Source organism: Spirillospora sp. NPDC000708, assembly GCF_040299565.1.
Lineage (GTDB): Bacteria > Actinomycetota > Actinomycetes > Streptosporangiales > Streptosporangiaceae > Spirillospora.
Window position 1 is genome coordinate 1 of the sequence record NZ_JBEPCJ010000073.1, and the last position, 54,822, is coordinate 54,822.

A 54,822-nucleotide genomic window follows, 5' to 3' on the forward strand; every position below is an offset into this window, starting at 1 on the left:
GTGTTGTTGGCCTTGGTGACCGCCTCGTCGGGGGTGCGGAACGTCAGCACCGACAGCACCGGCCCGAAGATCTCCTCCCGCGCGATCCGATGCGAGGCCGCCACATTGGTGAACACCGTCGGCGGGAACCAGAACCCCCGGTCGGGCAACTCGCACGGCGGCGCCCAACGGTCCGCGCCCTCCGCTTCGCCGGCCGCCGACAGTTCGCGGATCTTGTCCAGTTGCGCGGCGGAGTTGATCGCGCCGATGTCGGTGTTCTTGTCCAGGGGGTCACCGACCCGCAGCGTCGCCATCCGCGCCTTCAGCCGCTCCAGCACCTCGCCTGCGACCGACTCCTGAACTAGTAGCCGGGATCCGGCGCAGCAGACGTGGCCCTGGTTGAAGAAGATCCCGTTGACGATGCCTTCGACGGCCTGGTCGAGGGGGGCGTCGGCGTAGACGATGTTGGCGGCCTTGCCACCCAGCTCCAAGGTGAGCTTCTTCGATGTTCCGGCCAGGGTGCGGGCGATCTGGCGGCCGACGTCGGTGGAACCGGTGAAGGCGACCTTGTCGATCCCGGGGTGGGCGACCAGCGCGCGACCCGTCTCTCCGGCGCCGGTGATGATGTTGACGACGCCGGGCGGCAGGTCGGCCTGGCGGCAGATGTCGGCGAACAGCAGCGCGGTCAGCGGCGTGGTCTCCGCCGGCTTCAACACGACCGTGTTCCCGCAGGCCAACGCCGGCGCGATCTTCCACGCCAGCATCAGCAGCGGGAAGTTCCACGGAATCACCTGCCCCGCCACACCCACCGGGCGCGGGTCCGGACCGAACCCGGCGTGGCCGAGTTTGTCGGCCCAGCCGGCGTAGTAGAAGAACCACGCCGCCACCAGCGGAACGTCCACATCGCGGGACTCGCGGATCGGCTTGCCGTTATCGATCGACTCCAAAACGGCCAGCTCGCGGGAGCGTTCCTGGATGATGCGGGCGATCCGGTACAGGTACTTGGCGCGCTCAGCGCCCGGCATCGGCCCCCACACCGTCTCGAACGCCCGCCGCGCCGCCGCCACGGCGCGGTCCACGTCCGCCTGGTCGGCGGCGGCGATCTCGGCGAGGGTCTCCTCGGTGGCGGGGTTCACCGTCTTGAACGGCTCCCCTCCCCCATCGGTGAACTCGCCGTCAATGAACAGCCCGTACGACGGGCGGATGTCGACGACCGACGCCGATTCCGGTGCGGGCGCGTACTCGAACACCATGATCAGTCCAGGGTGAAGTAGTCGGGACCGGAGTACACCCCGGTGGCCAGCTTGCGGCGCTGCATCAGCAGGTCGTTCAGCACACTGGAGGCGCCGAGCCGGAACCAGTCGGGCGTCAGCCAGTCCGCTCCAGCGGTCTCGTTCACCAGCACCAGATACTTGATCGCATCCTTGGTGGTACGGATCCCACCCGCGGGCTTGACGCCGACCTGACGGCCCGTCGCCGCGCGGTAGTCGCGGACGGCCTCCAGCATCACCAGCGTCACCGGCAACGTCGCCGCCGGAGACACCTTCCCGGTCGAGGTCTTGATGAAATCCGCGCCCGCCCGCATCGCCAACCACGAAGCACGCCGCACGTTGTCGTAGGTGACCAGTTCACCGGTCTCCAGGATCACCTTCAGATGCGCCTCGCCGCACGCCTGCTTGACCGCGGTGATCTCCTCGGACACCTTCAGGTAGTCGCCGGACAAGAACGCGCCACGGTCGATGACCATGTCGATCTCGGCCGCGCCCGCCGCCACCGCCGCACGGGTGTCGGCGAGCTTGGCCTCCAGCGGCGCCCGCCCGGACGGAAATGCCGTCGCCACCGACGCGACCCCGATCCCCGACCCGTCCAGCGCCGCGACGGCCGTCTCCACCATGTCCGGATACACGCACACCGCCGCGACCTTCGGCACCGTCGCGTCCGCCGGATCGGGACGGACGGCCTTGGCGCACAACGCCCGCACCTTCCCAGCGGTGTCCGCACCCTCCAGCGTGGTGAGGTCCACCATCGAGATCGCCAGATCGATCGCCTCGGCCTTCGCCGACGTCTTGATCGACCGGGTCGCCAGCCGCGCCGCCCGCTCCTCCGCCCCAACCTGGTCAACGGCGGGCAGGCCGTGCAGGAACGCGCGCAGCTCCCGTTCGTCGGCCCTCTCCAGAGCCGTCATCGTGTCAGGCACGGGCACCCCTGTTCTCCAGGATCCGGTTGAGGATGAGCGCCGCCACCACGATCAGGCCGGTCACCACCATCTGGAAGAACGAGCTCAGCCCGACGAGGTTGAACAGGTTCTTCACCACCGACAGCAGCAGGACCGCCACGAACGTGCCGAAGACGTTGCCGCGCCCGCCGAACAGGTTGGTCCCGCCGAGGACGACGGCGGCGATGGCGTCCAGTTCCAGACCGTTGAAGGCGGTCGGCTGGCCGATGGTCAGCCGCGAGGTGAGCAGGACGCCCGCGAACGCGGCGAGCAGGCCGGAGATCGCGAAGACCGCGACGGTCACCGCCCGCACGGGCAGGCCGGACAGCCGGGCGGCCTCCCGGTTGCTGCCTACCGCGTAGATGTACTCGCCGAACGTCGTCCCGCGCAGCATCAGCCAGGCGAGGACGGTGATCGCGATGAAGATCAGGCCGACGATCGGGACGCGGCCGATGAACCCGCCGCCGAGGAGCTGGAAGCCCTCGGGCTGGTCGCCGCCGGCCGGCGTGCCGCCGGTCAGCAGGTACGTCAGCCCCCGGATGCTGGTGAGGCCGGCGAGGGTGGTCATGAAGCTGGGCAGCGACAGGTACGCCGACAGCCCGCCCATCACGGCGCCGGCGGCGGCGCCGGCCGCGAGCGACACCAGGACGGCGAGCACGGGCGGCCAGCCGTCCGACATCAGCACGGCCACCGTCATCCCGGCGAACGCGGCGGTGCTGCCGACCGACAGGTCGATGCCCGCGGTGAGGATGACCATCGTCATGCCGATCGCGACGATGCCGGTGAGGCTCGACTGCTGCAGCAGGTTGGCGATGTTGCGGGTGGTCAGGAACTCCGGTGCCAGGATCGACGCGACGACGCACAGCAGCAGGAAGACGACGAGCAGGTTCCCGTTGCGCAGCAGGGCGAGGCCGTGGCGCCGGGGCACGATGCCGGCCAGGGCCGGCCGGGCCTTGGAGGCGGTTTGGCTCATGGGGTGGCTCCAGTGATGACGGTGTGGGCGATGTCGGCCTCCGCGGTGGTGCGGGGGTCGAACCGCGCGATGTTGCGGCCCTCGTGCAGCACCCAGATGCCGTCGGCGTGGGCGGTGAGCTCGGCGAGCTCGCTGCTGGCGAGCAGGACGGCGACGCCGTCGTCGGCGAGCCGCCGGACCTGCCGGTAGAGGTCGGCCTTGGCGCCGATGTCGAGGCCGCGGGTGGGCTCGTCCAGCAGCAGCACCCGCATGCCCCGGGTGATCCACTTGGCGAGGACGACCTTCTGCTGGTTGCCGCCCGACAGCTCGCCGACGGGCTGGTCGGCGGAGGCGTGCTTGACGCCGAGGCCGGCGAGGACGGGCGCGGTCGCGCGGCGTCCCCGGGAGCGCGGCGCGAGCGGGCGCAGCGCGCTGATGGCGGCGTTGCGGGACACGCCGAGGCCGAGGAACAGGCCCTGCTCCTTGCGGCTCTCGGGGACCAGCGCGAGACCGTTGCGGACGGCGGTGCGGGGGCCGGCGACCGGCAGCGGATCGCCGTCCAGGCGGGCGCGGACGTCGGCGCGGGCGACCCCGAACAGGGCGTTGAGCAGGGTGGTCCGCCCGGCGCCGGCGAGGCCCGCGAGTCCGACGATCTCGCCGGGGCGGACCTCGATGCCGGAGACGTCGAGGATGCCGCCGACCCGCGCCCGCTCGACGACCAGCCGCGGCTCCCCCGACGGCGCGGGGCGGTCCACGCGGCGGACCAGGTCGCGGGAGCCGCCGATCATCGCCGCGACGAGCTCGTCGTGGGTGGTGGCGGCGAGGTCGAACACGCCGACGTCGCGCCCGTCGCGCATGACGGTGGCGCGGTCGCCGATCTCCGACACCTCGTCCAGCCGGTGCGAGATGTAGATGATGGCGCGGCCCTCGGCGGCGAGGCCGCGGATGACCTCGAACACCGCCTCCAGGTCCCGCTCGCCCAGCGTCGCGGACGGCTCGTCCATGACGATGACCTTCGCGTCCATCGTCAGCGCCCGGGCGATCGCGGTGAGCTGCTGCGCCGCGATCGGCAGGTCGCCCACCCGGTCGGCGGGCGAGAACGTCCCGCCGACGCGGCGGATCACCTCGGCCGCCGCGGCGGCGCGCGCCTGCCGGCGGACGAACGGCCCGCGCGCGGGCGCGCGTCCGAGGAACAGGTTCTGTGCGACGGTCAGGTCCGGCGCGAGGTCGAGTTCCTGGTAGATGACGCTGATCCCGGCGGCGATGCCGTCCTGCGGGCTCGTGGCGCGCAGCGGCCTGCCGGACAGCAGGATCTCGCCGTCGTCGGGCCGGTAGGAGCCGGCGAGGATCTTCATCAGCGTGCTCTTGCCGGCGCCGTTCTCGCCGAGCAGGCAGTGGACCTCGCCCGCGCGGACCGACAGGTTCGCGCCGTCGCAGGCGAGCGTGCCGGGGAAGCGCTTGACGATCCCCTTCATCTCCAGGAGCGGCGGCTCCGGGCGCGGCGAGTCGCTCATGCGGCCTCCTCCAGCAGGTGGGCGGCGGTGACGTCGTCGGTCACCAGGACGTTGCAGATCCCGCCGGCGACGACGGCGCGGCACACGCGGTGCTTGCGCTCGCCCGCGACGACGGCGATCGACCACGCCCCCGCGCGCAGGTCGTCGATCGTGATGCCGATCGTCCTGCGGTCGAGCTCGTCCCAGACGATCCGTCCGGCGCCGTCGATGAACCGGCCGACGACGTCGCCGACGCCGCCGGACGCGGCGAGCGCGTCGATGTCGGCGGAGCTCAGGTAGCCGGACTCGACGAGGACGGAGTCGTGCGACAGCGCGCCGGGGCTGAACAGGAACGCGCCGCACTGCCTGGCCAGGTCGAGGACGCCGCCCACCGACCGCTCGCCTTCCAGCGCGGCGCGCGTCGAGTCCTGCTCGACGATCGCGGGCGCCGACAGCAGCGTGACGGTGCCGCCGCCGTGGTGCGCGAGCCGGCTGGCCATGTCGGACGCCGAGGTGGGGCGGCGCGACCGGCTGAGCCCGCCGTTCACCTGGACGATCTGGACGCCGCGCGTCCAGCCGGGCGCGATGTGCGCGGCGACGGCGTCCAGCGTGCGGCCCCACGACACGCCGAGGCTGCGCGGTGCCGGGGTCAGGTCGGCGAGGTAGCGGGCGGCGGCGCCCGCGACCCGGTCGCGCGCCTCGACCTCGCCGGCGGCGGCGTCGACCGGGACCACGACGGCGTCGCGCAGCCCGTAGCGCTCCTTGAGCTCGCGTTCCCGCACGTGGAGCCGGTGCCGGGGGTGGACGATCTCGATCCGGACGATCCCGGCGGTGCGGGCCTCGGCGAGGAGCCGCCCGACCTTCCAGCGGGTCAGGTGCAGTTTCCGGCCGATCTGCTCCTGGGTCTGGTCGCCCTCGTAGTACATCTCGGCGACGCGCAGCAGCAGCGTCTCGTAGTCGGGGTCCTCCGGGTTCATCCGGTCTCCTCGCGGGGGCGGCTGAGCAGGTGCGACACCTCGCGGGTGGCGGCGGTGGCCTGCCGGTACAGGTCGTAGCCGGCCTCGTAGGCGCCGCCGTGGACGTCCCGTCCGTCCGGCTCGACGAGGGTGGTGGCGGGCGCGAACGCTTCGGCGGCCTGGGCCAGCCCGCTGTGCGCGCCGGTGGCGGTCGCGGCGAGCACCGCGCAGGCCCGCAACGTGAGGTTGTCGCCGGCGTCGGCGGCCCCGCCGGGGCGGCCGACGAGCAGCAGCGGGCGGCCGAGCACGTCCGCCATGGTCTTCAGCCAGAGCGGGTTGTGCCGGACGCCGCCGGACACGTAGATGTCCTTCACCGGGACTCCCGCGGTGAGGAACGACTCCAGCACCTGCCGCGTCCCGTACGCGACGCTCTCCACCGCGGCCCGGTAGAGCTGCGCGGGGGTGGTGCCGAGCGTCAGGCCGAGGACCGCGCCGCGCAGCCCCGGGTCGCGGAGCGGCGTGCGGTTGCCCATGAAGTGGTCCAGGACGACCAGCCCGTGCTCCCCCGGCCGGACCTGCTCGGCCTCGGCGCAGAGCCGGGGCAGCTCCGCGCGCTTCACGCCGAGCAGGTCCTCGCTCGTCCAGCGCAGGACCGACCCCGCCGACACCTGCCCGCCCTCCACGAGCCAGTGCCCGGGACGGAGCGCGTCCGGGTACGGGCCCCAGATGGCGGGGGTGAACACGGGGGCGTCGACCTCGGCGACGAACGCGTTGGACGTCCCGCAGACGATCGACAGCCGGCCCGGCTCCAGCCCGCCGGTGGCCAGCAGCGACAGGTGCGCGTCGATGCCGCCGACCGCGACGGTCGGCCGGCCGCGCAGCCCCAGCTCGGCGCGGGTCGCCGCCGTGACCTCGCCCGCCGCCGCACCGACCCGGAGGACGTCGGGCGGGAGCTTCGCGGCCAGGTCCGGGACGCCGAGCAGCGCGTACAGGTCGTGCGGGTGCCCGCCGCCGCGCGGGTCGTGGTTGTACTTGCAGCAGGCGTTCATCTGCGACGCCGTCCACCTGCCGGTGAGCCGCCAGGTGAGGTAGTCGACGGCCTCGACGATGCGGGCGGCGCTCCGGTAGACGCCGGGTTCGTGCCGGGCCAGCCACATCGCCTTGGGCACCAGCCACTCGACGGCGTCGGAGCCGCCCGCGTACTTCAGCACGTCGTGGCCGGTCGCGGCGGTCGCCTCCGACTCGGCGGCGGCGCGGGCGTCCATCCACAGGATCGCCGGACGCAGCGGCCGGCCCGCGTCGTCGAGGACGACGACGGTGGAGGCGGTGGTGGCGACGGCGACCCCCGCGATCTCCGGCTCCCCGGCCCCGGCGAGCGCGGCGCGGGTCGCCGCCGCGACGGCGCGCCACCAGTCCTCGGGGTCCTGCTCGGCCCACCCGGGCCGCGGGTACCGGGTGGGGTAGGTGTCGTGGCCGGTGCCGAGGACCGCGCCGTCGTCGGCGAACACCGCGACGCGCGCGCCCTCGGTGCCGAGGTCGATCGACAGCAGCGCGGTCACGGCCGCTCCCCCGGCCGGAAGAGCACCTTCGAGCTGAAAATGGAACGTTCCCCCAGCTGCTTCATGAGCTGCGGCAGCGCGTCCAGCCCCGGCTCGTGCGTGATCATGAACTTCCAGCGCAGCGCGCCGGACGCGAACGCCTCCGCCGCCGCCCGCCACTCGTCGCCGGGGAACGGGGCCGAGAACGAGTTCCAGGCGCCGTGCAGGCTGACCTCCCGGCGCAGGAAGTCGTTGAAGGTCCCCTTGGCGAACTCGACCGGCGCGTGCGGGATGCCGATGAACACCGCCTCGCCGTGCCGGGCGCACAGCGCCGCCGCCATGTCGGCGGTCACCGGGGTGCCGGCCGACTCGATCACCACGTCGTACCCGTCCCCCGCCAGGTCGCGGGCCTCCTCGCCGCTGGTGGTGGTGTGCGTGGCGCCGGCCTCCGACGCCTGCGCGAGCTTGCGCTCGTTCAGGTCGACGGCGAGCACGTCCGACGCGCCCGCCAGCCGCGCCCACTGGACGGCGAACAGCCCGATCGGCCCGGCACCGAGCACCGCGACCCGGTGCCCGACGCCCAGCCGGGTCCGCCAGATCGCGTGCAGGGCGATCGACGCCGGATCGAGCATCGCCGCGGCCGCGGCGGGCACCTGCTCCGGCACCGGGAACAGGTTCCGCGCCGGGACGGTGACGTACTCGGCGTAGGCGCCGTCGCGGCGGCTGCCGAAGTAGTCGTAGTCCAGGCAGAGGCTGAACCGGCCGCGCTCGCACTCCGCGCAGGCGAAGCAGGGGATCAGCGGCGGCACCGCGACCAGGTCCCCGTCGGAGAACCCGCGCACCTCGCGCCCCGCCTCGACGACCTGTCCGGCGAACTCGTGCCCGCAGATGATGGGCATGCGGTGCGCGCCGGCGCTCAGCATGCGGGCGATGTCCGAACCGCACACCCCGCAGGCGTCGACGCGGACCAGCGCCTCTCCCGGACCGGGCTCGGGCTTCGCCACCTCCTCCACGCGGATGTCACCCGGCGAGTGCAGGACGGCCGCGAGCATTTTCTCAGGCACTGTGTTCCCTTCTTGCGTGTGTCAGGGCTCAGGAGGCGGACCGCGCGGGCGCGAACACGCTGGAGCCGCTGTACTTCGCCGCGTTGTCCGGGTCGATCAGGGCCGTCCCCGCGTCAACGTACGGCGCGACCTTCTCGCCGTGCCCGACCTTCACTGCGGTCTGCACCGCCTGCGCCGCCTCGCTGATCGGGTCGTTGAGGGCGGTGGCGACGAACTGGCCCTGCGGGATGAGCTTCACCGCCTCCATGAGGCCGTCCACGCCCGCCACCTTCACGTCGGTCCGCTTGCTCTCCCGCAGCACCTGCAGGGCGCCGAGCGCCATGTCGTCGTTCTGCGCGTACACGGCCTTGACGTCGGGGTTCGCCTGCAGCAGGTCCTGCATGGCGCTGACCGCCTTGGACCGGATGTAGTCGCAGTACGGGCCCTTGACGATCTTGATCTTCGGGTTGCCCTGGACGCCCTGGGCGAAGCCGTTCCCGCGGTCCCGGGCGACCGCGCCGCCGGCGTCGCCCTGGATCTCGATGACCTTGCCGCCGGCCGGGCCGAGCGCCTGCGCGAGCCGCTGCCCCACCAGCTTGCCCATCTGCACGTTGTCGCGCCCGACGTGCGACGCCGCCCCCTCCGGCACCGGCCGGTCCAGGGTGATGACGGGGATCTTCGCGGCCTTGGCCGCCGCCAGCCCCGCCGCGGCGCCCTTCGGGTCCACGGGGTTGACCAGCAGGACGTCCACGCCCCGCGTGATCAGGTCCTGGATGTCGTTGTTCTGCTTGGTGACGTCGCCGTTGGCGTCCGCGAACAGCAGCTTGGCCCCCGCCTTGGCCGCCGCCTGCTGCGCACCGTCCTTCAGCTGGACGTAGAACGGCGACTGCTGGGTGACCTCGCTGAACCCGATCGTCAGCTGGCCGCCGTCACCGCCCTTGTGCTCCGAACCACCGCTCGGCCCGGTCGACACCGAGCACGCCGACGCCACCGTGACCACCGTCGCGAGCGCCCCTGCCAGGAACGTTCTTCGCATCTTGCCCTCCCGGGTTGTGCTGGGGGTCACACCGTAAGAACCCTGTTCACGCGGGCGCAACATTTGCGTAGCATTTTGCTCATCTGAGCACAATGTCGGACGGCACCCGGTACCCGCCCATCTGACCTGCGAAGACGCTCCCGCCTCCCGGATCGGCGTCTCCGCGCGGCGGATCGGGCGTCCGGCCCCGCCGGCCGTGCCGCATCGGCGATGCTGGTCCCGATGGTCGGGAGGTGGGCCGTGGGCGTGAAGCGCGACGACGTGGTCCGGGACGGCGGGGCGGCGGTCCCCGAGGGCGGCGGCGAGGAGTTCGCGGCATTGGTCCGCCGGCACGAGCGCGAACTGCGGGTGCACTGCTACCGGATGCTCGGTTCGATCGAAGAGGCCGAGGACGTCGTGCAAGAGACGTTCCTGCGCGCCTGGAAGAACCTGGACCGGTTCGAGGGCCGCTCCACCGTCCGGGCGTGGCTGTACCGGATCGCGACCAACGCCTGCCTGGACGTGCTGGGCGGGCGGGCCAGGCGGGTGCTGCCGCACGACCTGGCGCCGCCGGCGGACCCGGAGACCTCCGGCCTGCCGCCCCGCGGCGAGGTGCCCTGGCTGCAGCCGATCCCGGACCGGCTGCTGGACGCGGCCGAGCCGGACGCCGTGGTGGTCGGCCGCGAGACGATCGAGCTGGCGTTCCTGGCCGCGATCCAGCACCTTCCGGCGCGGCAGCGGGCGGCGCTGATCCTGCGCGACGTGCTCGGCTTCCCCGCCCGGTCGGCCGCCGACGTGCTGGAGACGAGCGTCGCCTCGGTCAACAGCGCGTTGCAGCGGGCCCGGGCGACGATGCGCGACCGCCTGCCGCCCCAACGCCTGAACTGGACGGCCCGGCCGGAGCTCGACGCGGAGGAACGCGAGGTCCTGCGCCGGTACATGGACGCGGTCGACCGCGCCGACCCGGCGGCGATGGCGGACCTGCTGGCCGCGGAAGTCCGCGCGATGATGCCGCCGTACCCGGCGTGGTTCCAAGGACGCGAGGCGGTACTGGCCACGCTGGCCACCAGCTGGGACCCCGGCTCCCCCCACTACGTGGGCGCGCTGAAGGCGGTGCCGATCGGATCGAACCGGCAGCCGGCCGCCGCGCTGTACGTCGGGCCGCCGGGCAGGTCCGACCACCGGCCCTTCGCTCTCGGCGTCCTGACCGTCGAGGACGACCGGATCACCGAGATGGTGGCCTTCCACGAGCCCCGCCTGTTCCCGCTGTTCGGCCTGGACGACCGGCCTCCGGCAGGGCACCGATGAGCTTCCGCGTGTTCCGCCGTCTCAACGGGAAGACCGGAGCACACGGAGGTTGACCATGGCAAAGCTGCTCTACTCCGCCACGATGTCGCTGGACGGGTTCATCGCCGGCCCCGGCGGCGACATGTCGTGGGCGGCGCCCCACTTCGGCCCGAACCCGATCGTGGACGACCTGATCGGCGGCATCGGCGCGCTGCTGGTCGGCGCCCGCACCTTCGGCGGCGACGACCCCTACCGCGGCGACGCCGAACGGGAGGGCAAGCCGTTCGGCGGCGGCTGGACCGGGCCGCAGTTCGTCCTCACCCACCGCCCGCCGGACGTCGCGATCCCGGACGTCACGTTCGTCGGCGACCTCGGCCGGGCCGTCGCCGCCGCGCGAGAGGCCGCGGGCGGCGGGTACGTCAACGTCCTCGGCGCCGAGACGGCCCGGCAGTGCCTGGAGGCCGGCGAGCTCGACGAGGTACTGGCCATCGTCGCGCCTGTCCTGCTCGGCGACGGCGTCCGCCTGTTCGACCATCCGGGCGGGACGGACGTCCGGCTCGAGCAGCTCGACGTCACGCACACCCCGAAGGCCGCGAACCTCTGGTACCGCGTCCTCAAATGACCGAAGCGCCCGGCGCCCGGCAGCCGCCCCGGGCGCCGGGCGCTCACTGCTGCGCTCAGTGCCGGTGTTGAAGAAGGCGTTGGCAAATCGGCCACCTTGAAAACTTCGTGGGGGGGCGCCGACCGGTGCACCGATCACATCGGCATCTCCGGGGGCTTCTCGTCGCCGTACACCATCCGGCGCAGCGCGTCCGCCTCGCGGCGGCGTCGACCGGCCTGCTCGTCCCGCTCCACCACGACACTGAGCGCGGTGACCATCGCGGCCAGCATCAGGCTGAACACCGCACCGATCACCAGCGACTCACCGCGCCACGCCTGGCCCGCGACGCAGGCGCCGGCCATCATCACCGCCCAGGCGATGACCACCTTGGCGATCCATCGAGGGGTAGGGCGCATTGCTCCAGCCTCGGGTGTGGACGGCCACAACGCAATGCGTGCCCCGGGCGGATCTCATCAGAGAACCATTGCGGCTGGTCACGAGCCTGCCCTTATGGCAATAGTGGCCGCGCGGCGCGTTCGAGCCCGCGTCGTCGGTCAGCCGGCCGCGGCGGGCAGCGCGCCGAGCTTGGTCTCCCAGCCGGCGCGGTGGCCGTCCAGGTGGACGGCCGGCAGGCCGCTATGGGTGAGCACGACCACCGTCCCGTCGCCGTCGGGGGTCAGCACGACCTCGACGGTCGATCCCCCGGGCGGCAGCGCGTCGTCGCCGGGGACTCCCCAGGTGAACACGGCGCGGTGGGGCGGGTCGACGGTGACGTAGGCGCCGCGGACGAGGCTCTCGCCCATGTCGAGCGCGAACACGCCGCCCGGCCGGGGGTCGAGGTCCGCCCGGTCGCCGATCCACGTGACGATGAGCGCGGGGTCGGTGAAGTAGGGGAACACGACCTCGGGCGGTGCCTCGATGCGCTCGGCGGCGAGGACGGCTCCGTCGCGGATCTCGGCGGTCACTGCGGCCCCTTCGGTGGACGCGGGTGGGCTGTCTCGACGGCCCTCTTCAGGCGGCCGAGGGCGTCCGGCCAGAACTCCGAGAGCAGGTCGCGGACCGGCTCCAGTGCCTCGCGGCGCAGCGCGTACAGGCGGCGGGTCCCCTCACGGCGCTCGGCGAGCAGCCCGGCCTGCTTGAGCACGCCGATGTGCTGGCTGACCGCCTGCTGGGTGAGGGGGAAGGACGCCGCGATCTGGCCCGCGGCCAGCTCGGTGTGCTGGACGAGGCGCAGGATCCGCCGCCGGTGGGGGTCGGCGAGCGCCCGCAGCACCGCGTCGGGCGCCGCGGGCACCGCCTGCTTCCGCTCGGACATCGGGCCAGGATCTCACGTCCCGAACGGGGTGCCGGTGCCGGTCTCGGCGAGGGTCTCGATGCTCGCCATGAAGTGCCTCCAGGCGTCGGCGCAGGCGTCCCAGCAGTCGAGCCGCGGGGTCAGGCCGACGTGCCGGAAGCGCAGCTCGGTGCCGCCGCCGGCGGGCACGATGTCGAACTCCATCCTCGTGCCGAGCCACTCCTCGGTGTGGCCGGTGGGCACCGTCCCGTCCGGCGCGATCGACTCCCAGACCACACGGTCGGGTCCGGCCTCGAGGACGCGCACCGCGTTGGCGCCGTACTCGCCGAAGGCGGTGACGAGGGTGCCGCCGACCGCCCCGTCGCCCTCGGTCGGCCCCCACCAGCGGCTGACGCCGGAGGCGGACGTGAACAGCGCCGCCACGGCGGCGGGCGCGACGGGCAGGTTCAGGACCGCGGTGTAGTCCGCGTCCCGCGTGCTGGTGATACCGGTCATCGCGATCCCCTCTCGCCTTGCACAAGCACTCTCTTGTACAAGCAGGTGCTTGTAAAGCTAGGCGGAGCCCGGCCGCTTGTCAACGCTCGACGGCAGGGCGCTCGGCACCCGCACGGCGTACCGGGAATTGGTCTCGCTCAGACCGGGAGCGCCTCGCAGATCCGCAGGACGCGATCCAGGCCGGTTCGCCTCAGCACCGTGGCGACCCTTCTATGGGGCCGGAGCAGCGCCAGCTCACCACCCGCCGCGCGCAGTCGCTTCCACAGCCGGATGAACGCGTTGATCCCTGAGGAGTCGCAGAAGCTCACGCGCGACAGGTCCAGCGCCAGGCGCGGCGCCCCGGCCATCGCGATCGCCGTCTCGGCCTGCTCCACCACCGCCGGGACGGTGGCGATGTCCAGTTCTCCCTGCAACTCGATCACCAGCCACGGATCCGCGGCCGCCACGTCCACCCGCATCCTCGGACCGAGCGGCCGCGTGCTCGGTATCGCGGTCATGCCGCCACCTCCTGCCTCGCTTCACCACTTCCGGGATGGCTAGACCTACCAACAAACGGGGCGTCCATTCATGCGCGGGCAAAGAATCCGCGAGCCGCGGCCGCGACGGTGATCTGTGCCTCAGTTTCGGGCCGCAGCCGGCTGCTCGTTCCTGTGCATCCGGTCTTCGCCGGCCCGAAAGGCTCGTTTCAAGCAGGCCGATCGCGGCACCTGGGGATGGCTCACGCGGGACGGTGCACCGATGGTCCTGAAACGGCGCGGCCGCCCAGCCCCTGGAGAAGGGAGCTCGGGCGGCCAGCGACTTCATGCTCGGGCAGGTGACCGCCCGCTATCGGACGTTGTAGCCCTGGGAGTTCCAGAACCGGCCCGGGTTCGGGTTGTCCAGGTGCGGGTCGCCGACGCTCTTGGCCGCGTGCGTCCGGCTGCCGAGACGCATCTCGACGTGGGTGTGCGCGGTCGAACGGCTCGACACCCCGTTCCACGACTCGTCGGCGATGACCTGCCCGCGGCCGACCGTCTGGCCCACGCGCAGGGACGACCGCGGAGCCGAGTGCAGGTAGATCACCGTCTTCCGCAGCGAGGCGTTGTAGATGGAGATCGTGGACAGCCCCGACCTGCCGGTGTGGCCGCGGGCGATGTAGATGATCTTTCCGCCGACCAGGGCGTGCACGTCCGACCCGACGCCGCGGGCGATGTCGATGCCCTCGTGCCGGCCGCGGGTGGTGGTGTAGCCGTCGAACCCGCAGGCGATCCGGCCGCCTCGGGCCTGGTACAGCGCGTACGACATGTTCGCGCGCACCAGCGAGGCCGGCGCCGCGGAGGCGGCGGGAGCGGTGCGCGCCAGGGCGGCCGGCGCCGGGCCGCCCAGGGCCGCGGCCAACGGGACCGCCGCCAAAGAGATGATTCCTGCCCCGGCGCGCTTCCTGGTATTTCTGCCCATCATTTCCCCTTCCATCCGAATCGAGCCCCCAACCGGACCCGATTCGACTGTGCAGACCTGCGACCGACACAGATATCAGGGAAATCACTGAACATGCAGCGGCAATCACAATTCTGGAAAGACATTCTGGACAGTTCACGCATTCAAAGTGTTGCGATACGGGTACATTGCGATCGACAAATCACCTTAAGGGGAAGACCTGTTCTTCTATTTCGCGATGATGCCGTTGAAACAGTGATTGCGTGCCGTGGGCCGTCGGGCACCGATGCCCTGTCAGCCCTCCTTCGCGGTGCGACCGAGACGGAGAGCCGAGAGCAGGAAGAAGATGCCGCCGGGAATGGCGTAGCCGGCCGCGTTGGTGAGCGTCGGGTCGTCGGCGGAGGCACCGATGATGAACGAGCCGCCGGCGAGCACGGAGATCGCGCCGCTGATGATCATCGGCCACTGGCCGCCCATCTCGCGGCGGGTCACGCCCACGATCAGCTGGACGAGCCCGGCCACGACGGCCCAGGCGCCCCAGACCCGCAGGACCGCCGGGATGCCGGACGCGCACGCGGCGGCGACGCCGACGGCGGTGAGCAGGCTGACCGCGATGTTCACGTACAGCAGCACGGGCGAACCGGCGCCGCGCGACGTGCGGGCGTCGATGACGGCGGCGGCCACGTCGAACAGCGGGTACAGCACGAGCAGGGTGACCGCGAGCGGCCCCAGGTCCGAAGCGGTCGTGAACATCACGAGGGCCCAGACGACGGCGAATCCGAAGCGGGCGAAGTACAGCCGCCGCAGGGTGTAGGCGGTACCGGCGATGCTCTTCGAGGCGATGGCGGTCACGGTGGTCCTCTCAACGGTGGTCAGGCGTGGGGAGCGCGTTCAGCCGGTGGGCGGCGGCAGGCCGCCTAGGTAGAACGAACGTTCTGTCTCGCTCACCATCGCAACTCGGCCGGACCCTGTCAAGACCGAACGTTCTACTCGCTACGATGTCCCCATGGGGCGAGAATCCGGAGGCAGGCCCTCCGAAGCGCGCGACCGCCTGCTGGGCACGGCGACGAGGCTCTTCTACACGGAGGGGATCCACTCGGTCGGGATCGACCGGATCGTCGCGGAGGCTCAGGTGACGCGGGCCACCCTCTACCGGCACTTCCCCGGCAAGGAAGACCTCATCCTCGCCTATCTGGACGAGGTGGACCGGGCCATGCGCGCCCAGGTGGACGATGCCGTCGCCCGCGGGCTACCGGCGGCCGACACCGTCCGGGCCATCGGCGAGTCCATCGCGCAGGGCATCCGGTCCACCGATTTCCGGGGATGCGCCTTCCTGAACGCCGCCGCCGAATACCCCGACCCCGATCACCCCGTCCACAAGGCCGTGATCGCCCACCGGCAATGGTTCCTGGACACCGTGACCGAATTGCTGGCGCGCATCCGGAAGACGCCCGCCGAACTCGCCGCACGGCATTTCGTGATGATGCGCGACGGCGCCATGGCCTCCGGCTGCCTCTTCGACCCCGCGCTGGTCTCGGAAACCTTCCTGCGCGGGGTCGATGGCCTGTTGGAGGCCCATGCGGCACCCGACCGCCGGGGGCCGGCGCCGGCCTGAACATCCGATGCGCCGAGCTCGGTTCTCGGCCTCGTTCTCCGCGGCCTCAGGCCGCTCGGGTCACTGGACGCCGGCGTCCTTGCATTTGGCCGCATAGGCGCCCTTGCACAGATCCGCGGCCTTGACGAAACCGTCCGCGACGACCTGCTTGACGTTGTCCTTGAAGATCCCGATCGGGATGAGCAGCACCGAGGGCACGTCCCGCTTGCCCTGCGGGTCGTTCACCGTGGCGCTGGTCTCGCCCTTCTGGCCTTTCAGCAGCGAGATGGCGAGTTTGGAGGCGGCGTCGGCCTCCTGCTTGACGGGCTTGTAGACGGTCATGCACTGGGTGCCGTCCAGGATGTTCTGCAGTCCCTGGAGGGTGGCGTCCTGCCCGGTGACGGCGACCTTGCCGCCCTCCTGGTTCTTCTTCGCCACCGCGATCGCGGCGTTGCCGAGGTTGTCGTTGGCGGCCAGCACGCCGTCGATCTTGCCGTGCTGCTCGGTCCAGATCTGCTCGAAGATGGTCGCCGCCTTCTCCGGCTTCCAGTCGGGGACCGCCTGTTCCGCCACCTTCTTGTAGCTGGAGACCTTGTCCAGGATGTTGTGCGCGCCCTGGGCGAAAAGGGTGGCGTTGTTGTCGGTCGGCGAGCCGTCCAGGTAGGCGATGTTGGCCGGCTTGTCGCCCAGGCACTTCTGCAGGCCCTTGCCCAGCTCCTCGCCGACACGGACGTTGTCGAAGGAGACGTAGTAGTCCGACACGCCGCCGAGCGTCAGCCGGTCGTAGTCGATCGTCTTGACGCCCTGCGACCGGGCCTTGCGCTGCACGGCCGCCGCGGAGTTCGAGTCGAGCCCCGTCACCAGCAGCACGCTGACCCCGCTCGTGATCATCTGGTCGGCGATCGTCTGGAACCGCTGGGTCGAGCCCTCGGCGTTCTGGATGTCGTACTTGACGCCCGCCGCCTTGAACGCCTGCTCGAGGTACGGCCGGTCGAAACTCTCCCACCGGGTGGACGAGGTGGTGTCGGGCAGGATCACGCCGACCTTGCCCTTCACCGTCCCGGACCCCGAACCGCCCTTCGAATCGTCGTCCGAACCGTTCCCGCACGCGGACAGGGTGAGCGACGCGGCCGCCGCCAGGGCGGTCAGGCCGACGGTCCCTCTGCGGAGGAGTGTCCGTCTCACGAGCAGCCTCGATGTGTTCTCGCGCACGCCAACTCCAAAGGGGGGTGGAGCCCCGGCCTCCATGCGGCCGTCGGCTTTGCTGAACTGTAGGAACGCGGGTTAATCAGCGTCAAGAACAAATAAGGCCGGAAATGGCCATAGTTAATACAGAGTGCGGATAAACCTCTAGGGTCGTCACCGTGGACGACGCTCCCGGATCCCTCACCTCGTTGCGGTCGCGCAACCGGCTGCTGGTCATCGACGCCGTCCGGCGGCACGGCCGGATCAGCAGGGTCGGCATCGCCCGGGCGACCGGCCTGTCCCGGACCACCGTCTCCGGCCTCGTCACCGCGCTCCTCGCCGAGGGCGTGCTGACCGAGTCGGCCGACGGGGCGGCCCCGTCGACGGCCCGGGGAGGCCGGCCCGCGACCCCGCTCACGCTCAACCCCGAGGGCGGCGGGCTGCTCGGCGTGCACCTGCGCCACACCGACGTCCGCGTGCTGCTGGCCGACCTGTCCGGCGGCGTCCTGGGCGAGCACCACCGCGAGCTCGACGTCGACCACCGTCCGGACGAGGCCCTGGAGTTCATCGCCGACACCGCCCTCGACCTGGTCGCGACCGTGGGACGGGACGCCGGGCGCATCTTCGGCATGGGCGTCGCAGTATCGGCGCCCGTCCAGTCGCGCTCGCACACGCTGAGCCTGCCGTCCATGCTGTCCGGCTGGACCGACGCCGACATCGCGGCGCATCTGAACCGGCGCATCGGCCTGCCCGTGCACGTGGGCAACGACGCCAACCTGGGCGCCCTCGCCGAATGGACCTTCGGCGCCGGACGCGGCGTGGACGACCTGATCTACATCATGCTGTCGGACGGCGTGGGCGCGGGGCTGATCCTGGACGGCCGCTCCTACCAGGGCGCCACCGGAACGGCGGGCGAACTCGGCCACATCGCCGTGGTGGACGGCGGGTACGTCTGCCGCTGCGGGAACCGCGGCTGCCTGGAGACCGCCGTGGGCGCGCAGGCGCTCACCGCCGCCTTCTCCCGCACGCGGGGCCCGGACACCACCATCACCGACGTGGTGGCCCTGCTCGCGGCCGACGATCCGGGGGCACGGCGGGTGGTCACCGACGCCGGCCGCATGGTCGGCCAAGCGCTCGCGGGCATCTGCGCGATGCTCGAACCGCGGATGGTCGTCGTCGGCGGGCAGGTCGCCGCGCTCGGCCGCCCCCTGCTCGACGGGATCCGCGAAGTGCTGGGCGACCGCCTCCCCCCGGCGATCAACCAGGGCATCACCGTCACCGGAAGCGTTCTCGGCGACCGAGCGGAGGTGCTCGGGGCGATCGTCCTCGCGACCCGCCAGACGTCCGCCCGGCTGCTGGCGCCGCATTTCGACCGAACGCCCCCGGATGCCGAGAGCGCGCCCGGCCGGGAGCCGCCGACGGCGTGAGCCGATGTCGGCGCGGTTCGATGTCGGCGCGCGTCGCACGGGCATGACGGCGGCCAGGCCGGCGAGGAGTGAGGGGGACTCGCCGGCCTGGCCGATGCGCTGATGCTGAGCGAGACTCTCTTCCTCTTGCCGTTTCCTCCTTTCCGCTGATCTGGTGCCGTGATGCGGAGCGCGCCCCCGATCGTGCGGGTCCGCCGTCGAGTGCGTCATGGCCGGGCCGTCGCGGGAACCGGCCTCCAGGTTGCGGCGGGGCCGCCGATACGGGGCGGGCTTGGAAGCGGCGGAGGTGAGCGCTGGCGCCTGATCCCTCTGCGGGAGGTGGTCGGGTCCCTGTCCGAGAGGCGGTCAGGGGACGTCGGCACGAGATATCGCCACGGTCGCCCGGTGGGCGGAGTCTCCGGAGGAGCGGGCGGCCCGGGCCAGGCGGGCGGCGCGCCGTAGCTCGCCGCGACCAGCGCGTCGAACTCGTCGCGCAGCCACTGCTCGTCGGCGTAGACAAACTCCGCGAACTCGCGGACGTCCTGCCGCGGCGTCCGCGTCCGGGCCATGCCCTGCATCTCGATCACTCCCCGGAACCTCTACGAGCGTCACCAGGCCAACGACCGATACAACTTCTCTATACCCACGGCTGGAGGAAGATGTCAAGCAGGGTCCGGGAACGGCCTTGACGGCCTCTGAAGCGCCGGCGACCGGCCGTGCCGGACCGGCCGACGAAGCGCCGTACGGCTCGGGCTCCCCACCAGCGAAGCGTCTGGGTGACCTGGGTGAACAGCTGATCCGCAGGTGGCGGCGACCGTGCGGGAAGGCCGGATGCTCAAGTCGATGTTTGACGTTCCCAGCAGCATGGTACTTACAATTTCAGTTGTAGGGTTCCTCTCGGTGAGGGACAGGGTGTCCCGGGTCCGGTGGGCCTGGGGATCTTCGGAGGTGAGCGAGGATGCTGCTGACGTCGATCGATCCTTTCGTGCAGGAGTTCGAGCGTCAGGAGGAGTTCGGCGACAACGAGCGGGTGTTCGTCCGCGAGCGCACCATGGGCGCCTTCGCGAGGATCGGCTGTCACCGGTACGGCACCGCACCGGATGCGCTGCCCGGCCACACCGGGTCGGGCAGCGCACACGGTTGAACTTCCATTGGCCGGGCATATCCACAACCCCTTTAGTCGCCCCGGACCTTTGAACGCCCCTTGGCCACCGCCTACTCCGGTGGCCTGCGCATGTACAGGAGATGACAGCTTGTCCACTCTCGCCGAACAGGTCGGAGACGTTCCCGCCTTCGGATACGGACGCTGGCAGGAGCCATTGCGGACAAGGCGCGACCGCGACGCCGAGACCATTCGGACGGTCCTCCGCAAGGCCGGACGGCCCGAGTTCCGCCACCCCGGCGACGGGTTCTTCGTCGACGGTGGCCGCGACGGCGAACCCTTCCTGGTCGCCTGCGCCTCCCGTGCCCGCCGCCGCACGCTCAGCCCCTTCGCCGAGCTCGCGGCCTACACCACCGCCCTCACCGCCGCGGGAATGCTCGTCGAGCCCCAGACCGGCCCCGACGCCAGCCCGTTGGTCCTGCAGGTGCAATTCCCCGAGACCTGATCAAGAGATCGCACGAGGCCGCCGTTCGGCGAGACGTTCTTGAAAACGCAGCCGGCGCACATTCACGCCAATAGGGGCGTGGATTTCGCACCGGGCGGACGCGTTCAGCGGAAGACGCCGGTGTGGCCGAGGGAGTAGCGACCCGGCTGGGGATACACGCACAGGCCGTGGGGTCCGTCGCCGACGCGGACGCGGCGGATCAGCCGGCCGGTGGAGGTGGAGATCGCATAGACCTCGGAGTTGTAGCGGCCCGACAGCCACAGCACCTTTCCGTCCGCCGAGACACCCCCCATGTCCGGTGAGCCGCCGCCGGGCAGCCGCCAGCGGCGCACGACCCGGCCGGTCTTGAACGAGATGAGCGAGATGGTGCCCTCGCCGCGGTTGGTGACGTAGAGGGTCGTGGAGTCGCGGCTGACGTACAGGCCGTGCGCACCCTTGCCGGTGGGGATGAAGCCGGTCTTGCGGAAGGTCGCGGCGTCGATCGTCCAGACGCCGTTGGTGGCCATGTCGGCGATGTAGAAGGTCTTGCCGTCCGGGGACGTCTTCACGTCCTGCGGCATCGCGTGGTCCGCCAGTTTGACGACGCCCGTGACCTGCTGCCTGCGGGTGTCGAGGCGCAGGACGTCGCCGGAGAACTCGCAGGCGGTGAGGAAGAAGTCCCCCGCCGCCGAGAAGTCGGCGTGGTTGGGGCCGGTGCACGGCACGTTCACGCGTTTGCGCACCTGCATCGTGTGGGCGTCCCGGAAGTCGATGCGCTGGAGCCGCTCCGCCATGATGATCGCGAAGCGGCCGTCCGGGGTGAAGTACATGTTGTAGGGGTCGTCGACCTTCACGGGCTTGCCGGGCGTTCCGGTGCGCGGGTCGATCGGGACGAGGTCGTTGGAGTCGTTGTCGTTGACCCACAGCGTCTTCAAGTCCCAGGACGGAACGACGTGCTGCGGCCTGCGGCCGACCTTGAACCGTCCGATCCGCTTGAACGTCTTCTGGTCCAGCACGATCACGTCGCCGCCCTCGGAGTCGGGGACGTACACCCGCGCCGGCAGGTCGCGGACCGCCGGGCCGAGCAGGCCGGGCCGGTCGTGCTCGTACAGGTCCACCGGCGATTTCAGCACCTTGGCGACGGCGTTCCCGGGCGCCTGTTCGCGCGCGCCGCCGGCGGGGCCCTCGGAGGAGCACGCCGCAGCCAGCACCCCCGCGGCGGCCACGATCACCCATCGGCGCCTCATGTGCCCACCAGCTCCGAAACGGTGACGGGACGCAGCCCGCGCCCCCGCAGACCGTCCAGGATCGACGGGAGCGCTTCGACCGTCCCCGCATGCCCCAGGTGCATGCTCACCACCGAGCCGCCGCGCACCCCGCCGAGCACTCGGCGGGTGATGGCCGACGCGCCGGGATCGGTGAAGTCCAGCGAGTCCACGTCCCAGGACAGGCAGCCGCGATATCCCAGCGCCGCCGCCTGAGCCCGCACCCGCGGCGACGCGTGCTGCGCCTGCGACGGCCGGAACCAGGCGCCCGCCGTTCCGGTCAGCTTCCGCAGCCGCTCGGCGCACTGGGCGATCTCGGCGTACGAGGCCGCTGCGGGCATCGCGTCGATGTCGCGATGGTTCTGCGTGTGGTTGCCCAGCTCATGGCCGCCGTCCAGGAACGCCCGCGCCATGCGCGGCTCCTCGTCCAGCCAGCTTCCGACCGCCATGACCGTGATGGACGCCCCCGCCGCGTTCACCTCCCGGAGGAGCCGCCGCGCCAGCGCCGGGTCGCCGGACCCGTGGAACGTCAAGGCCACGGCACGGGCGGTCCGCGCACCGTGCACGACCTCCTCCGCCCGCGACCGGACGGGCCGCGCCGCGGCGGAGGCGCCCTCGGAACCGCCGGTACCGCGTCTCGTGGCCGTGCCGCGCGGGGACGAACCCGCGCCGCACGCGGCGCAGAGGCCCGCGCCGGCCAGCCCGGCCACACCCGCCAACACGGTACGTCTCTGAATTGTCACGATCTGTAGCATAGGTTCGGCCGCACCGCGCCAAGGTCAACCTTCCAGGCGAGATCCGGCAAGAGTTGGCGAAATCCCCCACCCTCGCCACGCCTCGGCGGCCGGCGAGGTCACCAGTCGATCCCGGCCGTCACCGGCCGGTGGTCGCTGCCCGTGGCGGGCAGGACCCGCGAGTTCTCCGGTTTCATGCCCCTGACCAGGATCTGGTCGATCCGCACCATCGGGAACTCCGCCGGCCAGCTGAAGCCGAAGCCGTCCCCGGCCACGTCCTGGACCGAGCGCATCTGCGAGGTGATGCCGTCGAAGGCGCGGTCGTCCGTGGTGCCGTTCAGGTCGCCGAGCAGCACCACCCGCCGGTTCGGCTCGGCGGCGATGGCCCTGCCGAGCGCCTGCGCGTTCCTGTCCCGCGAGACCGTCCAGAAGCCCGCCCTCGGATTCACGCGCGCGGACCCCAGGTGGGCGACGTAGACCGCCAGCGGCCCGTGGTCCGTGGCCACCGTGGCGCGCAGCGCCCGGTTGTAGGCCAGCTTGACCTCGGCCGGCTTGGTGGCCGCCAGGGGCCCGTAGTCCGTCTCGATCTCGACCGGCCGGACGTCGGACAGCGGCAGCTTGCTCCACAGCCCGACCGTGCCCTGCGCCGTGTGGTACGGGTACGCCTTCGCCAGTTCCTTCTCGTAGACCCCCTTGGCCTGCGGGGTCAGCTCTTCCAGCGCCAGCAGGTTCGCGCCGGCGGCGGCCAGGTCGCGGGCGGTGCCGGCGGGGTCGGGGTTGTCGGCGCCGACGTTCTGGCTGGCCACGGTGAGGTCGCCGCCCGGGTGGGACTTGTCGGCGAGCAGCCCGCCGAAGAGGCCCAGCCACACCGCGACCGGCACCAGCAGCGCGACCGTCGCGGACGCCGAGCGGCGCCACAGCGCCAGGGCCAGCAGCACCGGGACGAACAGGCCGAGCCACGGCAGGATCGTCTCCACCAGGCTCCCGAGGTTCCCGATCCGGTTCGGGATCTCCGCGTGCAGCAGCATGACCAGGCCGAGCAGCAGCGCCAGCGCCGCGAGGACCGGACCGCGCCTCCACGGCTCCGGCCGGGAGGCGCGGCGGGCCGCCCGGCGGACGCCGTCACGCCAGGTACCGGCGCCGCGGTCAGGGGCGCCGCCCTGGTCGGTCTCCGCCACGTCCGCCTGCGCCATCGTCCGTCCTCGTTCGCTGTCGGTCACTGCTTCATCCTCGGGTCATGGGTGGGGTCGGCGCGTACATCCGGGGACAGCCACGATCGCTCGCGCTGGTGCGCAGCTCGCAGTGCCAGGGTTCATTGCGATAGATCCGGCACAGCCCGTACTCGGCGCCGTTCCGGGAGAGCCACGTCGTCGCGTCGGAGGGAGCGCCGGCCGCTGTTGACGCAGAACGTCACGCCGTCGTGCGCGGCGTCCGGCGCGGCCCGGCGCGGGTTCGAGGTCATGCCGCCAGTCAACGCAGGGCGGTGTTGCCGCCGCGTATGCGGTTTTCGATACGCCGACGATACGCGGCGGTTCGTAGCATCGAGGGCATGCGCGTGCTGATCGTCGAGGACGAGCCCTACATGGCGGAAGCCATCCGCGATGGCCTTCGCCTGGAAGCGATCGCGGCCGACATCGCCGGGGACGGCGACACCGCTCTGGGGCTGCTGGGGATCAACGCCTACGACATCGCCGTCCTCGACCGCAGGCCGGCCTGCAGCAGGCCCCCGGTGCGGGAGATCGCGGGCCTGCGGCCGGACCCGTTCCGCCGCGAGGTCTACCGGGACGGCCGCCACGTCGCGCTGACCAGGAAGCAGTTCGCCGTGCTCGACGTCCTCGTCGCCGCAATCATCGCCACCGTGCCGGGCGCCGGCCACCGCATCGACGCGCAGGCGGAGGCCGGGCGCGAAGGAGGGGACCGTGGATAGAGCGCCCGGGCTGAGCGTCCGACTCAGACTCACCCTCAGCTACGCGGCGTTCCTCATGCTCGCGGGAGCCCTGCTGCTCGCCGCCGTGTGGGTGTTCCTGCTGCGCTACGTCCCCAACCGTGCGCTCCTCGTGGCCGCCGGCACCACCGATACCGGTGTCTTCCCCATCCGGTCCAACCTCCTGCGCGTCTTCGCGCCGAGGGCGGCGGCGGTCATGGCGTTCCTGCTGGTGTTCGGGCTCGCGGGAGGGTGGCTGCTGGCCGGCCGGATGCTCGCCCCGCTGACCCGCGTCGCGGACGCCGCCCGCCTGGCCTCGACGGGATCGCTCTCCCACCGGATCCGGCTGCCGGGCCGCCAGGACGAGTTCCGGGAGCTCGCCGACGCCTTCGACACGATGCTCGCGCAGCTCGAGGCGCACGTGACCGAGCAGCGGAGGTTCGCGGCCAACGCCTCGCACGAGCTGCGGACTCCGCTGGCGATCTCGAAGGCGCTGCTCGACGTGGCCCGCACCGATCCGGACCGCGACGCCCGCGAGGTCATCGGCCGCCTGCACGCCGTCAACAACCGGGCGATCGAGCTCACCGAGGCGCTGCTCCTCCTCAGCCGCGCGAACCAGCGGTCCTTCACCCGGGAGGACGTCGACCTGTCCCTCATCGCGGAAGAGGCGACCGAGACGCTCCTCCCCCTCGCCGAGGAGCGCGGCATCGGCATCGAGACCTGCGGCGACGTCGCCCCCGCGGTCGGGTCGCAGGCGCTCCTGCTGCAGCTGACCATGAACCTCGTGCAGAACGCGATCGTCCACAACCTGCCCGAACACGGCACCGTGCGGATCAGCACCGGCGTCCGGGCCAGGTCGGTGGTGCTCACGGTCGAGAACACCGGCGAGAAGCTCGCCCCGCAGCTGGTCTCGACGCTCACGGAGCCCTTCCAGCGCGGCACCGAACGCACGCACACCGACCACGCGGGCGTCGGGCTCGGCCTGGCCATCGTCAAGACGATCACTCAGGCGCACGACGGAACGCTCACCCTCACCCCGCGTCCCGCCGGCGGGATCCGCGTCACCGTGGAGCTGCCCGCGATCTCCGCGCACACCGGCAGGGCGGCGTCCCACTCGCGGCACGTGCCCGCCGCCGCCGTGTAGCCAGGGGACGCGGCAGGGCACCTCCTGGGGTAGCGGTACTCCGCCACCATGCTCGGTTCACCGCGCAGCCGGTGCTGCGGCCCGATCGGCTCAGCGGGGCAGCAGGCGGCGGGCGGCCCGCCGCACGCGGCGCTCCTCGTCCGGCAGTGTGAAGAGGGTGAGCTGCTCGTCTCCGGGCAGGCCCACGCGCAGGCAGCGCTGCTCCCATGGCGTGTCGACGACCTCGTCCCCGACGGCGGCGCCGGCGGCGGCGAGGCGGGACGCCAGGGCGCTCAGCTCCGCCTCGTCGCCGACCTCGACGCGCAGGGCGTGGTCGCGGCCGTGCCGGGTCCCGGTCTCGGCGTCGTCGACGAAGTCCCACTGGGCCTCGTCGAACAGCTCGATCGCGGCGGGCGCGACGGCGAACAGCACCCCGCGCTGCCCGCCCGGGTGCGTCCATTCGTCCACGACCGGCAGGCCGAGGCCGTCCCGGTAGGTCCGGACGGCCGCGTCGAGGTCGGGGACGCGCAGGCAGATCCGCAGCTCGTCGAACGCGCGGCGGCTCCCGCCCGGATGCGCCGCGGGGCGGCTGACCAGCACGTAGACGTGCCCGTCGGGGGCGCGGAAGTGCGACCACTCGGTGGCCCAGGACGTCTCGACGCCCACGTGGACGTCGCCGATGAACGCGACGCCGTGCGCCTCGAGCTCCTCGCGGGCCGCGCGGACGTCGTCCACGAGGAGGCCCGCGACCGGGTGCTCGAAGAAGGAGTGCTCGGTGTCGGCGGGCTTGAACACCTCGAAGGCGTCGCCGTCGGGCAGGTCGAACACGACCGCGCCGGGCTGGTCGAGTCCGACCGGGAGGCCGACGACGTCGGCGAGGAAGCTGCGCATGGAGTCGAAGCGCGGCGTCCGCGAGCCGACCCAGGCCATTCCGTGTACGCGCATGGTCTCCTCCGGTCAGGCGTTGCCGGCGGTGGGCCACACCGCCTGCTGGGCGTAGGGGTCTGCGATGCATGCACAGCTGAATGCAGAACTGCATGCACCTATGAAACCGAAAAGATCAGCTCCGGTCCGCGAGCAGCCAGCCGGCGCCGGGGACGACCGGCTCCAGGCCGAGCTCGCGCAGCGTCCGCCATACGGTGGCGACCGACGCGGTCACCACCGGGATGTCGAACGAGTCCTGGATCCGCTGCACGACCGGCAGCGACGGCATCTGCACGCACGCGCTCAGCACGAGCGCGTCGACGCCCGAGGTGTCGACCTTCGCGGCGATGTCGACGAGGTCCGCCGGGTCGAGCCGCCCGACCGCGAGGTTGTCGGAGACCTCCAGGCTGACGGAGTCCTGGACCTCGACGCCCTCGGCCTCGATGTACTCGCAGACCGTCCCGGTCAGCGGCTTCATGTACGGGGTGATGACGGAGACCTTCTTGGCGTCGAGGTGCTGCAGCCCCTCGACGAGCGCGCCCGCCGACGTCAGCACCGGCGCCTTCCCCGCGACCGCCGACAGCCGCCGCTGGCTGACCCGGTGGTAGCCGGGCGAGTGCGCCATGATCGCGACGAGGCAGGCGTAGGCCATCACGTCCACGTCCGCGTCGGCGAGCTGCTCGGCGCACACCAGGGACTGGTCGTCCATCGCGCGGAGCTGCTCGGGGTCCACGTGCTGCATCCGCATCCGCGCGGAGTGGAACGTGAACCGCTCCGGCGCGACCTCCTCGCGGGCCCGCAGCATCGCGGGGATCTCGGTCTCCATCGTGGTGTTCGAGCTGGGCACGATCATGCCGAAGCGGATCGCGGTCATTCGGTGTCTCCTTCTTCGCGGACGTGCCGCAGGTTGGCGGTGGACAGGTTCAGCCCGCCGCGCACGCCGGGCCGCAGCCAGCGCAGCGTCCCGGGGCGCTCGATCCGGCCGTCCGGCGTCGTGCCGAGCTCGATGCCGAGCCCGCGCGCGGCGAGCGGCAGGGGGCCGAAGGCGTGGTCGGGCTCCTGGTCGAGGACGAGCCCGAGCGCGGCGTCGATCAGGTGGAACTCCAGGATCTGCCGGGCGGACTGGGCGTCGCGGTCGCGCATCGCCTCCAGCAGCAGCCGGTCCAGCCGGGTGAAGTCCTCCGGCGCCTCGGGGTGGGACAGGTAGAGCCGCTGGTGCCGGTAGATCTTCAGGTGCAGCGACTCGGTCAGCTCCGCCCACGCCCGGGGGTAGCGGCCGAGCGCGGTCTGGTGGAACCGGAGGTGCGCCTCCTGGAAGTCGCGGATGCGGCGGCCGTCGCCCTCCATCCGCTCGAGGTCGGCGTCCATCCGCGCCAGGTCGCCGGCGGTGAGCTCGGCGACGATCCCGGCGATCGTCGGCGGCTCCACCAGCAGCCGGAGCCCGTAGTACTGCTCGACGTGCGCGGCGCTGGTCGGCGCGACCTCCATGCCGCGGTTGGCCTCCGCGACCACGAGGCCGTCGGCCTCCAGCCGGTGCAGCGCCTCGCGCAGCGGCGTCCGGGACACCTCCAGCTCCGTGGCCAGCCCGCCCTGGGACAGCCGCAGGCCGGGCGCGTAGGCGCCGTCGATGATCCGCTCCCGGAGCGTCTGGTAGATCGCGTCGACCGTGTTGCCCGGCCTGGACTCGGTCATCGGTGCCCGGCCTCCTCGCCGCCCGGGCCGTCGCCGGCGCCCGGATCCCGCCCCGCGTCCGGGTCCCACCCGGCGCCCGGCGCGTCCTCGGAGCCGAGGGCCACCGCGAACAGCTGGGTGAACCGCTCCGGGTCCTGCCGCGCGATGATCTCCAGCTGCATGGCGTCCAGCAGGATGCGGTGGCCGTGCCTCGGGACGAGGATCTCCAGGCGCTCGCCCTGGCGCGTCCACACCTTGCGGACCTGGACGCCGGTGAACTCGTTCCCGACGCCGATCGGCTCCCCCGCTCGGACGATCCCCTCGGGCAGTTCCGGTTCCGCGGACATGTCCCGTCCCCCTCAGTCGTGGCTCGGTCGGATGTGGCTTCGGTCGCGGTTCGGCCGGCGGCGGCTCAGCCGATGTCGATGATCTCTGCGGGGATACCGTAGGCGTCCGGGCGCACCCCGCGCAGCACGGGGAGCGTTTCCCTGCGCCGCGCCGCCTCGCCGAGGTCCAGTTCGAGGACCCGGCTCACGGCGGGCGCCGTCCCGAGGTCGGCCAGCACCTCTCCCCACGGCCCGGCGGCGAGGGCGTGGCCGTAGGTCGGGAACGCGTCGTCCTCGGCGCCCCGGACGGTCGCCGACGCGACCACGAAGGCGGAGTTCTCCACCGCGCGGGCGCGCAGCAGCAGCTCCCAGTGCGCCTCCCCCGTCCGCTGCGTGAACGCCGACGGGACGAGCAGCACCTCCGCGCCCGCCAGGGCCAGCGCCCGGTACAGCTCGGGAAAGCGCACGTCGTAGCAGATCGTCAGGCCGACGGTGGCGCCCGCGACGCGCAGCAGGACGGGCCGGTCGCCGGCCGTCTCGACACCGGACGCCTCGAAGGAGCGGCCGTCGATCCGCGCGTCGAACAGGTGGATCTTGTCGTAGCCGCCGGCGATCTCGCCGTCCGGGCCGATGACGAGCGCGGTGTTGCGGATGCCGCCGTCCACCCGCCGCTTGAAGCCGCCGAGGACGACCGTCGACGCCGCCGCCTTCGCGGCCCGCCGCAGCGCCCCGATCTCCGGGGCGTCGACCGCCAGCGCCGCGTCCCGCATCTCGGTGTTGGTACCGAGCATCAGCCCGTTCTCCGGGAGCAGCACCAGGTCGGCGCCCGCGCACTCGCCGATCATCGCGCACGCCGTCTCGGCGTTGGCGGCGACGTCCCGGGTCGCGTGCCACTGGGTGAGGCCGACGGTCAGCGTCCGGTCAGGCATGCGCGTGCTCCCGCCCGGACGCGCGTCCGGCCCGCTCCGGGAGGGGCAGGTCGACGACCGTCCAGCCGCCGCCGGACGCCTCCATCGGCTCGTAGGCGAGCACCTCGGCGGGCACGCCCGGGCCGACCAGCCCGAGCATGATCAGCCAGTTGAGGAACTCGTACTGGCCGTGGTCCAGCAGCGGGTACGGCTCCAGGTTGCCGAGGTCGTTGCCGCGCCCGGCCTGGAGCATCTCCAGGATGTAGGTGTCGAACTCGACGTCCACGCCGCCGAACCTGCCCGGGTCGAGCCAGTGCGAGAGCCCGCCGGTCGCGAGCATCGCCACGCGCTCGCCCCGCGTCTCCAGGACCGTGCGCAGCACCTCCCCGAACGCCCGCGCGCCGAACGGCGAGAACGTCCGCGCCGGCTGCGTGATGATCGGGATGACCGGCAGGTCGGGGCGCGGCAGCACCTGCCGCAGCGGGACGATCAGCCCGTGGTCCAGGTCGACCCGGTCCGCCTCCTCGACCTCCATGCCCTCGGCGCGGACCGCGTCCACGATGGAGCGCGCGAAGGCGGGCGCGCCGGTCAGCGCGAGGTCCAGGTCGGGGCGCTTGAAGAACTCCATCGACCCGGTGTGGGACGCGGCCGTCCCGACGACGAACGCGCCCGTCCGGAAGCGCTGGAAGTGGCAGTCGGCCGTCACGATCAGCACGTCGGGGTCGGCCGCGGCGATCCGCTCGCCGAGCCGCCGGTACCCCTCGGTGAGCCGGGCGACCCCGTCCGCCGGGTCGATCTCCGGGCGGGCCAGCAGGTCGGGGACGTGCGAGCAGCCGCCCGCGAACACCAGGTTCGCCGGGACGTCCGGGTCGGGCAGCGGCGCCGAGTGCTCCACGTGGAAGCGGCTCGCGCTGGTCGAGTCGCCGAGGTCGTCGGCGAACCACCGGCTGACGAGGATGGTGATGCCGTCCACGACGCCGGCCGAGCGGAGCCGGTCGCGCCGCCCCTCCGCGATGACCCCGGCCCACTCGGCGTCCAGGCCGAGCTCCGCCCCGGCCCCGGCCGGGTCGGCGCGGAACCGGGCGAGCAGCGCCGTGTCGCGGCCGAGCGCCAGGATCGCCTGCTCGAGGACCTTCGCGTTCACCACCCCGCCACCGTTCCCCGCACCGTCGCTTTTCCCCACGGTCACTCCTCCTCGCCCGTCAGGACCCCGTCGCGGACGACCGCGTGCCCGTCGATCTCGACGGTGCAGCCGCGCATCGGGATGTCCAGGTGCGCCGGGGTCTCGCGGCCCGCGAACCGGTTCGGGCCCGTCGACCACATGAAGTTCCCCGACGTCGAGCGCAGCTCCTGCCCGTACAGCGAGCGCGGCTCGTAGACCTCGAACGCCGACCACCGGGCGATCGGGTGCACGCCCCAGCCCATGTGCGAGACGGCGTACACGTTCTCGTCGTCCCACGCGTCGAAGTAGTCGCGCAGGACGAACGCGTCGTTCCCGGGGCCCTCGACCTTGGTGATGAAGCCCTTCTCGATCGTCATCGTCACCGTGTCGCGGACCGCGCGCTGCCACGGGATCAGCACGTCGCCGGGCTGCAGGACGATCGTCCCCTCGGCGGTCCGGTCGTGCGGGAAGCAGGCGACGAACCCGCTCGGCCAGTGGTCCCATCGGCCCGGCTCGTCCACGTAGCCCCACTGGTGGGTGATGGGGAGGTCCTCGCCGGAGATGTCGGCGGTGAGGTCGGTGCCGGCGGAGGACGTCACCCGCAGCGTGCTGCCCGCCTTCAGCCGCCGGCCGCCCGCCTCGACGACCGCGCGGAGGCTCTCGTCGCCCATCAGGCGCTCCAGCACGTTGGCGGGCTCGGCGACGAACAGCATCCGCTTGCCGTTCCCGGTGATCCGCGTCCGGACGTCGGAGTGGATCAGGCCCTCCACCGTCACGTCGATGACGAGGTCGCACTCGGCGGCCGCGGCGAGCAGCGCCGCGACCTCCCGGCCGTCCGCCTCGTAGGGCGGCAGCAGCGGGTTGGACAGGCTGGACGCGGTGAGCACGAGCGCGCCCGCGCCGATGTCGCGGGCCGCGGCCACGGCCGCCTCGGCGTAGTCGGTCTTCTTCCCGAGCTCGGAGATCACCGCGACCGTCTCCGACGGCTTGAGCGCGCACAGGCGGTACTGGTCGACGAACAGTTCCCGCAGGGTCTTCGGCATGTCGTTGTCCTTTCTCAGAGGGTGGGGCGCGGCGCTCAGAGGGTGGAGCGCAGCGCGCCGCCGTCGACCGCGAACGCCTCGCCGGTGACGAACCCGGCGGCGGGGGACAGCAGGTACGCGGCGGCGCGGGCGATCTCGGCGGGCTCGGCCCACCGGCCGAGCGGGATCGCGGACACGACCTTCGCGTGCTCCTCCTCCTCGGTCGTCCCGTTCGCCTTCGCCTTCGCCGCGGCGATGTTCCGCATCCGGTCGGTGCCGGTCGCGCCGGGCATCAGCTGGTTGACGCGGACGCCGAGCGGCGCCAGCTCCAGCGACATCTGCTTGGCCAGCGCCGACAGCAGCGACCGCATCGACGCCGAGAGCACGCCGCCCGGCGCGGGCTGCTTCACCCAGGTCGAGGTGATGAACAGGATCGAGCCGCCGCCCTGCTCGGCCATCTGCCGGGCCCCGGCGGACGCGAGCTGCACGGCGGGCCGGACGAGCTGGTCGTAGGCCAGCGTCCAGTCCTCCCGGACGGTCTCCAGGAACGGCACGATCTTCGGACCCGGGGTGTTGATGACGAGCGCGTCGAGCCGGCCGTGCGCGGCGACGACGTCGGGGACGAGCCGCTCCACGGCCGCCGGGTCCGACTGGTCCACCGGGTAGGGGGTGCGGCCCGGCGCGGCCTCCGGCGCGCGGGCGCTGACGGCGACGTCCGCGCCCTCGGCGGCGAGCAGGCCGGCGATGGCCGCGCCGATGCCGCGGCTCGCGGCGGTGACGAGCGCGACCTTGCCGTCCAGTTCGAGGTCCACCGGTCAGTCCTCGATCGTGATGGCGGCCTCGGGGCACTGCGCGGCGGCGCGCCGCGCGGCGTCCGGGTCGGCGGGGACGCCGTCGCCGATCACCGAGGCGTAGCCCCAGTCGTCGAGCTGGAACAGGTCCGGGGCGGTCTCCGCGCACGTGCCGTAGCCGCTGCACTTGGTGGCGTCGACGAACACCTTCATGTCAGTTCTCCTCCCGTTCGAGGTCGTGGTCGAGGTCCCGTTCGAAGCCGGCCGGGAACTCGGCGCGGACGGTCCGCGCCCATCCGGCGGCGCCGTCCAGGAACGCGCACGCGCCGCGGCCGGGGAGCGTGTCGCCCCAGCGCCGCAGGTTGTCGCGGTCCTTGTCGGTCGCCGTGCCGTCCTTGAGCGCCGCGAACACGTCGCGGATCGCGGCGGTGCCCTTGGCGCAGACGCCGCACTGCCGCGCCGACTCGCGGGCGTACCAGGCGGTGATGTCGGCGGCGACGGCGAGCGGGTCCGTCCCGGCGGGCAGCGCGGTGATCGCGCCGCAGCCGAGCCCGGAGCCGGCCGCGCGCACCGCCTCGTAGGTGCAGGCCGTCCCGGCATGGGACGGGCCGAGCAGCCCGCCGAACCAGCCGCCCATCACGAACCCGGCGGGCTCGCTGGTGAAACCGCCCGCGAGGGCGAACAGCTCCGCGACGGTCAGGCCGAACGGCACCTCGTACACGCCGGGGTCCGCGCACGCGCCGGTCAGGGTGACGAGCGTCGTCCCGGGCGAGTCCGCGGTGCCGTTCTCGCGGTACGCGGCGGCGCCGTTCCGGGAGATCCACGCGGCGTGCGCGAGCGTCTCGACGTTCGAGACGAGCGTCGGTCGCCCGTCCACGCCGGAGTCGCACACCCGCGGGGGGCGGGCCAGCGGCAGCGCGGGGCCGCCGCCGATCGACCGGCACACGGCCGTCTCCTCCCCCGCCACGTACGTCGGCTCGACGACGTGGACCTCCGGGACGGGCCCGTCGAGCCTGGGCATCTCCGCGATGGCGGCGCGCACCGCCGCGACCGTCTCGGCGTGGGACAGGTAGACGACGGCGCGGTCCGCGCCGACCGTGCGGCAGGCGAGCAGCAGGCCGTCCAGCACCAGGTGCGGGCGGTTCAGCAGCAGCCACCGGTCCTTGCGCGAGCTGGGCTCGCCCTCCTCGCCGTTCGCCACGACCACGCGCGGGCCGGGCCCGTCGGCGACCGCGCGCCACTTGACGTGCGCGGGGAACCCGGCGCCGCCCCGGCCGCGCAGCCCGGCGGCCGCCAGTTCGGCGATCACGTCGCCGCACGCGGGAGGCTCGTACGTGCCGCGCCCGCGCTCGGCGGCGAGGCCGAGCGGCCCCGGCGTCAGCAGCCGGGGGGCGGCGAGCGTCGATGTCACCACCGGGCCAGCACCTCCTCGATGCCCACGACGTCGCCGTACTTGGCGTCGATGTCCAGCAGGTTCGCCTCGTGCGGGCCGGGCTCGCGGTCGCCGACGCACTCGCGCGGGACGAACACCGCGAGGTCCAGCGCGCAGGCGTCCACGGCGGTCGCCCGGACGCAGCCGGACGTGGTCGCGCCGCACACGACGAGCGTGTCCACCCGCTCCGCCGCGAGCCGCTCGGCGAGGTCGGTGCCCGCGAACGCGGAGGCCGCCTTCTTGGCGATCACCGGTTCGCGGACGGGCAGCCGCCCGTCCACCTCCACCCACCGCGACCCCTGGGTCAGCGCGCGGAGCGCGGGCATCTTGCGGAGCCACACGAGGCGGTCCAGGTCGTCCGGGGTGTACGCGATCGTCGTGAGGAAGATCGGGACGCCCGCCGCCTTCGCGCGCTCCAGCAGCGTGCCGGTGCGCGCCACCACCGCGTCCAGGTCCGAGCCGGGCGGGCATTCGGGATCGGTGAACCCCTCGATGAGGTCCACCACGACGACCGCCGGGCGGTCGCCCCAGGCGAGGCGGCCGGCGAGGCCGCCGCGCCCGTACCGCTCCCGCGTGGCCGCGATCCAGTCGCTCATTCGAACGTCAGTTTCGGCCAGGTGCCGGGCTCGGCGCGCATCATGTCGGCGTAGAACCGGTACAGGTTGCGCTGGACGCCCTCCTCGTACCGCGTCCAGTACGCGATGCCGGGCCCCGGCCAGTCCGGGACCTCCTTCGCGATCCCGACGCCGGGCATCCCCATCTGGTAGTTCAGCTTGAAGTCGAGCAGGTCCGCCGCCACCGACCGGCCGGTGCGGCTCACCGTGATCCACGGCTCGGTGTCGTCCATCTCGAAGGCGCCGCCCATCGAGAACGTGCCGAGCCCCGCCCGGTACGCCCGGTCCTTCTGCGCGGGCGTCATGTTCTTGTAGACGCAGAACCAGTTCCAGATCTCGACCTGGCCGACGCCGTGCGGCTGCCATGTCCGGATCGTCATCACGCCCGTCGGCGGGTGGTTCGCGCCGTCCTCCGTCATCGGCAGCGCGAGGATCGAGAAGTTCGGGAAGACGTTCGCGACCATCACCCGCGAGCGGCGGGCGATGTCGAGCTGGTGCTCGCTGATGCGGGACGTGTCGAACGTCGCGGCGACGTCGTCGGGGAAGCCGAAGAACTTCGGGCCGGGCTCGTCCTCGGTCGGCGCCATCGAGAACGACAGCGAGTGACCGGGCGACGCCTGGATGTGGTACCCCATCATGTTCTCCCGGAACGGGACGGGGAACGCGCCGATCTCCCACACCGACCGGTGCAGCGTGCCGAGGTGGTAGTCGTCGCCCGAGAAGTTGTCGCTGCCCGACTTCCAGTTGGCGTCGATCACGAACCGCTGCGGCGCGCCGATGATCTCGATGCCGCTCTCGTTCAGGCCGAACAGCAGGTCGAGGTACCAGGCCATGCCGCCGAGGTACTCCTCCAGCTCCGGCGCCGTCGGGTCGAGCGTCGCGAACACGAGGCCGTGGTAGGAGCGGACGCGGGCGACCTTCGACAGCCCGTTGCCCTCCTTCGGCATGCCGCCGAACGCGTTCCGCCACAGCGGGGCGCCGACGAGGTCGCCCTTCGTGTTGTACGTCCACCCGTGGTACGGGCAGCGGAAGTGGGAGGTGTTGCCCGAGTCGGACCGGCACACCTGGACGCCCCGGTGCCGGCAGGCGTCGAACAGCACGTGGATCTCGCCCTGCTCGTCCCGGACGACGATGAAGCTGTCCTCGCCGATCTTGCGCAGGACGTAGTCGCCCTTCGCCTCGATCTCCGACTCGTGCGCCAGGTACACCCAGCACCGCCCGAAGATGGACCGCAGCTCGCGGTCGTAGATCTCCTGGTCGCCGAAGATGCCGACCGGCACCTCGCCCCGCGCGACGCCCTCGGCGAGTTCGTCGAGGAGCTGCTCGCTCCGTGCCATCGAGTGCCCCCTCAGAAGAAGATGGAAAGGTTGTGCGTGCCGATCACGGTCAGGTCCAGCAGGACCTCGCGGCGCAGCAGGCGCAGCACGCCGTCCTCGCGGCGCAGCACGTCCCTGCGCTCGCCGGCGAGCAGCTGCGGCTGCGTCTGCTCCTGCCGGGTGCGGTAGACCAGCAGGTTGCTGCGCACGCCGGCCCGCTCCTCGCCCAGATCGGTGACCTTCACGTTGGTGACGAAGTGCCGGATCCGGGACGGCGGGTCCTCCGCCCAGGCGTACGCGGTCTCGTTGCGGGCGACCCGGCTCTGCAGCGAGCCGTACGACTCGTCGAGGTGGAACGTTCCGGGCAGGAAGCCGGTCCCGCGCGCCCGCTCCACCGTCTGCCTCAGCGGCACCTGGTAAACGACGTCGCGGCTGACCATGCCCTCCAGCCACTCGCGTTCCCGGTAGTCGTCCAGCAACTCGGCCTCGACGTCCATCCAGTCGACGACCTCGTTGTAGAGCGCGCTGCCCGCACGCGCCCGCACGCCGGTTCCCACCACGGCGGCCTCCCTTCCGAAGGTGCCCACACTTTTGCATACACTTTGGACGGGTAGCAAGGGTCACACGAAACCCGCAGGTAAAAACCCTCTCACTACCCTTGGGGATCAGTGATCGCCTTGAGGAGGCATGCCATGGCCGGGCCGCTCGACTCCGCGCACGCCGTCACCAAGATTCCCTGCCAGGACCTGGACCGGGCCCGGCGCTTCTACCGTGACCGCCTCGGCCTCGAGGCCGCCGAGGAGCGCGAGGGCGGGCTCCGCTACCTGTGCGGGGCGACGGAGTTCCACCTGTTCCAGTCGTCCGGGAGCGCCTCCGGCACCGCGACGCAGATGGGCTTCGAGGTGGACGACCTCGACCGGGTCGTCGCCGACCTGCGGTCCCGCGGTGTGGAGTTCGAGGAGGTCGATGTCCCCGGCTTCACGGTCGAGGGCGAGATCGTGACCGTCCCCGGCAACTACCCCAGCAAGGGACACGGCGAGCGCGGCGCCTTCTTCCGCGACAGCGAGGGCAACCTTCTGGCGATCGGGCAGGCAACGCCCTGACCGCTTCGTACTGAGGGCTTCGTACTGAGGGCTTCGCGCTGAGGGCTTCGGCCAGGCCGGCGGAACCGATCACGCGGGCGAGCCGTCGCAGAGGTTCATGGTCGTTCGGATGATCAGGGACGAAGGACGCGATGACTCGGTTCCCGCAGCTGCCGGCACCGGCGGACCTGGCCGCCGCCGGACCCACAGGCGCCAAGAAGATGCTGGCCAGGGCCGCGAGCCCGGTGCCCGCCGCCGAGCTGGCGCCGTTCTTCGAGCAGGCCTGCCGGGAGCTGGCGCGGGCCGGTGACAGCGAGCTCGCGTTCTGGGCGTTCGGGCAGGCGCGCAAGATCGAGAAGGACCATCCCGCGCTCCTCGACCTCGACCGGGTGCACGGCGTCTTCCTCGACCTGGTGCCCGCGGGCGGCGTCGGACCGGCCGCGCTGCGCGACTACGCCAAGACGCTCGCCGCGCGGTTGCCGGCGGAGGAGGCGCACGCCCGCTTCCGCGAGGTGATCTGCGCGGGGTTCGACGCCGGGCTCATCCCCTATGCCCGGATCTTTCCCGACCTGCGCGCGCTGGCCCGCGCCGCGAAGATCAAGAAGCGGGACGAGGAGGCGTTCCTGGCCGAGCGGCTGCTGCGCGCCGGGCTCATGCCCATCGCGTCCCACCAGGTCTGGGCAGCCGCCCGCGAGCCGCTGGCCGAGGTGGCCCGGCGCGACGACGACCTGATGAAGCTGCTGATCGCCGCCGAGCCCGACCGCGCCCGGCACGAGGAGGAGAGCGGCGAGGATGTCGCCGAGGAGATCCGGCAGATGTGGCTGGAGTCCCTGGCCGGGAGCGGAGCGGGCGCGCACCTGCCGGCGCACTGGTTCGGCGGCGCGGGACACGGTTGCGCGGCGCCCGTCCTGCTGACGCTCGTCGAGCAGGCGGGCGACCGGCTCTTCCCGGACGCCGAGGTGGTGTACGGCGAGGAGACGGACCCGGCGCTTCCGCCTCCCGAGCACCGGCACGTCATCCCGATGGCGGAGATCAACACGGACTCCCCCCGCTGGTGGGGGCGGGCCTTCGACGCGGGCCGTCAGGCCGCGGACGTGGCGTCCGGGCCGGAAGGACGCGCGCGTTTCGCCGGTCTGCTGGACGCGTTCGTCCGCGACCTGGGGTATTTCGGGAACGTCGACTACGCGGCCACGGTACGAGCCCTCTGGGATCTGCCGGAGACCCGCGAGGTGCTGGGCGAAGCCGTCGACGGCTGGAAGGCCGACGCGGGCCGCCCGGACCTCCCCTTCCAGCACGACGCCCTGCAGCGGCTCGTACGGCTCACCGGCCGCGGCGGCCTCCTCGATCTGGATCCGGGCGTCGCCGAAGGGCTCGAACCCGCCGACCCCGTGGACGCCCTGCTGGCGGCCCTGCGCGGCGGCATCCCCGCCGAACTGGCCGTGCCCGGCGACGGGACGCCGCACAAGTCTCCGAAAGCAGGGCGGACGATCGTCCAGCACCTCGGATACCTCACCATCGCGGAACGGTCCTGGCACGGCCACGCGTCCGTCACCGGCGACGGCCACCTGTCGCTGAGGCTTCCCCAACTACCTGAAGGGCTGCTGCCCTGGTACGACGGCGAGACCGGCCTCCTGTCGCGGATCCAGGACGGCCGCTGGCAGACGTTCCGGATCGAGGGGCGGACGGGCCAGACCGTCGCGCTGACCCTGGACCCCTCCCTCGCCACCGCGCGGCCCCAGGCGCCGGGAGCCGCCGAGGTGACGTTCCCGGGCGCCGCCGCGCCGAGCGAGGTCCGGTTGAGCCGCGGCGCGATCACCGTCACCGCCCCCGACGGGACCCGGACGGCCCGGCTGCCCTTCTCGCCCGTCATGAGCACGAAGGGCGGGCTCGTGCCGCCGCCCGGCTGGTGGCCGCGGCGCGACCCGGCCGACCCGGAGGGGTCGGCGGCGCTGCGCCGTCTCGACCGCGAGGGTGCGGCGCGCCTGCTGGAGGCGACGCTGGCCGGACCGCGCGCCGCCGCCGACGCGCTGGACGCCGTGCTGCCCGAGGTGACCGCGCCCGGCCTGCGCGACGGCGTCCTCCAAGCCGCACGTACCGCCGTCGAGTGCCTCCTCCTCGCCATCGAGCTGCGCGACCGGATCGGCCGGCCCCAGCCTCCGGCACTGCCCGCGCTCGTCTCACCGGCGCCCGACCTGCCCTTCGCGCGAACCACGGTGCGGACGCGGTGGCTCGTCCGCCAACGGCTCCTCGCCCGCGCGCTAAAGTCGGCGACCGGCGAGCCCGCGGCCGGCGAGCCCTACCTCGTCTGGACGGTCTCCCTGCCGACCGGCGGCCATGTGGGCGTCGATCTGGACGCCCTCGCGGGTCACGCGCTGCCGGCCGTCCTGCCGTGGACCTCCGACGCGCAGCGCGAGGGCGTCCTCGACGTCCTGCGCCTCTGGGCCAACGCCCCGATCGGGGACGGCACCGGAGCCTGCCGGATCCTGCGCCTGACTCCTTCTGGCGGCGAAGAGCAGTCCAACGCCGAACGCCAGATGGTCGACAGGCAACTGGAGAAGACGGCGCCCGGAGAGCTCTGGCGCACGCCGAACGGCGCCCTGCTGATCCTGGACTACCAGCGACGCGACCGGACCGCGACGGCCGTGGAGTACGCGCCCGCCGGAACGTTCGGCCCCATCGAGCCGCCCGGCTGGCAGGCGGCTCGGGCCCCCGCCCCCTGCTGGGGCGACGCCGAGCGCGTCGTCCGCCTCATCCGGCTGCTGACCGAACGCGGCCCCGCGCCGATCGACGCCGCCGCGACCGTCCGCGACCTGGCGGAACGCGCGGGTTTCGGCCTGGCGGACGCCGTCGCGGTCTGCGCCTTCCCCGCCGAGGTCCTGGACGACGGCATCCCCACGACCGGCGCCGAGCTCCCCTTCCCCATGCGGGACGCGCTGCGGGAGCGCCTGCTGCCCGACGACCCGGCCGACCTCTGGACCACCGGCCTCACCACGGACGCGGCGGCCGCCTGGTGGCGCGCCCACGGCCGGCCCACGCCCCCGGCTCCCTGACCGGCTCGACCGCGCACCCGCCGGCTCCAGGCGCGGCGGTCTCAGGCGTGCTCGCGTTCGGCCCGCCGCCGCATCAGCTCCTCGACCGCGGACGGCAGGGTGTTCTCGAAGTCGATGAGCTTCACCCAGGTCGGCGTGACCACGACCCGGACCATGCCGTCGTAGAGGGAGCGGACCTCGGCCTCCCACTCGACGCGCTGCTCCGGCGTCATCTCGTAGCTGCCGTTCATCTGGAGGTACTCCTCCGGGATGCCGTCGACGACGTCCAGCTCGGCGCGCCCCCGGATGAGCAGGATCTTCGGCGGGTGGACCTCGGTGTCGATCGTCAGCGCGACCTCGGGCCGATGGCGCAGCGACCGCAGCTTGGGGGCGTTCTTGGTGGTGCACATGACGATCTCCGAGCCGTTCCAGGTGAACGCGATCGGTACGTTGCGGGGCGTGCCGTCGTCGGCGACGTAGGCCAGCCGGGTCAGGTCGCGGGCCAGCAGCTCCTGGCTGTAAGGCCGGCCGAGGATCTCGTTGATCTCGTGCTGTTCCATCGTCGTCGCTCCTCTGTCGGGTCGTCCGGCGGGCCGTTCCCGGCCGCTCGCATCCCTGGGACGGAGCGGGCTCTGCCTTCTCGACATCCGCGCCGACGGATCTCCGGTTTTTTTGCCGCGGCGACCGGCGCCTGCCGCTACCGGGGTGAGCGCCGCATCCGGCGCAGCGTGAGGGCCAGGGTGACCCCGTAGGGGATGTGCGCTATGAAGATGGCCGCCGCACGTCCAGGGCGGTCCCGGTGTGCGGGCGGCATGATGCCCGACAGGGGCAGCCAGCCCTGGTAACTGACGGCCCAGACCCCGACGCCGTAGACCGCTCCGGCAGGCGCGGAGGGCCGGCGGCGGCCGGTGAGCAGCCCGAACGCCGCCCCCATGGTGGCCCCGAACCCCAGGTGAGCGATCCCTCCGACCGGGCGCTCGGCCGATGTGGGCTTCTCGCTCGAACCGGGAAGCAGCACCACCCGCGCGATGCGGTGGTGCGGCTGCTCGCGCATGAGCCCGCAGCGGCGAGCCGCCCGCATCCAACCGGTCATGACCGAGGTGGCGACGACCCCGGCGACGGCGCCATCCCCCGCTGCTCGCATGCGCCCGCTCATGCGCGATGGCCTACCCGTCATCAGGGCCGTTATGACCACTCCCCTGGCGGCGGCTCCGTGGGCCGGTCCCCGGTCATCCACCGGAGACCGGCCGACGAGCGCGACGCTCGCCCGCTGCGCGCCGCTTACTGGGAGAGGACGTCTCCCGGCTGGATCGGCTTGTCGAGGAATCCGAGCTTGGTCATCGAGTCGGAGACGCGCTTCATACCGGAAGGGTCGTTGTCGACCGGCCAGGTCGCGGGGATCGCGATCGATGACGCCTGCGCCGGGGTGAGGTGCATGAAGGCGGGCAGCGTCTTGCGGACGAGCGCCGGGTCGTTCTGCGCGAGCAGGGACGCCTCTTTCAGGGCGGCCCGGAGCTTGGCGACGGTGTCGCGGTGGCCGTTGACCCACGTCTCGGTTCCCGCCCATCCGGCGATCGGGAAGCCGGCGGCGCCGCCCGCCCAGGCATCGATGACGCGCGGGTTGCCCGCCGCCTTGGCCTGGCTCTCCTGCGTGCCGGTGAGCCAGGAGGCGTCGACTTGGCCGTTGTTGAGGGAGGACAGGGCGTTGGGCACGGGGATCTGCACGTACTTCACGTCCTTGGGGGCGACCCCGGCTCCGGCGAGCCGCAGGTCGGTGACCAGATCTGCGACGGACCCCGTGCCGGGGACACCGATCTTCCTGCCCTTCAGGTCGGCCATCGAGCGGATGGGACTGCCCTTCTTGGTGAAGATGCCGTCGGCTCCGGCCTGTCCTACTCGCGACTGCGCGACGAACTTCAGTTTCAGGCCGTGGGACGCCCCGGAGAACACGGTGACGTAGTTGACGAGGCCGAGGTCGGCGCCGCCGGACTGCAGGGCGGCGACGATCGACGAGCCGGACTGCCCGGCGATGATCCTCACGTTCAGGCCCTGCTTGGCGAACAGCCCCTTCTGCTTGGCGATGTAGAGGGGAGCGGCGTTGGGCTGCGGCGACACCAATACCTTCAGTTCGGCCCCGCCGCCGGTGCCGCCCGAGGCCGAGCCGGACGAGCAGGCGGAGGCGGAGGCGGCCAGCAGTCCGGCGGCGAAGACGGCCGAGGCGGTGCGGGCATGGCGAACGGAACGCATGACGGCTCCAGGGTGTGGGGTGGCGGGGTGGACGTGGAGGCACTCGGGAGCAGGTGGGTGATGACGCGTGACGATCAGGTGCTGTGGATCAGGTCGTAGATCTTGGCGCGGGTGTCGAGGTAGCCGTCGAGGCGCTTGGTGTCGATCTGGTCGCGCGGGTAGGGCAGGTCGACCGCGACGGTGGCCATGACGTGCGAGGGGCTGCCGGACAGGACGAGGACGGTGTCGGCAAGGTAGACGCTCTCGTCGATGTCGTGGGTGACGACGACGATGCTGGTGCTGGTGCCGGAGCGGATGTCCAGGACCAGGTCCTCCAGGTCCGCGCGGGTCTGGGCGTCCACGGACGCGAAGGGCTCGTCCATGAGCAGCAGCCGCGGCTCGGTGACCAGCGCGCGGGCGATCGCCACGCGCTGCTGCATGCCGCCGGACAGCTGCCACGGGTACTTCCGGGCGGCGTCGGAGAGTCCCACCCTGGCCAGGGCCTCGCGGGCGCGCCGGTGCCGTTCGGCCCGGGCGAGTCCGGCTCCGCGCAGCGGGAACTCCACGTTCCGGATGACGCTGAGCCAGGGGAACAGCGAGCGGCTGTAGTCCTGGAACACCACGCCGATGCCTTCGGGGATGCCGCGGATCGGGGCGCCCTCGAAGCTGACGACGCCGCCGGTCGGCGTGATGAGGCCGGTGAGGCAGCGCAGCAGGGTGGTCTTTCCCGCGCCCGAGGGTCCGACGATGGACATCGCCCGGGTCCGGTGCAGCTCGAAGTCGATCGCGGCGATCGCCTGGTGGGATCGCTCGCCCGTTCCGTAACGGTGCTCCAATCCCTCGACCGCGAGGATGGGAGGGGTCACTGGGTGCTCCTTAGGACATGCCACCGCAGGGCGTACTTCTCGATGAGCAGGAAGAGGGCGTTGAACAGCACGCCGAAGAGCGCCAGGACGGCGAGGGTCGCCCACAGCGCCGGGACGTCGAAGGTGGTCTGCGCCTGCAGGGCGGCGCCGCCGAGGCCGCCGGTGCCGGCGAACATCTCCGAGCCGACCGCCAGGACGATGGCCAGGGACATCGCCACCCGGAGGCCGGCGAAGACCTTCGGCGCGGCGGCCGGGAGCAGGACACGGAAGAAGCGCCGCAGCGGGCCCAGGCGGTTCAGCCGCGCGACGTCGACCTGGAGGGGCTCGATGTCGGCGACCCCTGCGGCGGTGTTGAGCAGCACGGGCCACAGGCAGCTGAACACGACCACGGTGAGGTGCATCGCGGTGCCGACGCCGAGGACGGCGATGGACAGCGGGACCACCACGATCGGCGGGGTGCTGCGCAGGAGCAGCAGCGGCGCGCCCGTGTAGTCGCGGACGGCGGGGAGGGCGCCGATCGCGGCGCCGGCGGCCACCCCGGCGCAGGAGGCGATGAACCATCCGGCCAGGGCGGTCTCGAAGGTCTGCCGGATCGCCGACCAGGCCGTCCCGGTGACGAACAGGTGCCCGGCGGGGCCGGACAGCCAGTCGGTGCGCAGCCGGTCCCAGACGGCGGACGGGGCGGGCAGGAAGAACACGGGGTGCGCGGTGACCCGCCACTGCCACACCGCGATGATCGCCGCCATGACGAGCGCGCCGCTCAGGGCGCCGGCGAGCCGCCTCATCGTGCCCGCTCCGCGGCCCAGGGGCAGGCCAGCCGGGTCGCCAGCGCGACGGCGGCGCCGATCGCGATGCCCAGCACCCCGGTCAGCACGGCGGTGGCCCACAGGACGTCGATGTCGCCGGTGGAGGTGGCCTGGATCAGCACGCCGCCGAGCCCGTGCCCCGCCGAGGCCAGGTACTCGGCGCCGATCACGATGATCAGTGCGAGCGGTGCGGCGGTGCGCAGGCCCGCCATGAGGAACGGCAGGATCGACGGCAGCACCACCCGGACGACGAGGGCGAGGCGCCCGCACCCGAGGACGCGGGCGGCGTCCCGGGCCTGGGCGTCCACCTGCCCGACGCCGTAGACGGTGTTGAACAGCATCGGCCACCAGCAGCCGAGGGCGCCGACGGCGACCTCCATGGTGCGGCCCTGGCCGAGCGCCAGGATCGCCAGCGGGATGAAGGCGACGGCGGGGACGGGGCGGAGGATCTCGAACGGGAGGCCGAAGGCGCGGTAGGCGAGCCGGCTGGACCCGAAGACGACGCCGAGGGCGACCGCCGCGGCCAGGCCGGCGGCGACCGCCATCACGACCGCCGTGATCGTGGCGAGCACGGCGGTGGCGAATCCGTGCGCGGAGACGAGCCGGCCGACCTCGGAGGCCAAGCGGCCCAGCCCGGGCACGGCCCAGCCGCGCGGGCCCCACCACGCCAGCGTCTGCACGAGCATCGCCAGCGCCGCGAGGCCGAGGAGCCCGCGCGCCGCCGTGAGCGCTCTCGGGCCGATCGTGTGCGCCGGGAACGACCGCCGTGGAGCGGCCGCCGGGCGCTGTTGTCTGGACGTTGTCGGCTCCTCACATGAGGTGGTGCAGGTCACAGCGAGTGTCCAAGTTGGATGTCCTGCAAGTCAATACCTATGTCCTATATTTCCGGACACCCTGCGGCTCAGGGGTTGACGACCGCCATCCACATCGGCTCCGCACGCCGGACGAGGGCGTCCATGGCCCGCGGCGCGTCGGCGAGCGGGAACCGGTGGGTGATCAGCTCGTCGGCCGTGAGCCGCCGCGACGCCAGCAGGTCGAGCACGGCCGAGGTGTCCTCGCGGGTGCAGCCGCGCGTTCCCACCACGCGCCAGCAGCGGGTCATGATGATCCTGATGGGGAACGGCAGGGCCGCTTCGCTGCCGCCCATGTGGACCAGGGCGCCGCCGGTGGCCAGTGCCTGCATCGCCTGCACCGTGCCGGGGCCGCCCGGCAGGTAGTCGAGGACGGCGTCCGCCCCGCCGGGCAGCAGGTCGTCGAGCCGGCGGGCCAGCCCGTCGTCCTCCGTCCAGTCGCCGGGCAGCTCCTCCAACGCGACCGTCCTGACCGGCACGGCGCCGGCGAGCGGCCGCACCGCCTCCAGACGTTCGGCCGACCGTCCGACCAGGACCAGTTCCCGGACGCCGAAGAACTCCGCCAGCTTGACGGTCGCGGTGCCCATCGCCCCGGTCGCGGCCGTGACCACGACGCGCCCGCCCGGATGCAGCCCGGCGCTCTTCAACGCGCGGTGGGCGTTGCCCAGCTCGTGCAGCTTGGCGGCGACGTCGAAGCCGACATGGTCGGGCAGCGGGTCGACGAGCCGCCTCGGGACCCGGACGTACTCGGCGAGCCCGCCGTCGTGGTACCGCGCGTACAGCTCCATCGGGCCGGTGCCGAACGCGGCGTTGCCGATCATCGCGGCGTCGCCGCACATCTGCTGCCGCGCCGTCGTGCAGTACCGGCACGATCCGCACGACAGCATCGGGTGCATCCGGACCCGCGCCCCCATCAGCGCGGTGTCGACGTCCGCGCCGGTCTCGACCACCGTGCCGGCCACCTCGTGCCCGGGAGTGCTCGGCAGGTGGGTGAACCGGCCCCGCGCCAGGTGCTTGACGATGCTCGGCGCAAGGCCCGCCGACACCACCTTGACCAGCACGTCTTCCGGTCCGACCCGCGGAACGCCGACCTTCTCCACGCGCAGTTCCGTCGACCCGGCGTGCGCGCGGACGGCGAGCATCCCGCTCATCGCAGAGCCTCGATCTCGCGGGGAGCGGTGCCGCGCGCCTTCTTGGTCCCTTCGGCGACCTGCGGCACCGCGCCGGCGGCGGCCACCGCCAGGTGCGTGCTGGGTTCGGAATGGACGGAGGTGAACGCGATCCCGAGCGGTATGCGGACGAAGTCGCCGGGGACGAGGTCGAGCGTGCCGCGCTGCGTCACCAGCGTCCGCGTCCCGGCGACCTGGTACTGGATCTCGTCGGCGTCGCGGTGGCGGCGGTAGCGGCGGCCGTCGGACGAAGCGGCCACGACCTGGCCGATGAGGAGCCGCGGCGACTCGTACAGCCACACGGTCTGGTCGGACCGCACCAGCGTGATGCGGGCGTCGGTGCGCTTCGCGCGGTCGAGGAGGAGCCGCTCGTCCGCCGCCGCGACATGGATCCCCTCCCCCTGCCCGCCGCGCATCTCGGTGATCATCTCGTTCTGGACGGTCGGCTCCCAGCCGGGGAACGGCGTGGGGAGGTACTCGGAGAGGCGGGTCGGCGGGACGCGCTCGGCCAGCGGGGCGGGACTGTAGAAGAGCAGGTGGATGTCGCCGTCACCGAGGTTGTCGTGGGCCACGCCGACCGGGATGCGGGAGAAGTCGCCGGGGGCGTGGGTGATGGTGCCGATCTCGGTGATCAGGGTCCGGCCGCCCGTCACCTGGTAGGAGACCTCGTCGACGTCGGCGTTGCGGTGGTAGAAGCCCTGCCGCCCGGTCATCGTCTGCACTTCCATGCGCAGGAAGTCGTTCTGGTACAGCCCCTTGGGGTGGGTGCGTCCGGCGTCGACGTACCGGGGGCTGAAGTGGACGGCCTCCAGGGGATCGTGGTCGCGCAGGGCGCGGGCGCGGATCGGCAGCGGCTCGCCGAGCAGCAGGTCCTCGTCGCGCTCCAGCACGACGGGCGGTTCGGTGAAGGGGAAGGCGTCGAGGTGTTCGTGGACCAGGCCCATGTCAGAGGTATCCGTTCTCCTTGTAGAAGGCCGCCGCGCCCGGATGGAGCGGCACCGGCGGATCCAGCGGCAGGCTCCGCATGTCGACCGGGCTCGTCATCGCGGCGGTCGGCCCGGTGAAGCGTCCGGAGATCTGCTCCTTCTGCTCGTCGAGCGCCTCCAGCACCAGGCGGGCGGTCGCGTCGGGCAGGTCCTCGGCGCAGTACAGGACCCAACCGGAGAAGTCGATCGTCGGGACGTCCCGCTCGACCCCTCGCAGCCGCCCGGCGCGCAGCACCCCCGGCCGCATGCCGAGCTCGGCGCAGCGGGCCAGGATCCCGTCCTCGACGGGGAGGTAGTCCAGGTCGTAGGTCTCACTGATCCGCTTCCACCGCCAGGTCATGACGGCCTCGTCGAAGACCGCGTCGAACGCCGGGTCCACCGGGACCGACTCCGGCTGGTTGGGGTACTTCGGCCGGTCGTGCAGGATCCGCCCGCCCCACGCCTCCAGGTCGGCGACCGTGAAGCCGTGCAGCGAGAAGAGCCGCTCCAGCGCGATGGCCGCCGGGTGTCCCGACTCGCGGGTCGGCATCGAGATCTTCAGCGGCAGCCTCCGCTCCCGGACGTCGTGCAGGCTGCGCACGCGGTGCCGCTTGCGGACCGCGAGGACGAGCTGGTCGTCGTGGGCGAAGCTCGCCAGCGTCCGCACCCCTTCCTGCCCGGCCAGATGCCACGCGGGGGTGGTGATCGCGGCCTGGTAGCGGCCCTGCCGCACCAGGTCGGGGCCGTTGAGGGCGAGTTCGGCGTAGGGCGTGCCGGTGACCACCGAGACCGTCGAGCCGCGCGGCAGCCCGCCGCGCGCGAGTCCGTGCGCGATCAGGCCGCCCACGCTGGTGAAGTTGCCGCCCGGGCAGAGAAGTTTGAGATCGACCATGCGCTCTCCTCGTGAGGGTCCCGGCAGTGTAAGCGTGTCCCGCATCTCGTGACTAGTGTCCTGATATTCGGAAACAACGAGGGACGACCTGGTTTTCATGTAGGTTTTCCTGCATGACAGGACAGTCGACGGACCGGACGAGCGGTTACCGCGAACGCAACTCCACCGCTGATCGCGCCTTGGACATCCTGCTGATGTTCGAGGACTCGAGGCTCGTGGTCGGCGGCCAGGAGGTCGCCGACCATCTGGGGGTCGCGCGGTCGACCGCGTACCGCTACCTGCAGAGCCTGGCGTCCTCTGGGTTCATCGAGGAGCAGCGCCCGGCGGGGTACCGGCTCGGGCCCCGGGTGTTCGAACTGGCTCGGCTGGCCCGCAAGGGACTCGGGCTGTCGGAGGTGGCCCGGCCCGTCATGCGCGAGCTGTGCGACCGGGTCGGCGAGGCGGTGCTGCTCACGCGGCGGACCGGAGCCACCGTGGTCTGCCTGGAGCGCGAGGAGACCGACCACCCGGTCCGGCTGTCGTACGAGCGCGGCCACGTCCTGCCGGTCAACGCGGGCGCCTCCGCGCTGGTGCTGCTGGCCTGGGCGCCCGAGAAGGAGATCGACGAGATCATCGAGACCAGCGGGCTGCCCCGCTTCACCGGGGCGACGATCACCGGCGCGGCGGAGCTGCGTGCCCGGCTGGCCGAGATCCGGGAGCGCGGGACGGCGGTCTCGCGCGGCGAGCTCGACCCGGACGTGCTGGGCGTCGCCGCGCCGATCCGCGGCGCCGACGGCGAGGTCGTCGCGGCCGTCAGCGTCGCGGCCCTGTCGCACCGGGTCCCGGACGAACGGCTACCGGAGGTCCAGCAGGCCGTCAACGAGGCCGCCGCCGCCATCAGCGGACGGCTCGCGGTCGTCTCGTCCTAGCCGATCCGCCCTTCCCCGTCCCGACACGAGCACGCGCACGGGCCGGGCGGGGCGGGGAAGGGCCGGCGCCGCCGCGGGCTCCGGGGACGAGCCGCGCCGCGAGCGGCCCAGCCCCTGGGCCGCACGGCTGCGGGGCCGGGCCGCCCGCCGCCGCGTCCCCGGAGCCGCACGGCCGTTCCCCCGCGCTACTGGACGGGCCGGTAGGCGGGGCCCCCGTCGTCCAGGAGCCGTTCGGCCTCGGCGTAGATCTCCTCGGGCGGCAGGCCGAAGTCGATGCTCTTGCGGAACGGCTGCGGGATGTCCCGGTCGATGCGCAGGTAGACCTCGTTGCGGTTGCCCTCGGGGTCGAAGAAGTAGATGCCGAAGGCGTTGCCGTGGGTGACCTCCTGCTGCACCTCGACGCCCTCCTCCCGGAACCTCCGGTGGAAGGCGCGGATGTCGTCGAGGGTCTCGACCCGCCAGGAGATCTGGTGCTGCTGCTTGGCGCCGGGCGGGGCGGTGCGCCCGGTCTGCAGGACGAACTCGTGGTGCTCCACGTCCGGGCGGGCACTGAAGAACACGATGCCGATCTCGTCGTCGTGGTCGGTGACGGTCAGGCCGAGGACCCGCTCGTAGAAGTCCCGCATCAGCGGGAGGTCGGTGACCCAGAGTCCGGTATGCCCTAGTTCGGCGATGGCCATGGACGACTCCTTGTCCTGTTTTACAGGAAGATAATCCTGAATATTGAGCACGCTAGCTCATTGACCGCCGATCGCTCCAGCCCTAGCTTGTATCGAAACACAGGATGCTTGCTCTAACAGACAGGACAGGATGTGGGATGCGGTTCGTTGCCTACCGGGATGAGAACGGAGCCGAAGCGCTCGGCCGCCTCGACGGGACACGGGTGCACCGGCTGCTCGGGCTCGACCGGATCGACCGCGCGGCGGGCGATCCCGCCGCGGTGCCGGTGGCTGAGGACGGCGCCGAGCTGGACGGCCTGACCCTGCTCCCCGTCGCGCGCCCCGGCAAGGTCTTCTGCGTCGGGCTCAACTACCGCGCGCACGTCGACGAGACCGGGCGCGACCTGCCGGAGTACCCGGTGCTGTTCCCCAAGTTCGCCTCCAACCTGATCGGGCACGGCGAGCCGATCCTGCTGCCGCCCGAGTCGTCCCAGGTGGACTACGAGGCGGAGCTGGCCGTGGTGATCGGCAGGGCCGGCCGCCGCATCCCGCGCGGCGAGGCGCTGGAGCACGTGCTCGGCTACACGATCGCCAACGACGTCACCATGCGGGACTTCCAGTACAGGACGCACCAGTGGATGCAGGGCAAGGCCTGGGACGGCTCCACGCCGCTCGGGCCCGTCCTGGTCACCGCCGACGAACTGGACCCCGGAAAGCTCGACCTCTCGCTGCGGCTGAACGGGCGGGAGATGCAGTCGGCCTCCACCGACCGGCTCATCTTCGACGTGCCGACGCTCATCGAGGTGACGTCCCAGTTCACACGGCTGGAACCCGGGGACGTGATCCTCACCGGCACCCCGGGCGGCGTCGGGTTCCGCCGCGACCCGCAGGTGTTCCTCGCCGACGGCGACGTCGTCGAGGTGACGATCGGCGGCATCGGCACGCTGCGCAACACCGTCCGGGCAGAAGCCTGAGCCGCGATCCCGAGAACCGAGGAGGACCCATGGGCACCGTCCAAGAGAGCTTGGAGGCGTTCCCGTTCGACGCCGCGCCGCGCGTGTTCCGGCGGCGGGAGGAGCAGTTGCTCGGCGATCCGGTCGTCCGGCCGGGAGCGCCGCGGATGGGACGCGACCACCCGCCGATCGAGGTCGTGCACCTCGGCGCCGAGTACGTGGACCGGCCGTTCGCGCCGCCGCGCGGCGTCTACGAGAGCGACTTCCTGCGCCTGGAGTGGCAGACGATGAACGGCCGGCAGCCGTTCTACCACCGCAACTGCGATGTGGACGAGATGTCGTTCCAGGTCACCGGCGTGCGGACGCTGATGACCGACATCGGCAGCGTCGACCTGGTCGCGGGCGACTTCTCCCGCATCCCGGTCGGGGTGGTGCACGACAACTACGGGCGCGAGGACATCCACATCCTGTTCTACGTGCCCGCCCCGGTCCACGAGGCGATCCCCGCCGCGCGGACCTCGCGGGTGGCGATCCCGCCGTTCGACGGCTGGGAGCCCAGCGAGATCAACGAGATGATCACTGAGTGCCTCGCCGGGCCCGGCCACGACATCGTGCTCGCGCCGGCGGACGAGCAGGCCCTGCTCGAGCACGCCGCGACCGAGACCGACCGGATCCAGGTGCTGCGTCCCGGCGACGCCGCGGGCACGACCTGGGTGTACCGCTCGTCCGACGTCCTGATCGGGCGGACGTGGGCGCCGGCGTCGGACGGGCGCGTGTACCGGCGCATCCGCAACGCCCAGGAGATCCAGTACCAGCTCGACGGGCGGCGGACGCTCGTCACCCAGCGCGGGACCGTCCGGCTGGAGCCGGGCGACTTCGTCAAGATCCCGGCCGGGATCGCCTTCACCTCGATCCACCACGAGCCCAGCACGCACCTCACGGTCGTCTCGGCGCGGGAGGTGCCGCGGGTCACCGAGGCGACGCGCACGGCGGAGCGGCTGCCCGCGGCCGAGATCGAGGCGCTGCGGTGACCGCGCGGGACCTCGCGATCGCGGCGAACCGGGCGCTGGCGGCGGCCGGTCAGTCGGACATGGTGTGGGGGCACGCGGCGGTCCGCGACCCGGACGGGCGCGGCATCTGGATCAAAGCGCCGGGCTGGGGGTTCGAGGAGATCGACGCCGACCGGATGCAGCTCGTCTCCTGGACCGCCGGCGTCCTGGAGGGCGACGGCGAACCGCACAAGGAATGCCACATCCACCTGGAGATCCTCCGGCGGCGGCCGGAACTGCACTGCACGGTGCACAGCCACGCGCACTCCGCCGTCGCGTTCGCGGCGCTGGCCACGCCGCTGCTGCCGATCTCGCACGAGGGGGCGCTGTTCGGCGGGGAGGACGTGCCGCGCTTCGCCCTCACCGGCGGGCTCGTCCGCAGCCCCGAGCTCGGGCGGGCGCTGGCCGAGACGCTCGGTGCCGCGCCCGCCGCGCTGATGCCCAAGCACGGCCTCGTCGCCGCCGGGACGAGCGCCGAGGCGGCCGTCATGCACGCCGTCCTGCTCGACCGGGCCTGCCGGACGCAGCTGGCGGCGATGGCGGCCGGGCCGATCCGCGTGTGGTCCGACGACGCGGAGGCGGCGGCGAAACGCGACGAGTGCTGGCCCGGCGCCCAGCTCGACGCGGGTTTCGCCTACCTCGTCCGCAAGGGCGGCCGCCCGTGACCGCCCCCATCCTGATCGCCGGTGCGGGACCGGTCGGGCTGACCGCCGCGAACCTGCTGGCGGCGCGCGGCGTGCCGGTCGTCCTCGTCGAGCGCAACGCCTCCACCAGCGACGAGGCCAAGGCGATCAGCCTGGACGACGAGTCGCTGCGCACCCTACAGGCCGCGGGCCTCGACGGCGCCGTCCTGGACATCGTCGTGCCCGGCACCGGCACCCGCTACTACGACCGCAGGGGCCGCCCGCTGTTCCAGGCCCGCGGCCCCGAGCCGTACCGCCTCGGGCACCCCTTCAAGAACCAGTTCGCCCAACCCGAGCTGGAGCGGGTCCTGCTGCAGAACCTCAAGGACCGCGACGGCGTCGACATCCGGTTCGGCACCGAACTCGCCGACGTCGTCGAGACCCGCGACGGCGTCACCGCCGTCCTGGACGCCTCCGGCACCCGCACCGAGCTGCGGGCGAGCTGGGTGCTCGGCTGCGACGGCGGCCGCAGCACGATCCGGGAGCTGAAGGGCATCGGCATGACCGGGACCAGCCACCAGGAGGTCTGGCTGGTCGCCGACACCATAGGAGACCATCACGACGAGCGGTACGGCATGCACCTCGGCCGCCCCGACCGGCCGACGGTCATCGTGCCGGGGCGGGACGGCCGCTGCCGGTACGAGTTCCGGCTCCGTCCCGGTGAGGGCCGGGGCGGCACCCGGCCGGACTTCGCGACCATCGCCCGCCTCGTCTCCCCCTACCGGACGATCACCCCCGAGCAGGTCGAGCGCGCGACGAACTACACCTTCAACGCCGTGGTCGCGGACCGGTGGCGCGACGGCCGCTGCTTCCTGCTCGGCGACGCGGCGCACATGATGCCGCCGTTCGCCGGGCAGGGCCTCAACTCGGGCGTCCGCGACGCCGCGAACCTGGCGTGGAAGCTGGCGGAGGTGTGGCACGGCCGCGCGGCCGAGCGGCTCCTCGACACCTACGAGCCCGAGCGGCGCCCGCACGCCGAGGCGACCGTCGCGTTCTCCGAGCGGCTCGGGCGGGTGGTGATGACCGTGGACCCGATGCGGGGGCGCCTGCGGGACACCGCCGTCCGGGCGCTGCTGCTGGCCCCGTGGAGCCGCCGCTACCTGACCGAGATGCGGTTCCGGCCCCGGCCCGTCCACGCCGGCGGGGTCGTGGTGCGGACGGGGCACGGCGACGAGCGGCTGGTCGGGAGCCAGCTCCCCCAGCCGCGCGTGCTCGTCCCGCCGGGCCTGCGCCCGCGGCGGCTCGACGACGTCCTCGGCGACGGCCCGGTGCTGCTCGGCGTCGACGTCGCGCCCGCCGCGTGGGAGCGCGTCGACGCGCATCTCCCGGCGTGGCGGATGCCGCGGCTCGACGTGGTGCTCGGCGACCGGCTGCCGCGCCCGCGCGACGGGCGGCAGGCGATCGCCGACGCCGACGGGCGGCTCCAGTCCGCGCTGGCCGCCGCGCGCGGACGGTTCGTGCTGGTCAAGCCCGACCGCTACATCGCGGCCGTGTTCCCCTCTGCTCGCGCCGCGCTCGTGCGCGACGCGCTGGCCGGCTACTTCGACCTGGAAGGCACCATATGACCCGCCCGCCCGAACCGAGGATCGACCGGTCGTTGACATTGCACCTGCGCGGCGACTGGGGCGCCGCCAACCTGCACCGGGTCTGCGGCTGGATCTCCCAGGAGCTCACCGACCGCTGCGGCCCGTACACCAAGGTCGCGATCTGGAACAGCCGCGGTTACGCCGACGCCGTCCGCGCGGTGGGGCGGGGCGAGGTGCACGTGGCGCTGACCACGCCCGCCGCGTTCGCCGCCGCCGCCCTCGACGGCCGCGGCCTGTACGCCGGGGAGTCGTTCCCCGAGCTGCGCGCGCTCGGGGTCGTCCCGCAGCGCGACCGTCTGGTCGTGGGAGTGCGCAGGACGCTCGGGATCACGTCGTTCGCGGAGCTGCGCGAGGCCGCGCCCGCGCTGACCCTCGCGACGTCCGGACACGACGGGGAGAACCACGTCGGCGTCGGCGCGCACGAGCTGCTGACCCGTTCCGGGGTCGACGTCGCCGGCTGGGGCGGGACGGTCCTGGCCGACGAGCGCCCCTGGGAGACGTTCGCCCACGTGCTGGCGGGACGCGCGGACGCCGTCGTCCACGAGGCCGTCATGCTGCCGCACTGGCAGGAGTTCGGCGCCGACCTGCACTTCCTGGAAGTGGAGCAGGACGTCCTCGACGGCCTGTGGGCCGACTACTCCTGGCCCGCGGCGACCGTCGAGGAAGGCTACTTCCCCGGCTGCCCGCGCTTCCGCACGCTCGACTTCTCCGACTTCCTGGTGCTGACCCGCTCCGACCTGCCCGACGACGTCGCCTACGCGATCGCGTGGGTGCTGGGCGAGACCCGGGAGGTCATCGAGCGCCAGTACCGGCACCTCCCGCCGGAGAAGAGCCCGATCACCTATCCCCTCGACCCGGTGGCGATGGGCCGCACGCCCGTCCCGCTGCATCCCGGCGCCGCCGAGTACTACGACGCCCTGCCGCAAGGAGAGTCATGACCGAATGGATCACCCTTGAGACCGCCGACGGCCCGATGCGCGTGTACGCCGCACGGCCGGACGGGGCCGCCGACCGGGCCGTCGTGGTCCTGCAGGAGGCGTTCGGCGTCAACGACCACATCCAGGACATCGCCCGCCGGTTCGCGGCGCGCGGGTTCCTGGCCCTGGCGCCCGACCTGTTCCACCGCACCGGGGTCGGCACCCTCGGCTACGACCGGCACGCCGAGGCGATGCCGCTGATCGGCGCGATCGGCCCGGACGCGATCGCCGCCGACGTCGGCGCCGTCCTGGACCACCTCGCCGCCGCGGGCTTCGCCGCGGACCGGACCGCGGTCGTCGGGTTCTGCTTCGGCGGCCGCGCCGCCTTCACCGCCGCCACCGCGATCCCGGGGCTCGCCGCGACCGTCGTGTTCTACGGCCCCGGCATCGCGGCGGGCCCGCACGCCGTCCTGGACCGTTCCGGCTCGATCGACGCGCCGATGCTGCTGCACGTCGGCGCCGACGACCCGACCATCCCCGCCGATCAGGTGAAGGCCATCGACGCGGCGCTGCGGGACGCGGGCGCCGACTTCGAACAGCACGTGTACGAGGACGCCGGGCACGCCTTCGCCTGCGACGCGCGCCCCCACATGTACCGGTCAGGCCCGGCCGAGACCGCCTGGGCGCGCACGCACGCGTTCCTCGACCGGCACCTGCCCTCGACCGCCGCGGAGGCCCGGTGAAGACGATGCTCGCCGCGCGCGCCGAGCGCGGCTCCGACGCGCTGCACCTGGTCGAGATCCCCGTCCCGGAACCGGGGCCGCTGGACGTCCTGATCGAGGTCGCGTCCGCCGGGCTCGCCCCCGGCATGATGCGGCTGCTCGCCCAGGGCGCCTTCCGGCATCTGCCGACCA

General features: G+C 72.6%; 60 protein-coding genes (1 of these 60 only partly in view). 18 read left to right on the forward strand and 42 right to left on the reverse strand.

Features of this window, described 5'->3' with window-relative positions; all coding sequences use genetic code 11:
* From ABT299_RS37565 to ABT299_RS37600, 8 genes are all read right to left on the reverse strand, one after another.
* The coding region (locus tag ABT299_RS37565; RefSeq protein WP_500253642.1) for an aldehyde dehydrogenase family protein at positions 1-1,232 on the reverse strand (1,232 nt) is incomplete at its 3' end.
* A gap of 2 nt (positions 1,233-1,234) precedes the next feature.
* Positions 1,235-2,182, reverse strand: coding sequence for a deoxyribose-phosphate aldolase (gene deoC, locus ABT299_RS37570; protein WP_500253643.1), 948 nt, complete (start codon positions 2,180-2,182; stop codon positions 1,235-1,237).
* Positions 2,169-3,167 (reverse strand): ABC transporter permease, encoded by a 999-nt coding sequence (locus ABT299_RS37575; RefSeq protein ID WP_387031344.1) that lies wholly within the window; start codon positions 3,165-3,167, stop codon positions 2,169-2,171. The genes deoC and ABT299_RS37575 overlap by 14 nt, the downstream gene beginning before the upstream one ends.
* Positions 3,164-4,660 (reverse strand): ATP-binding cassette domain-containing protein, encoded by a 1,497-nt coding sequence (locus ABT299_RS37580; RefSeq protein WP_206700142.1) that lies wholly within the window; start codon positions 4,658-4,660, stop codon positions 3,164-3,166. The genes ABT299_RS37575 and ABT299_RS37580 overlap by 4 nt, the downstream gene beginning before the upstream one ends.
* On the reverse strand, positions 4,657-5,616 hold the full coding sequence (locus ABT299_RS37585; protein WP_500253644.1) for a sugar-binding transcriptional regulator: 960 nt from the start codon (positions 5,614-5,616) through the stop codon (positions 4,657-4,659). Before ABT299_RS37585 ends, ABT299_RS37580 begins: the two co-directional genes overlap by 4 nt.
* Entirely contained in the window at positions 5,613-7,154 is a 1,542-nt protein-coding gene (locus tag ABT299_RS37590) for an FGGY-family carbohydrate kinase (RefSeq protein ID WP_500253645.1), read from the reverse strand. The genes ABT299_RS37585 and ABT299_RS37590 overlap by 4 nt, the downstream gene beginning before the upstream one ends.
* Positions 7,151-8,197, reverse strand: coding sequence for a galactitol-1-phosphate 5-dehydrogenase (locus ABT299_RS37595; protein ID WP_500253646.1), 1,047 nt, complete (start codon positions 8,195-8,197; stop codon positions 7,151-7,153). Before ABT299_RS37595 ends, ABT299_RS37590 begins: the two co-directional genes overlap by 4 nt.
* Before the next feature lie 28 nt (positions 8,198-8,225).
* Complete coding sequence (locus ABT299_RS37600; protein ID WP_500253647.1) at positions 8,226-9,212, reverse strand: substrate-binding domain-containing protein; 987 nt, start codon at positions 9,210-9,212, stop codon at positions 8,226-8,228.
* 222 nt (positions 9,213-9,434) lie between these two features.
* Here ABT299_RS37600 and ABT299_RS37605 point away from each other — a divergent pair, with 222 nt between their 5' ends.
* Together ABT299_RS37605 and ABT299_RS37610 are read left to right on the forward strand one after the other, a co-directional pair.
* The gene (locus tag ABT299_RS37605) at positions 9,435-10,499 is read left to right on the forward strand and encodes a sigma-70 family RNA polymerase sigma factor (RefSeq protein WP_500253648.1); all 1,065 of its coding nucleotides are present in this window, start codon (positions 9,435-9,437) and stop codon (positions 10,497-10,499) included.
* A gap of 55 nt (positions 10,500-10,554) precedes the next feature.
* The gene (locus tag ABT299_RS37610) at positions 10,555-11,100 is read left to right on the forward strand and encodes a dihydrofolate reductase family protein (RefSeq protein WP_190861529.1); all 546 of its coding nucleotides are present in this window, start codon (positions 10,555-10,557) and stop codon (positions 11,098-11,100) included.
* A gap of 134 nt (positions 11,101-11,234) precedes the next feature.
* Here the strand turns inward: ABT299_RS37610 and ABT299_RS37615 are convergent, their stop codons facing one another.
* The 7 genes from ABT299_RS37615 to ABT299_RS37645 all read right to left on the reverse strand — a co-directional run bounded on the left by ABT299_RS37615 (position 11,235) and on the right by ABT299_RS37645 (position 15,136).
* Positions 11,235-11,495: a hypothetical protein gene (locus ABT299_RS37615; RefSeq protein ID WP_387031352.1), complete on the reverse strand. Its 261-nt coding sequence runs from the start codon at positions 11,493-11,495 to the stop codon at positions 11,235-11,237.
* Positions 11,496-11,633: 138 nt separating this feature from the next.
* On the reverse strand, positions 11,634-12,044 hold the full coding sequence (locus ABT299_RS37620) for an SRPBCC family protein (protein ID WP_500253649.1): 411 nt from the start codon (positions 12,042-12,044) through the stop codon (positions 11,634-11,636).
* Positions 12,041-12,394 (reverse strand): ArsR/SmtB family transcription factor, encoded by a 354-nt coding sequence (locus ABT299_RS37625; protein WP_190861523.1) that lies wholly within the window; start codon positions 12,392-12,394, stop codon positions 12,041-12,043. The genes ABT299_RS37620 and ABT299_RS37625 overlap by 4 nt, the downstream gene beginning before the upstream one ends.
* 12 nt (positions 12,395-12,406) lie before the next feature.
* Positions 12,407-12,868, reverse strand: coding sequence for an SRPBCC family protein (locus ABT299_RS37630; RefSeq protein WP_387031354.1), 462 nt, complete (start codon positions 12,866-12,868; stop codon positions 12,407-12,409).
* A 137-nt stretch (positions 12,869-13,005) separates the two neighbouring features.
* Entirely contained in the window at positions 13,006-13,365 is a 360-nt protein-coding gene (locus ABT299_RS37635) for an STAS domain-containing protein (RefSeq protein WP_500253650.1), read from the reverse strand.
* A gap of 328 nt (positions 13,366-13,693) precedes the next feature.
* Positions 13,694-14,245, reverse strand: coding sequence for a peptidoglycan DD-metalloendopeptidase family protein (locus ABT299_RS37640; RefSeq protein ID WP_500253651.1), 552 nt, complete (start codon positions 14,243-14,245; stop codon positions 13,694-13,696).
* Positions 14,246-14,578: 333 nt separating this feature from the next.
* Positions 14,579-15,136 (reverse strand): hypothetical protein, encoded by a 558-nt coding sequence (locus tag ABT299_RS37645; protein WP_500253652.1) that lies wholly within the window; start codon positions 15,134-15,136, stop codon positions 14,579-14,581.
* A 154-nt stretch (positions 15,137-15,290) separates the two neighbouring features.
* Between ABT299_RS37645 and ABT299_RS37650 the strand changes: the two genes are divergently transcribed.
* Positions 15,291-15,899, forward strand: a complete 609-nt coding sequence (locus ABT299_RS37650; protein ID WP_190861512.1) for a TetR/AcrR family transcriptional regulator — start codon at positions 15,291-15,293, stop codon at positions 15,897-15,899.
* A 60-nt stretch (positions 15,900-15,959) separates the two neighbouring features.
* On the opposite strand, the gene ABT299_RS37655 is transcribed toward ABT299_RS37650, so the two are convergent.
* Positions 15,960-17,063 (reverse strand): sugar ABC transporter substrate-binding protein, encoded by a 1,104-nt coding sequence (locus ABT299_RS37655; protein WP_347256891.1) that lies wholly within the window; start codon positions 17,061-17,063, stop codon positions 15,960-15,962.
* A 179-nt stretch (positions 17,064-17,242) separates the two neighbouring features.
* On the opposite strand from ABT299_RS37655, the gene ABT299_RS37660 reads away from it, so the two are divergent.
* The 3 genes from ABT299_RS37660 (at position 17,243) to ABT299_RS37670 (ending at position 20,076) form a co-directional block, all read left to right on the forward strand.
* Positions 17,243-18,490 (forward strand): ROK family transcriptional regulator, encoded by a 1,248-nt coding sequence (locus tag ABT299_RS37660; protein ID WP_387031361.1) that lies wholly within the window; start codon positions 17,243-17,245, stop codon positions 18,488-18,490.
* Between the two features lie 937 nt (positions 18,491-19,427).
* A complete protein-coding gene (locus ABT299_RS37665; protein ID WP_500253653.1) occupies positions 19,428-19,613 on the forward strand; it encodes a hypothetical protein in 186 nt (61 codons plus the stop codon).
* A gap of 175 nt (positions 19,614-19,788) precedes the next feature.
* The gene (locus ABT299_RS37670) at positions 19,789-20,076 is read left to right on the forward strand and encodes a hypothetical protein (protein WP_190861504.1); all 288 of its coding nucleotides are present in this window, start codon (positions 19,789-19,791) and stop codon (positions 20,074-20,076) included.
* A 104-nt stretch (positions 20,077-20,180) separates the two neighbouring features.
* Here the strand turns inward: ABT299_RS37670 and ABT299_RS37675 are convergent, their stop codons facing one another.
* The 3 genes from ABT299_RS37675 to ABT299_RS37685 form a co-directional block, all read right to left on the reverse strand.
* Positions 20,181-21,302: a YncE family protein gene (locus ABT299_RS37675; RefSeq protein WP_500253654.1), complete on the reverse strand. Its 1,122-nt coding sequence runs from the start codon at positions 21,300-21,302 to the stop codon at positions 20,181-20,183.
* Positions 21,299-22,063 (reverse strand): polysaccharide deacetylase family protein, encoded by a 765-nt coding sequence (locus tag ABT299_RS37680; RefSeq protein WP_206700139.1) that lies wholly within the window; start codon positions 22,061-22,063, stop codon positions 21,299-21,301. Before ABT299_RS37680 ends, ABT299_RS37675 begins: the two co-directional genes overlap by 4 nt.
* 110 nt (positions 22,064-22,173) lie before the next feature.
* On the reverse strand, positions 22,174-23,274 hold the full coding sequence (locus ABT299_RS37685; RefSeq protein WP_500253655.1) for an endonuclease/exonuclease/phosphatase family protein: 1,101 nt from the start codon (positions 23,272-23,274) through the stop codon (positions 22,174-22,176).
* Positions 23,275-23,603: 329 nt separating this feature from the next.
* Between ABT299_RS37685 and ABT299_RS37690 the strand changes: the two genes are divergently transcribed.
* Both ABT299_RS37690 and ABT299_RS37695 read left to right on the forward strand, forming a co-directional pair.
* Positions 23,604-23,981, forward strand: coding sequence for a response regulator (locus ABT299_RS37690; RefSeq protein WP_500253656.1), 378 nt, complete (start codon positions 23,604-23,606; stop codon positions 23,979-23,981).
* A complete protein-coding gene (locus tag ABT299_RS37695; RefSeq protein WP_387031377.1) occupies positions 23,974-25,122 on the forward strand; it encodes a sensor histidine kinase in 1,149 nt (382 codons plus the stop codon). Before ABT299_RS37690 ends, ABT299_RS37695 begins: the two co-directional genes overlap by 8 nt.
* 90 nt (positions 25,123-25,212) lie before the next feature.
* On the opposite strand, the gene ABT299_RS37700 is transcribed toward ABT299_RS37695, so the two are convergent.
* The 13 genes from ABT299_RS37700 to ABT299_RS37760 form a co-directional block, all read right to left on the reverse strand.
* On the reverse strand, positions 25,213-26,046 hold the full coding sequence (locus ABT299_RS37700; protein ID WP_500253657.1) for a VOC family protein: 834 nt from the start codon (positions 26,044-26,046) through the stop codon (positions 25,213-25,215).
* A gap of 115 nt (positions 26,047-26,161) precedes the next feature.
* Positions 26,162-26,899, reverse strand: coding sequence for a maleate cis-trans isomerase family protein (locus tag ABT299_RS37705; protein ID WP_500253658.1), 738 nt, complete (start codon positions 26,897-26,899; stop codon positions 26,162-26,164).
* Positions 26,896-27,717 carry a GntR family transcriptional regulator gene (locus tag ABT299_RS37710; RefSeq protein ID WP_190861490.1) on the reverse strand — a complete coding sequence of 274 codons (822 nt, stop codon included), beginning with the start codon at positions 27,715-27,717 and terminating at the stop codon, positions 26,896-26,898. The genes ABT299_RS37705 and ABT299_RS37710 overlap by 4 nt, the downstream gene beginning before the upstream one ends.
* Positions 27,714-28,043, reverse strand: coding sequence for a hypothetical protein (locus ABT299_RS37715; RefSeq protein ID WP_190861489.1), 330 nt, complete (start codon positions 28,041-28,043; stop codon positions 27,714-27,716). The genes ABT299_RS37710 and ABT299_RS37715 overlap by 4 nt, the downstream gene beginning before the upstream one ends.
* Before the next feature lie 65 nt (positions 28,044-28,108).
* On the reverse strand, positions 28,109-28,951 hold the full coding sequence (locus ABT299_RS37720) for a nitrilase-related carbon-nitrogen hydrolase (RefSeq protein ID WP_500253659.1): 843 nt from the start codon (positions 28,949-28,951) through the stop codon (positions 28,109-28,111).
* Positions 28,944-30,113 (reverse strand): DODA-type extradiol aromatic ring-opening family dioxygenase, encoded by a 1,170-nt coding sequence (locus tag ABT299_RS37725; RefSeq protein WP_500253660.1) that lies wholly within the window; start codon positions 30,111-30,113, stop codon positions 28,944-28,946. The genes ABT299_RS37720 and ABT299_RS37725 overlap by 8 nt, the downstream gene beginning before the upstream one ends.
* Positions 30,114-30,115: 2 nt before the next feature.
* Positions 30,116-31,135, reverse strand: coding sequence for a 2,5-dihydroxypyridine 5,6-dioxygenase NicX family protein (locus ABT299_RS37730; RefSeq protein WP_190861485.1), 1,020 nt, complete (start codon positions 31,133-31,135; stop codon positions 30,116-30,118).
* 35 nt (positions 31,136-31,170) lie between these two features.
* On the reverse strand, positions 31,171-31,926 hold the full coding sequence (locus tag ABT299_RS37735; protein ID WP_387031397.1) for an SDR family oxidoreductase: 756 nt from the start codon (positions 31,924-31,926) through the stop codon (positions 31,171-31,173).
* Between the two features lie 3 nt (positions 31,927-31,929).
* The gene (locus ABT299_RS37740) at positions 31,930-32,118 is read right to left on the reverse strand and encodes a ferredoxin (protein ID WP_190861481.1); all 189 of its coding nucleotides are present in this window, start codon (positions 32,116-32,118) and stop codon (positions 31,930-31,932) included.
* 1 nt (position 32,119) lies between these two features.
* Positions 32,120-33,319 (reverse strand): NADH-ubiquinone oxidoreductase-F iron-sulfur binding region domain-containing protein, encoded by a 1,200-nt coding sequence (locus ABT299_RS37745; RefSeq protein ID WP_500253661.1) that lies wholly within the window; start codon positions 33,317-33,319, stop codon positions 32,120-32,122.
* Complete coding sequence (locus tag ABT299_RS37750; protein ID WP_500253662.1) at positions 33,313-33,933, reverse strand: isochorismatase family protein; 621 nt, start codon at positions 33,931-33,933, stop codon at positions 33,313-33,315. The genes ABT299_RS37745 and ABT299_RS37750 overlap by 7 nt, the downstream gene beginning before the upstream one ends.
* Positions 33,930-35,288, reverse strand: a complete 1,359-nt coding sequence (locus ABT299_RS37755) for an aromatic ring-hydroxylating oxygenase subunit alpha (RefSeq protein WP_190861466.1) — start codon at positions 35,286-35,288, stop codon at positions 33,930-33,932. Before ABT299_RS37755 ends, ABT299_RS37750 begins: the two co-directional genes overlap by 4 nt.
* An 11-nt stretch (positions 35,289-35,299) precedes the next feature.
* A complete protein-coding gene (locus tag ABT299_RS37760; protein ID WP_206700137.1) occupies positions 35,300-35,827 on the reverse strand; it encodes an aromatic-ring-hydroxylating dioxygenase subunit beta in 528 nt (175 codons plus the stop codon).
* A 132-nt stretch (positions 35,828-35,959) separates the two neighbouring features.
* On the opposite strand from ABT299_RS37760, the gene ABT299_RS37765 reads away from it, so the two are divergent.
* A complete protein-coding gene (locus ABT299_RS37765; RefSeq protein WP_500253663.1) occupies positions 35,960-36,370 on the forward strand; it encodes a VOC family protein in 411 nt (136 codons plus the stop codon).
* A gap of 131 nt (positions 36,371-36,501) precedes the next feature.
* Positions 36,502-39,399, forward strand: a complete 2,898-nt coding sequence (locus tag ABT299_RS37770) for a hypothetical protein (protein ID WP_500253664.1) — start codon at positions 36,502-36,504, stop codon at positions 39,397-39,399.
* A 41-nt stretch (positions 39,400-39,440) separates the two neighbouring features.
* Here ABT299_RS37770 and ABT299_RS37775 read toward each other — a convergent pair whose 3' ends face one another.
* The 9 genes from ABT299_RS37775 to ABT299_RS37815 all read right to left on the reverse strand — a co-directional run bounded on the left by ABT299_RS37775 (position 39,441) and on the right by ABT299_RS37815 (position 47,153).
* Positions 39,441-39,938, reverse strand: coding sequence for a pyridoxamine 5'-phosphate oxidase family protein (locus ABT299_RS37775; RefSeq protein ID WP_433136041.1), 498 nt, complete (start codon positions 39,936-39,938; stop codon positions 39,441-39,443).
* Between the two features lie 137 nt (positions 39,939-40,075).
* Positions 40,076-40,522 carry a DUF6789 family protein gene (locus ABT299_RS37780; RefSeq protein ID WP_500253665.1) on the reverse strand — a complete coding sequence of 149 codons (447 nt, stop codon included), beginning with the start codon at positions 40,520-40,522 and terminating at the stop codon, positions 40,076-40,078.
* Positions 40,523-40,659: 137 nt separating this feature from the next.
* Positions 40,660-41,625 (reverse strand): ABC transporter substrate-binding protein, encoded by a 966-nt coding sequence (locus ABT299_RS37785; protein WP_500253666.1) that lies wholly within the window; start codon positions 41,623-41,625, stop codon positions 40,660-40,662.
* A 74-nt stretch (positions 41,626-41,699) separates the two neighbouring features.
* Entirely contained in the window at positions 41,700-42,470 is a 771-nt protein-coding gene (locus ABT299_RS37790; RefSeq protein WP_347256889.1) for an ABC transporter ATP-binding protein, read from the reverse strand.
* The gene (locus ABT299_RS37795) at positions 42,467-43,255 is read right to left on the reverse strand and encodes an ABC transporter permease (protein ID WP_190861445.1); all 789 of its coding nucleotides are present in this window, start codon (positions 43,253-43,255) and stop codon (positions 42,467-42,469) included. Before ABT299_RS37795 ends, ABT299_RS37790 begins: the two co-directional genes overlap by 4 nt.
* Positions 43,252-43,962: an ABC transporter permease gene (locus tag ABT299_RS37800; RefSeq protein ID WP_500253667.1), complete on the reverse strand. Its 711-nt coding sequence runs from the start codon at positions 43,960-43,962 to the stop codon at positions 43,252-43,254. Before ABT299_RS37800 ends, ABT299_RS37795 begins: the two co-directional genes overlap by 4 nt.
* A 215-nt stretch (positions 43,963-44,177) precedes the next feature.
* Complete coding sequence (locus ABT299_RS37805) at positions 44,178-45,278, reverse strand: alcohol dehydrogenase catalytic domain-containing protein (protein ID WP_500253668.1); 1,101 nt, start codon at positions 45,276-45,278, stop codon at positions 44,178-44,180.
* On the reverse strand, positions 45,275-46,240 hold the full coding sequence (locus ABT299_RS37810) for a hypothetical protein (protein ID WP_500253669.1): 966 nt from the start codon (positions 46,238-46,240) through the stop codon (positions 45,275-45,277). Before ABT299_RS37810 ends, ABT299_RS37805 begins: the two co-directional genes overlap by 4 nt.
* 1 nt (position 46,241) lies before the next feature.
* On the reverse strand, positions 46,242-47,153 hold the full coding sequence (locus ABT299_RS37815; RefSeq protein ID WP_500253670.1) for a TAXI family TRAP transporter solute-binding subunit: 912 nt from the start codon (positions 47,151-47,153) through the stop codon (positions 46,242-46,244).
* Positions 47,154-47,266: 113 nt separating this feature from the next.
* Here ABT299_RS37815 and ABT299_RS37820 point away from each other — a divergent pair, with 113 nt between their 5' ends.
* Positions 47,267-48,061 carry an IclR family transcriptional regulator gene (locus ABT299_RS37820; RefSeq protein WP_500253671.1) on the forward strand — a complete coding sequence of 265 codons (795 nt, stop codon included), beginning with the start codon at positions 47,267-47,269 and terminating at the stop codon, positions 48,059-48,061.
* Positions 48,062-48,246: 185 nt separating this feature from the next.
* Here ABT299_RS37820 and ABT299_RS37825 read toward each other — a convergent pair whose 3' ends face one another.
* The gene (locus tag ABT299_RS37825; RefSeq protein ID WP_190861431.1) at positions 48,247-48,741 is read right to left on the reverse strand and encodes a VOC family protein; all 495 of its coding nucleotides are present in this window, start codon (positions 48,739-48,741) and stop codon (positions 48,247-48,249) included.
* Positions 48,742-48,878: 137 nt separating this feature from the next.
* Between ABT299_RS37825 and ABT299_RS37830 the strand changes: the two genes are divergently transcribed.
* The 7 genes from ABT299_RS37830 to ABT299_RS37860 form a co-directional block, all read left to right on the forward strand.
* Positions 48,879-49,694: a fumarylacetoacetate hydrolase family protein gene (locus tag ABT299_RS37830; protein WP_500253672.1), complete on the forward strand. Its 816-nt coding sequence runs from the start codon at positions 48,879-48,881 to the stop codon at positions 49,692-49,694.
* Positions 49,695-49,723: 29 nt separating this feature from the next.
* On the forward strand, positions 49,724-50,704 hold the full coding sequence (locus ABT299_RS37835; protein ID WP_500253673.1) for a hypothetical protein: 981 nt from the start codon (positions 49,724-49,726) through the stop codon (positions 50,702-50,704).
* Entirely contained in the window at positions 50,701-51,387 is a 687-nt protein-coding gene (locus ABT299_RS37840) for a class II aldolase/adducin family protein (RefSeq protein WP_387031445.1), read from the forward strand. Before ABT299_RS37835 ends, ABT299_RS37840 begins: the two co-directional genes overlap by 4 nt.
* Positions 51,384-52,970, forward strand: coding sequence for a bifunctional 3-(3-hydroxy-phenyl)propionate/3-hydroxycinnamic acid hydroxylase (locus tag ABT299_RS37845; RefSeq protein WP_500253674.1), 1,587 nt, complete (start codon positions 51,384-51,386; stop codon positions 52,968-52,970). Before ABT299_RS37840 ends, ABT299_RS37845 begins: the two co-directional genes overlap by 4 nt.
* Before the next feature lie 32 nt (positions 52,971-53,002).
* Positions 53,003-53,929 (forward strand): TAXI family TRAP transporter solute-binding subunit, encoded by a 927-nt coding sequence (locus ABT299_RS37850; protein ID WP_500253675.1) that lies wholly within the window; start codon positions 53,003-53,005, stop codon positions 53,927-53,929.
* Positions 53,926-54,651 carry a dienelactone hydrolase family protein gene (locus ABT299_RS37855; protein WP_190861419.1) on the forward strand — a complete coding sequence of 242 codons (726 nt, stop codon included), beginning with the start codon at positions 53,926-53,928 and terminating at the stop codon, positions 54,649-54,651. The genes ABT299_RS37850 and ABT299_RS37855 overlap by 4 nt, the downstream gene beginning before the upstream one ends.
* A gap of 5 nt (positions 54,652-54,656) precedes the next feature.
* Positions 54,657-54,822 carry part of the coding region annotated (locus ABT299_RS37860; RefSeq protein WP_500253676.1) for an alcohol dehydrogenase catalytic domain-containing protein on the forward strand (this coding region is incomplete at its 3' end). 761 nt of the annotated region lie beyond the right edge of the window, so 166 of the 927 annotated nt are shown.

Excerpts from the sequence above, each read along its gene's own strand:
- ABT299_RS37575 (WP_387031344.1), bottom strand. The coding sequence starts at position 3,167 with ATGAGCCAAACCGCCTCCAAGGCCCGGCCGGCCCTGGCCGGCATCGTG.
- ABT299_RS37580 (WP_206700142.1), bottom strand. The coding sequence starts at position 4,660 with ATGAGCGACTCGCCGCGCCCGGAGCCGCCGCTCCTGGAGATGAAGGGG.
- ABT299_RS37585 (WP_500253644.1), bottom strand. The coding sequence starts at position 5,616 with ATGAACCCGGAGGACCCCGACTACGAGACGCTGCTGCTGCGCGTCGCC.
- ABT299_RS37600 (WP_500253647.1), bottom strand. The coding sequence starts at position 9,212 with ATGCGAAGAACGTTCCTGGCAGGGGCGCTCGCGACGGTGGTCACGGTG.
- ABT299_RS37605 (WP_500253648.1), top strand. The coding sequence starts at position 9,435 with ATGGTCGGGAGGTGGGCCGTGGGCGTGAAGCGCGACGACGTGGTCCGG.
- ABT299_RS37610 (WP_190861529.1), top strand. The coding sequence starts at position 10,555 with ATGGCAAAGCTGCTCTACTCCGCCACGATGTCGCTGGACGGGTTCATC.
- ABT299_RS37615 (WP_387031352.1), bottom strand. The coding sequence starts at position 11,495 with ATGCGCCCTACCCCTCGATGGATCGCCAAGGTGGTCATCGCCTGGGCG.
- ABT299_RS37625 (WP_190861523.1), bottom strand. The coding sequence starts at position 12,394 with ATGTCCGAGCGGAAGCAGGCGGTGCCCGCGGCGCCCGACGCGGTGCTG.
- ABT299_RS37630 (WP_387031354.1), bottom strand. The coding sequence starts at position 12,868 with ATGACCGGTATCACCAGCACGCGGGACGCGGACTACACCGCGGTCCTG.
- ABT299_RS37635 (WP_500253650.1), bottom strand. The coding sequence starts at position 13,365 with ATGACCGCGATACCGAGCACGCGGCCGCTCGGTCCGAGGATGCGGGTG.
- ABT299_RS37650 (WP_190861512.1), top strand. The coding sequence starts at position 15,291 with ATGGGGCGAGAATCCGGAGGCAGGCCCTCCGAAGCGCGCGACCGCCTG.
- ABT299_RS37665 (WP_500253653.1), top strand. The coding sequence starts at position 19,428 with ATGCTGCTGACGTCGATCGATCCTTTCGTGCAGGAGTTCGAGCGTCAG.
- ABT299_RS37675 (WP_500253654.1), bottom strand. The coding sequence starts at position 21,302 with ATGAGGCGCCGATGGGTGATCGTGGCCGCCGCGGGGGTGCTGGCTGCG.
- ABT299_RS37690 (WP_500253656.1), top strand. The coding sequence starts at position 23,604 with ATGCGCGTGCTGATCGTCGAGGACGAGCCCTACATGGCGGAAGCCATC.
- ABT299_RS37700 (WP_500253657.1), bottom strand. The coding sequence starts at position 26,046 with ATGCGCGTACACGGAATGGCCTGGGTCGGCTCGCGGACGCCGCGCTTC.
- ABT299_RS37705 (WP_500253658.1), bottom strand. The coding sequence starts at position 26,899 with ATGACCGCGATCCGCTTCGGCATGATCGTGCCCAGCTCGAACACCACG.
- ABT299_RS37710 (WP_190861490.1), bottom strand. The coding sequence starts at position 27,717 with ATGACCGAGTCCAGGCCGGGCAACACGGTCGACGCGATCTACCAGACG.
- ABT299_RS37715 (WP_190861489.1), bottom strand. The coding sequence starts at position 28,043 with ATGTCCGCGGAACCGGAACTGCCCGAGGGGATCGTCCGAGCGGGGGAG.
- ABT299_RS37720 (WP_500253659.1), bottom strand. The coding sequence starts at position 28,951 with ATGCCTGACCGGACGCTGACCGTCGGCCTCACCCAGTGGCACGCGACC.
- ABT299_RS37730 (WP_190861485.1), bottom strand. The coding sequence starts at position 31,135 with ATGCCGAAGACCCTGCGGGAACTGTTCGTCGACCAGTACCGCCTGTGC.
- ABT299_RS37740 (WP_190861481.1), bottom strand. The coding sequence starts at position 32,118 with ATGAAGGTGTTCGTCGACGCCACCAAGTGCAGCGGCTACGGCACGTGC.
- ABT299_RS37750 (WP_500253662.1), bottom strand. The coding sequence starts at position 33,933 with ATGAGCGACTGGATCGCGGCCACGCGGGAGCGGTACGGGCGCGGCGGC.
- ABT299_RS37755 (WP_190861466.1), bottom strand. The coding sequence starts at position 35,288 with ATGGCACGGAGCGAGCAGCTCCTCGACGAACTCGCCGAGGGCGTCGCG.
- ABT299_RS37765 (WP_500253663.1), top strand. The coding sequence starts at position 35,960 with ATGGCCGGGCCGCTCGACTCCGCGCACGCCGTCACCAAGATTCCCTGC.
- ABT299_RS37770 (WP_500253664.1), top strand. The coding sequence starts at position 36,502 with ATGACTCGGTTCCCGCAGCTGCCGGCACCGGCGGACCTGGCCGCCGCC.
- ABT299_RS37775 (WP_433136041.1), bottom strand. The coding sequence starts at position 39,938 with ATGGAACAGCACGAGATCAACGAGATCCTCGGCCGGCCTTACAGCCAG.
- ABT299_RS37780 (WP_500253665.1), bottom strand. The coding sequence starts at position 40,522 with ATGCGAGCAGCGGGGGATGGCGCCGTCGCCGGGGTCGTCGCCACCTCG.
- ABT299_RS37785 (WP_500253666.1), bottom strand. The coding sequence starts at position 41,625 with ATGCGTTCCGTTCGCCATGCCCGCACCGCCTCGGCCGTCTTCGCCGCC.
- ABT299_RS37795 (WP_190861445.1), bottom strand. The coding sequence starts at position 43,255 with ATGAGGCGGCTCGCCGGCGCCCTGAGCGGCGCGCTCGTCATGGCGGCG.
- ABT299_RS37800 (WP_500253667.1), bottom strand. The coding sequence starts at position 43,962 with ATGCTCGTGCAGACGCTGGCGTGGTGGGGCCCGCGCGGCTGGGCCGTG.
- ABT299_RS37805 (WP_500253668.1), bottom strand. The coding sequence starts at position 45,278 with ATGAGCGGGATGCTCGCCGTCCGCGCGCACGCCGGGTCGACGGAACTG.
- ABT299_RS37810 (WP_500253669.1), bottom strand. The coding sequence starts at position 46,240 with ATGGGCCTGGTCCACGAACACCTCGACGCCTTCCCCTTCACCGAACCG.
- ABT299_RS37815 (WP_500253670.1), bottom strand. The coding sequence starts at position 47,153 with ATGGTCGATCTCAAACTTCTCTGCCCGGGCGGCAACTTCACCAGCGTG.
- ABT299_RS37820 (WP_500253671.1), top strand. The coding sequence starts at position 47,267 with ATGACAGGACAGTCGACGGACCGGACGAGCGGTTACCGCGAACGCAAC.
- ABT299_RS37825 (WP_190861431.1), bottom strand. The coding sequence starts at position 48,741 with ATGGCCATCGCCGAACTAGGGCATACCGGACTCTGGGTCACCGACCTC.
- ABT299_RS37830 (WP_500253672.1), top strand. The coding sequence starts at position 48,879 with ATGCGGTTCGTTGCCTACCGGGATGAGAACGGAGCCGAAGCGCTCGGC.
- ABT299_RS37835 (WP_500253673.1), top strand. The coding sequence starts at position 49,724 with ATGGGCACCGTCCAAGAGAGCTTGGAGGCGTTCCCGTTCGACGCCGCG.
- ABT299_RS37855 (WP_190861419.1), top strand. The coding sequence starts at position 53,926 with ATGACCGAATGGATCACCCTTGAGACCGCCGACGGCCCGATGCGCGTG.